A 54,976-nucleotide genomic window follows, 5' to 3' on the forward strand; every position below is an offset into this window, starting at 1 on the left:
CCCGGGGAGATCGCCGCCGCGGTGGCCTGGCTGCTGTCGCCGGAGGCCTCGTACACCACGGGGACAGTGCTGCGGGTGTCCGGGGGCCGCTGACCGGGGCCCGCGCGCTCAGGGGCCGCCGAGGGCCTTGCGGGTGGCGGGGCCGAACACCCCGGCGGGGTCCTCGTGCAGGCTGCGGTCCCGCTGGAACTGGCGTACTCCGCGCTGGGTGTCCTTGTCGTAGACGCCGGTGGTGGAGACGTAGGTGAACCCCTGGCCGAAGAGCAGCTGCTGGAGGGCGCTCACCTCCGTGCCCGTGGCCCCGAGCCGGAGCGTGCCGGGCGTCTGCGGCGGGCGGGAGGGGGTGGGCTTCGCCGTGGGCGAGGCCTTGCCGGTGGCCCTGCCGCTCGGTGAGGGCGAGGCGGCGGACGGGGAAGGGGCGGAGGACCTGGCGGTGGCTCCGCCGGACGGCTCGGTCTCGGCGGACGAGCCGGCCCCGGTGCCGGGCAGGCCGGGAACGCGGCTGAGCGGCACCTGGCCCCCGGCACCGGGCCGCCGCTCCGGCTCCGCCTCGGGCGTACGCAGCAGGAAGACGAGTCCGGCCGCTCCGGCGAGCCCGGCCAGGCCGAGCACCAGCAGCGGGGTCCGGCGCACGCGCCGCGCCGCGGCCCGCCGGCGCGCCACGCGGGACCCGGTGCCGGTGTCTCCTGACCGCGGTCCGGGCGCGGAGCGGTACTCGGTCACGGGGGCGGAGGACGGTCCGGACGGCTGCTCCGGCACCGGCCCGGGTACCAGGTCGGGCGCGGGTACGTGGCCGGGCGCCGGTACGTACGCACCCCCGGGCACGGGTACGTACGCGCCCTCCGGCCCGGAGGCGTATCCGGGCTCGGCCACGGGTGCGTACCCGGACCCCGGCCCTGCCGGGGCTCTGGCGGAGGGCGTGGGGGGAGGCTCGGCGGAGGCCATGGCCGAGGGCCAGGTCGAGGCGGCGTCCGGGCCTTCCGCCCCGGCCCCGCCTTCCGGTTCGAGCGCGGGACCTGGCCAGGGCACGGGCGCGGGCTCCGCCGGGCCGGCCGCCGCCGAAGGCCAGTCGGCTTCCGTTTCGGGCCGGCCCGTGATCGGCGCGTACGGGCGCACGAGAGGGCCGTCGGGTTTGACGGCTCCGGTCTCGTCACGTTGCTGGGACACGGAGCCGCACTCTTGCGCACGCCGGAGCCGAGGTCAAACCCGCGCCCGGCCCTCACCCTCCAGGGTGTCCCGATTCCTGCCGACCTGGGCGGACTCGACCGTTCCGCTCCGGCCGTCCCGCCCACCCCGGCCGCGCCGGGTGGTCAGGATGGTGACCGCGGCCAGGAGGGTCAGGGCGGCGCCGGCGAGCGGTGCGGCCGCGGTGGAGATGCCGTCGACCACGAGTCCGCCGAGCACCGCGCCTACGGCTATGGCCAGGTTGAACATGGCCACCATCAGCGAGGAGGCGGCCTCGGTGGCCTCCGGGGCGGTCTGGTTCATCCAGTTCTGCACGCCGACGGAGACCCCTCCGTAGGCGAGCCCCCACACCACCAGCAGCACTCCCCCGGCCACCGGCGTGGTGAGCAGGGCCGTCAGCGGCAGGATCAGGGTCAGCGCGAGACTGATCACGAGCAGGGTGCGGCGCGCCTCGCGGGTGCCGGAGAGGAAGTTGCCGGCGACGCCCGCGAGGCCGTAGCCGAGCAGGAGCGTGCTGATCAGGCCGGCGTCCACGCCGGAGACGTCCTGGAGCACCGGCCGGACGAACGTGTACGCGGCGAACTGGCCGGTGACCAGGAGGAAGGTGACGATCACGCCGGCCCGTACCCCGGCGTGGCGGCGCATCAGGGAGGGCAGTTCGCCGAAGGTGACCGGCCGGGAGGACGGCAGCGGAGGCAGCAGCAGGAGCAGGGCCAGGAGGGTCAGCAGGCCGAGTCCGCCGACTCCCGCGAAGGCGGCGCGCCAGCCGCTGAGCTCGCCCAGCAGGGTGCCGGCGGGAACGCCGAGCACGGAGGCGACGGACACCCCGCCGAAGATGACCGCCATCGCCCGGCCCACCTGGCGCTCGGGGACCAGGCGCACGGCGAGCCCGCCCGCTATCGCCCAGAATCCGCCCACGCTCACGCCGGTCAGCAGCCGGGCGGCCAGCACCACGGCGAAGTTCGGGGCGGCCGCGACGGCCAGGTTGGCGGCGGCCATGAGCGCGATCAGCACGCACAGGACGCGCCGCCGGTCCCACCGTCCGGTGGACACGGTGACCAGCGGCGCGCAGACCGCGGCGACCAGGCCGGGGACGGTCACCATCAGCCCTGCCGTGCCGTCCGACACGTCGAGGTCGGCGCCCACTGGCGTGAGCAGGCCCACCGGCAGGAGTTCGGAGGTGATGAGGCAGAAGATGCTCAGGGACACCGCCAGGACGGCGGACCAGGCTCTGAGCGGGGTGGCGGGGGCGGGCGGCCGTACGGGTGTGCTCATACGCGTGCTCCACTGCGGGACGAGATCCGGCAGGACGGATCAGGTGCGGTGGACCCGGTGCGGCGGATCCGGTGTGACTGCGAACAGTCGTTCCCCTGCCCTGATTCCTCACGCGTCACTCTCAGGCGTGACGGAATGCGGCACGGGTGGGCGAGGGTACGGCATGGTGGTGCGATGCAGTTGCGCCGGGCCGCCCGCCTGACCCTCTCCCTCGCCGTCCTCCTCGCCAGTGCCGGGTGCGTGTCCGTCGGGCCCCGGGAGGTCCCGCCGGCCGGGGCCGTGACCGAGGTGCCGCCCGGCGGCGCGCCGGAGCTTGCGGCACCGGACGCTCCGGCGGTGCTGCCGCTGGGCCCGATGCCGCATCCGGAACGGGGCGGCGGACAGCCGGAACAGGACGCTCCGGAGCCCCCGGCGTCGCCGCGCACCGGGTCCCGGCCGGCGGCACCGGGGGCCGCGGCCCGGCGGCCCGTACGGCCGGGCGCGCCCCGCAAGGCCCATCCGCGGCCGCCGGCGGGCGCGCACCGGCACCTGCCGGTGCCGGGCGCCGGGGCGGGGCAGCCGTACGGCATGGAGGACGTGTGCGGGGCGGCCGACGGGGCGGTCCCGCCGTCGGTGGTGGACCTGTGCGTGGGCCAGTACGGCCGCTGACCGTCCGGCTCCGGCCGCCCCGGCCGCCCCGGCGCGGAGGGGACGGACCAGGCCTTCCAGGATGGGGACTTGACCCTCTCACCGTGTGAGGGCCTCGACTGGAGCACATCATGTTCACCATCGGAGACTTCGCCAAGCACGGCGGGGTGTCGGTCCGCATGCTGCGTCACTACGACGCCATCGGACTGCTGCCGCCCGCCCGTGTCGACCCGGCCAGCGGATACCGCTTCTACCGGGCCGACCAGCTCGCCCGCCTCAACCGCGTGATCGCGCTCAAGGACCTCGGCTTCGGCCTGCAGCAGGTGCGGGCGATCCTCGACGAAGAGGTCGGGCCCGAGGAACTGCGCGGCATGCTGCGGCTGCGCCGGGCCGAGCTGGAGACGGCGGTGATCGAGGCGGCCGCCCGGCTGGCCCGGGTCGAGACGAGGCTCCGGCTCATCGAGAGCGAGGGTTCCATGTCCACCGAGGACATCGTCCTGAAGGCCCTGCCCGCCGTGCGGCTCGCCGAGCTGACGGCCATCGCGCCGGGCTTCGAACCGGAGCAGATCGGTCCGGTCATCGGACCGCTGTTCGAGGACCTGTGCGCCCGGCTGGAGTCGGCCGGGGCCGTCCCGACCGGCCCGGGCACCGCGTACTACGAGGACGCCGGCCCGGACGGCGCGATCAGGGTGCACGCGGGGCTGCCGGTCGCCGCGGACGCGCCGGCGGCCGAGGGGGTGGAGGTGGTCGTGCTGCCCGCCGTCGAGCAGGCCGCCACGATCGTGCACCGCGGCGCGATGGACGACGTCCTGCCCGCCGCCCAGGCGCTGGCCCGGTGGATCGGCGAGAACGGCTACCGGTCCACGGCGTACGCGCGGGAGGTGACGCTGCACTACTCGGATGATCCGGCGGAGTGGGTGACGGAACTGCAGGAGCCGGTCACCGCGGCGGGCTGACCACCGCCGCGGTGACCGGGCCGCGGAGGCGGGCACGTCGCAGACCCCGGACGCGGTCCCGGACGCGGTCCCGGTCGTGTCCCCGCTCGCGGCCGCTCCGCCGGGAGCGGCGGTCCAGGGCGGCCCGGCCGCAGCGCCGCCACTCGGCCGGTGACACCCGCGCGCTCTGGGCACCGTTGGTGATCAGCGCGTTCACCGGGGTCATCGGGTCCCCGGCCGCGGCCTTCGCCAGCAGCACCCCCAGGGCCAGGGGAAGCAGTGCGGTGGCGAGGGCCCGGCCGGCCACGGTGACCTGGCGGACACGCGGCGACGGCTGCGGCCGGGTGGCGCGCGGGGCGCGGGCCCTGTCGGCGATGCGGTTCATGGGATCCATTCGACCAGCGGCACCGGGAACGGGAATCGGGGTGCGTACTCAGGCCGTTCGACACCACATACTCAGATGCGCGGGCGTACGGACGCGGAGGTGCGGGGACATGGGAACGGTGGCCGGGGACGGGGCGGAGACCGGCGCGGGAGCCGGCTCCGCGGCGGGGCCTTTCCGGGCGGCCACCGGGGACGGCCCGCCGCCCGCGCCCGGGACGGCCGACCGGCGCGCCGCGGAGGTGCGCACGGCCATCGAGGGCTTGCGGCGGATCCGCCGGCTGATGCGGACGGCGGGACCGGCCGACTGGGAACGGGAACGGCCCCTGCGGGCGGTCCCGCTGGCCCTGGAGGCGTCCGGCTTCCCGCCCTCCGCCGTCGACCCGGCAACGGGCCGCCGGAGCGCGACCGGCTACCGCACCACGCCCGGCGAGGGTCCGGGCCGGGTCCGGGTGGAGTGGGCCGGCCCGCCGGGGGGTGGCGCCGCCGACGACGAGGCCCGCCAACTGGCCGCCTGCGCCGAGGCGCTCGCGGAACTGGGCTGGCAGGCCCTCCTCTACCGCGGTCCGCGCGGCCGGCGCTTCCTGGAGGTGGAGCCGCCGCGCAGCCGGGGGTGAGGTCAGACGCCGCCGGTTCGCTCAGCACGGCCGCCGGGGTGGCGATGGCCGGGGCACGGGGGCCGGCGGCCACGAGCGCGGCCAGGGCGCGGTGGAAGGAGTCGGCGAAGGGCTCGCCGGTGAGCGCGCCGACGGTCAGGAGGGTGGCGACCAGCGCGAGGACGGCCGGTACGAAGACCCTCTGGAAGCTGCCGCGCGGACGGCGGCGAGGGCCTCGCGGAGGGTGAAGAACCCGCCGAAGGCGTAGGCGGCGGCGAAGAGCGCGGCGCGCCACCTCGGCCTGGTGAGCGGGCGCCGTGAAGGCCGCAGCGTGATCTGCGGACTCCACGACGCCCATGTCACCTCACTGGTCCGCCCGGTGCCGGCCCATGTCCGTCACCGGGGACCCGCGGACCGGCGGACCGGCGGACCGGCAGGTCAGGCGTAGTACGGGCCGGGGTGGCTCCAGGACAGGTTGCCGAAGATCCGCGGGTCCTGGACGGTCACCCTGATGTCGGTGACCTTCAGGCCGTACTGGCTCGCGGTGGTGCCCGCCGGGCAGCTGATCTTCTCCGCCGGGAAGTTCAGGTAGAAGTGCGGGCCGAAGTCGCCCGGGTTGTTGCGGTGCTGGGAGAGCACGTAGCCGGCGTCGGCGTAGTAGTAGGTACTGGGCAGCGTCGACTGCCGGGTGCGGACGACCACGTCGTCCTTGTGGTCGAACCCGCCGTCGGGGCGGACGCAGCGGAAGGTGCGGGCCGTATCGGCGGACGCCTGGAACCAGACTCCGCTGGGCCACTCGTCGCCCTCGAACTTGGGCAGGCCGCGGACCCCGTGCAGGGTCACGGCCAGCTGGAATCCCCCGCAGCCGGGCGTGCCGTAGTACTCGTGGTACTTCAGCAGGCACTGGCGCGGCCCCTGGATGGCCGTCGGGTCGGGGTCGTACGGCTGGGGCACGACGGCCCGGTAGAGCTTGAAGTCGGCCGAGATCCCGCCCGGTGTCGCCGCCGGGACCTCGAAGCCCTGCGAGGCACGGGCGGCGCCCGGGCCGGTCAGCACGAGTGCCGTACCGGCCAGTAACGCCAGGAGCAGTCGGGTCAGGTGTGCGGGCATGCGGAAGCGTGCCGTGCGCGTCATGTGCGGTGGTTCCCCCCTGGGCCGCGGGCGCGGCCCGACGCAGGGAACGGTAGCCACGGAAGCACACGTTCACCCCCGAATCCGGCGAACGGCCGCCCGACTCCGGGAGGTCTCCCCCGGATGCACGGACGGGGTGCGGGAACCTCCCGCACCCCGTCCGGTGCGCGCGTACGTCAGCCGGCCGGGGCGGCTACGGGCCGAAGGTGAGGGTCAGCTGCGGGGTGCCCTCGTTCGCCGCGGCTTCCGAGGACCACAGCCACAGGGCGTCCGTGCCGGCCCCGGTCAGCGCCAGGCCGTAGCCGCCGCCGAGGGCGGCCGACACCGCCGCCGTGTTCAGGGCGGTGGTGTGCACGGCCGAGCCGTCCGGGATGCCCGCGAAGGTGCCCAGCGCCGGGGCACCGAGCGAGGGGCGGTTGTCGTACGTGGTGCCCGCCTCCGTCCACGCCCCGGTGACCGGGACCACGGACAACGTGTCGGCGGTCCCCGCGCCCGCCATGGTGCTGGTCTTCACGCTCAGCGTGGCCGACTTGAGCACCGTCCCGGCCGGTGCGGCCGGCAGGTTGAACCGCAGGTAGGAGGCGTAGAGTGCGCTGCCGCGGACGGCCAGCGAGCCGGAGGCGCCGTAGTTGGTGCCCGGGGCGCCCGCGTTGGCGTAGGTGTCCTCGGCCGCGGTGACCCGGGTGACCGTGTTCGCCGGGGCCTTGGCCAGGCTGAAGTGGTTCTGCACCTGGGCCGCGGTCAGCACGGTCGGGTAGACGGCCGTCTCGTCCAGCTGTCCGGCGAAGAACTCGCTGGTGGGGCGGTCCGGCCAGCCGCCGAGGCTGTCGCCGCCGGCCCGCCAGTACCCTGCGAAGTTCTCGTGGGTGGTGACGTTCAGGGTGCCCTTCTGCACGCCGTCCACGTACAGCGCCATGCCCGCCGGACCCTGGGTCGCGACCACGTGGTGCCAGGCGTTGTCGTTGTAGCGGTCGGTGCCGCCGGTCGTGATGGTCCGGGTGGCTCCGGTGTACACGCCGAAGACGAGCCGGCCGTCATTGGTCATGTACAGGTGCTTGTCGTACTGGCTGCTGCCCCGTTCGGTGTTGTTGCCGAAGCCCAGGAGCTTGCCGCCGCGGGTGGTGCCGGTCCTCACCCAGGTCTCCAGGGTGTAGGCGCTGCCGACGGTGGTCCGCCGGTCGCTGTACACCTTGTTGTCCGTCCCGTTGAAGCCGATGGCGGTGCTCGGCCCGGTGACGGCCGCCGGGGTCTGCCGCAGGGCGGGCGCGTTGTGGTGGACGCCGCTGGTGTCGCCGCCGTCGGAGGAGTCCGCGACGTACGGAAGGACGGACTCGTCCCAGCGCCAGTACAGCCGGGCGCCGTCCGAGCGGACCCGGTCGGGGTACGCCTCCGGGGCGGCGGGGACGGTCACCGGGGCGGTGGCCGACAGGGCGCTGGTGTTGCCGGCCGCGTCGGTGGCGGTGACCCGGTAGGTGTAGGTCTGCCCGGCGGTGACGGTGGTGTCCGTCCAGGAGGCCTGGGGGCGGCGGAAGAACAGCGAGTCGGCCTCGACGGTGGCGATCGGGGTCGCGGCGCCGTTGCGGTAGACGCGGTACGTCAGCCGGCTGTCGTCGGCGTCGAGGCTGGTGCGCCAGCGGACCTGGACCTGGCCGGGCCGGAAGCTGACGGCGCTCGCGGCGGGCGTGGTGGGCGCGCCGGTGTCCCCGGTGGAGGCGAAGCGGGTGAGGCTCTGCTGGGCCGCGCCGTTGACGGTGGTGAACTCGCCGCCCACCCACAGGTACCGGACACCGCCCTTGGAGCCGACGGACATCACCCGCGGGCCGATGCCCTCGCCGATGCCGTCATTGGTGTCCGGGGCCCAGCCGAGCTTGCCGACACTGGTGGTGGGCTGGGCGAGCAGGTGGTAGCGGCGGCCGTCGGGGAACTCGCCGACGCTGGAGCAGTCGTGCGCGTGCGAGGCGCTGTACAGCACCGACTCGTACGGCAGGACGGCCTGGGTGGCGCCGAGGCAGGTGTCGCGCCAGCGCTGGTTGTAGTCGCCCAGGTTCAGGGCGATCCGGCCGTCGAAGACGCCACCGCCGGTGCCCTCGTTGGCGGTGTAGAAGCCGGTGGCGTCGGTGGCGATGTCCTTGACCACCGACCGGGTCTCGATGAACCCGGGGTAGGCCTTGGTGAGGGTGCCGGTGCCGGCGTCGACCACGGCGAGCGCGTGCGTGTCGGTGCCGTTGACGGTGAAGAAGTCGCCGCCGAGGAGGACCTTGCTGCCGTCCGGGGTGACCTCGACGGCCCGGCCGGGTTCGTCGGCGTCGGCCCGGAACGGGCGCAGGGCCCCGTCGGACGCGGCGACGGCGGCGAACCGCCCCCGCGGCTGCCCGGCGACGGTCAGGAAGTCGCCTCCGGCGTAGACGGTGTCGCCGGTGACGGCGAGGGCCCGGACGGTGGCGGTGAAGGCGGGCCGGAAGGACGCCTTCGGGGTGCAGGTGGCCGTGTCGATGGCGGCGAGGCTGCTGACCGGGGTGCCGTTGACCGCACCGAAGTAGCCGCCCGCGTACAGGGTCTTCTTGTCGGGTGAGAGGGCCAGCGCACGGACCGTGGCCGTGCCGCCGGCCACGGTGAAGGACAGTGCGCAGGAGGTGGGCGCGCCGGTGGCGGCGTCCAGGGCGGTGAAGTTGAGCGCGGACCGCTCGGTGCCGCCGGACCCGGCGGGCGGCCGGATGGTGGAGAAGGTGCCGCCCGCGTAGACGGTCCCGTTCGCCTCGGCGAGGGCCCAGACGACGCCGTTCGGCTGCCAGGTGGGCAGCGGGTCGGCGGTGAAGGACACCGGCGGTGTGATCGCCGCGGCCTCGGGCACGGAGCCGAGCCCGAGGCCCGCTCCGGCGCCGGCCACGGAGAGGACGACGGCGGCGGTGAGCCACCTGGTTCTGCGCATGTACCCCCCAGTCGCGGTGCGATCGGCCGTACGCGCGACTGTGCGCCCGTACGACATGCGTACGGGCGCACAATAGGGCTACCGGCCGTCCCCGGCACCCGTCTTGGCCGATTGTCTTCCCTGGGTGGCGACAATCGGAGCGGTCGGCGGAGCGATCGGCGGAGCAGCCGTGGGAGCAGCTGTCGGAGCGGCCGGAAGCCGCGTGCCGCGCGCCGTGAGGCGGGCCAGGAGGCCCGCGCGGTGGCGGGGGTCGGCGGCCGGTCCGATCACGGTCCAGGCCATGGCCAGACCGCCGTCCAGGACGGCCCGGTCGGCCGCGTCGGTGATGCCGTACCGCGTGAACTCCGGGTTGTGCATGATCGCGTCGCCGCAGTCGTAGCCGATCACCGGGTGGATCGTCGGGACCAGGTGGGAGACGTTGCCCATGTCGGTGGAGCCGCCGCACACGGTCGGATCCACGTCGTGGACCCGGCGGCCGAGGTCGCGGGCCGCGGCCAGGTACTGCCGGCCGATGTCGAAGTCCTGGCGGAGGGCGAGGGAGAGCAGGTAGCCGGCGGCCATCAGCAGGGAGCCGGCGACCAGGGTGAGCCGGTCGGAGACGGTGGCGGCGACGGCGGGGGCGATCAGCGCGCCCAGGGCCAGGGCCAGCAGGTTGGGCACCATGGCCAGGGCGATGGCGAAGGGGTCCAGGCCGAGGCCGTAGCCGGTCTCGGCGGGGCTGGTGCCCAGGAACACTGGGTTGGCGACCTGCAGGCCGAGCATGCAGAAGGTGAAGGTGAGGGTCACCAGGGAGACGGCGACCACGTTGCGGTGGCGGAACATCCGTACGTCGATCATCGGCTCGGGGGTACGGAGTTCGCCCCTCACCCACAGGGCGCTGACGAGCACGCCGCCGGCCAGGCAACCGAAGGTACGGGGCCCGGTCCACTCCCAGCCGGGGGTGCCGCCGAGCCCGAGGCCGAGCATGAGGGCCACCAGTCCCAGGCAGAGCAGGACGCCGCCGGCCCAGTCGACGCGGCCGCCGGGACGGTGGGCCGACTCGGGCAGCAGCGGCCAGGTGACGGCCAGCGCCAGGGAGGTGGCCACGGCGGGGACCCACAGGGCGGCGGTGGGGCTGTCCACGGAACGGGCCACCAGACCGCTGGCGACCAGACCGAGAGAGAGGCCGCCGACCAGGGCGGCGACCATGATGGCGATGCCGCGGCGGCTCTCGGCGCCGTTGTGGGGGCGTGGGCGCGGTTGCGGAGGATGCCGACGAGCAGGGGGAAGAAGCCGGCGAAGGCGCCCTGCAGGATCTGGCCGAGGAGCGCCATGCCGAAGGAGCGGCTGAAACCGACGAGGACCGATCCGAGCAGCACGATCGCCAGGTTCCAGCGGAGCACCCGGCGGTGGCCGTGGAGGTCGCCCATGCGCGAGAGCACCGGCGTGAACGCGACGCTGGCCAGCAGGTTCGCGATGCTGATCCAGTTCAGGTCGGCGGCCGTGACCTTCACGGTGTCGGTCAGCCCGCACAGGAGCGGGGAGAGGAAGCCCTGGGTGATCCCGCTGGACAGTTCGACGAGCGCGAAGGAGGCGATCACGGCCGCGGCCGGGGTCGCCCGCACGGCGGCGTGCCGTCTGACGGTGTCCGTGGGGGCAGCGGTGTCCGTCATACGTACCACCTCGTTCGGGGAATGGCCTCGCGGGCCGGGCAGGAAGGGGGCGGACCGCCCCGGAGATCCTGACGAGGCCGTGCTCGACTCCATGGAGCTCGCCTGTCCGGAGGCCCGGGCCGAGGAATAGCCGAAATCCGCACGGCGCCGGAGGGGTTTCTTCCGACCGGCAGCGGACACTGGAGGGACGGGGGGCCCTGAACGGAGGCCGTCGTGAGCACACCTTCCCCCACCCGCATCGCCGCCGTGCTGTCGACCGAACACCGCGGGCGGCTCATGTCCTTCGCCCATGAGGTCAATTTCCCCGAGGGCGCCCGCCTCTTCGAGGAGGGCCGACGGGCGGACTCGTTCTGGATCGTCCGGTCCGGGACGGTCACGCTGGAGCTGCCGGTGCCCGAGCGCCGGCCGGCCGTCATCGAGAGCCTCGGCCCCGGCGAACTGGTCGGCTGGTCCTGGCTGTTCCCGCCCTACGTGTGGCAGCTCAGCGCCGAGGCGATGACCCCGGTGCGGGCGTACGAGTTCGACGGGGAGACGGTACGGATGCAGATGGACGCCGATCCGGCGTTCGGCTCCGCCGTCGGACACTGGGTGGCCCGGGTCCTGGCCCACCGCCTCCAGCAGACCAGGACCCGGCTCCTGGACCTGTACCTGCCGCGCACCAGCAGCTTCGGCTGAGGACCGACACCGGCACCCCTGGCCCCGTCGGCCGCAGGGCGTTGACGGGGCCGGGGGCCGCGCCCTCGCGGTCCGGGGCAGAGCAGACCGGCATACAGGCGGACCGGCATACGGGCATGCCGACACAGCGGCACGGTCGGGCGGGCCCTGCTCCAGGGGGTGCGGCCCGGTGCGGATCGGCCGATTCCGAACGCGGCTCCGCCGCAGGTCGCAGCCACGGCACCGCCACGGACTGCGCACACGCGGTCACGAAAGGTGACGCGAATTCGTACGTGTGAGCGGCGGCCGGGGCCAACTTGAGCAAGACTCCTGTCCGTTATCCGGAACCAAGATCCGAGGAGTGTTCGCAATGCGATCCATCACGCGCAGCCTGGCCTTCGCGTCCACCGCCCTGGCGATGACGGTGTTCGCCTCGCTGGCCTGGTCCGGGCCGGCGGGCGCCGCGCCGTCCGGGGCGGAGCGCCTGTACGCCCCCTCCGCGCTGGTGCTCGACATCACCGCCGGGGAGAACGCCGACGAGGGGACGATCCTGCGGGCGGTCACCCTGTCCTGTTCCCTGAGCCCGACCGGGACGCACCCGGACCCGGCGGCAGCCTGTGCCGAACTGCGGGCCGCCGGAGCCGAGTTCGAGGCGATCACGGACGCCGGACAGGAGCTCGCCTGCACCCGCGAATGGGACCCGGTGACGGTGACGGCGACGGGCGTCTGGGAGGGCCGCCGGGTGAGCTACGAGCACACCTTCGCCAACCGCTGCGGTCTGCGCAACGGCAGCGGTGCCGTGTTCTCGTTCTGACCGGACCCCGCCAGGGAACCGGGCGACCGGAGACCGGGGGCCGAGGGGCCCGTGGTGGGAAACCGGGGGCCGGGCGGCCCGCCGCGCACCCGGCGGGCCGCCGTGGTGTCCGGCCCCCTCAGCCCAGTTCGAGGCTGGTCACCCCGTAGATCCCGGCCAGTTCCACGTCGGGCGCGGGCCCGGTGTACATCCGTGCGGCCTCGAACGTGGGCACCATACCCAGCTGTTGCACCAGGGCGGTGGCGGCCGGGTTCGCGTCCGGTACGTCCACCACCACGGGCCCGCCGGCCCGCTCCGCCAGGCCGTGGAGGAGGGCGGCGGCGATGCCGGGCGTCGCGGCGTAGAGCGGTCCGATCCGGGAGGCTCCGCTGCACGGCCGGATCACACCGAGCCCCTCCAGCCGGCCGTCGCGGACCACCGCGAGGCCGGTGCGTCCGGGCAGCCCGGTCCAGGCGGCCAGGAAGGCGTCGCGGGCCTCGGGGAAGAACCGCCGGTCGTAGGCGGCGAGCAGGGCGAACGGGAGCGCGGCCGCGTCGACGACCTGGACTCCGGTCCCGAGGTCGGCCCGGTCCGCGGAGCCCTGCGGCACTCCTTCGTACCGGACGTTGTTCCACGCCGGAAGGAACCCGGACTTGCGGTAGTTGTCCTGCTGTTCCACCACCCCGTCGAGGCCGACCAGCCGGCCGTCGAGCCGCTCCATGCCGGCCCGCCACAGCCGGATGCCGTGGCCCTGGCCGCGGAACTCGGGCCGGGCGATGTAGAACCCGATGAAGCCGAAGCCCGAGCCGTAGCGCACCGCCGAGATACAGGCCGCCGGCTTCCCGTCGAGCCTCCCGATCAGGAAGCCCTCCGGGTCGGCGACCGCGAACGCGAACCGGTCGGTCTCGCCGGGGTTCCAGCCCTCCTCGTCGGCCCACGCGGTGAACAGTGCCATGTCTGCGGCGCTCGCGCCGGAGATCTCCAGTCCCGTCATGCGGGGTGTTGTACCAGATGCCGCCGGGGCCTCCGGCGGGTTCCGGCCTCGCTGCCCCGGGCGGGGTCAGTGCCCGCCGCGGGGCTCGATGCAGCCGCCCTCCATGTACTGGCCGTGCGCCTCCACCTTGGGCGGGGTGCCCAGGTACCCGGTGACGCAGGGGCCCGCGCCGGGCACGGAGAAGGCGAAGCCGAGGGCCCCGCCGGAGGTGAACACCTCGTCCTCGGTCGCCGGGTAGCCGAGGGCCTCCAGGGCCTTCCGCAGGCCCTCCTCGGTCGTGGGAGCCGTCTTCCCGGCGCCGACCAGGCCCTTGGTGATCCGCGCGGCGTGCGCGCCGCCCCGGCACTCGGCCTCCGGGGACAGCCTGGCCTGCGTCTTGTAGCCGTGGTTCTCCGCGTACTTGGCGGCCTCGGGATCCACCGGCTCCGTCGCGCGGGGACTGCCGGAGGGGCGCGCGGAGGCCACCGCGTCCTTGCAGCGGGCCACGATGTCGGGGAACTTCCGGTCGTGCTCCTGCTTCCCCGCCGCCGCTCGCGCCTCCGCCTCCCGTACGTAGTCGGGGGTCGCGGAGGCGCCCGACCCGGCACCGCTCCTGGTCGTACCGCAGGCGGTGAGGGCGAGCGCACCCGCCAACAGGGCGGCGAGGGCGGGTCCATGAGTGCGGCGGCGGTTCAACTCGGTTCTCCCGGTGCGGTGGAGGAGCAAGGGGAACCGATTTTGCACGAAGGCACCGACAGCCCGCCTGAGTACCCCTACTCAGATGTGCCGGGGCGTGCGCTCCGGCGGGGGCGGCCGAGGTTCACCCGTCCGTGGCGGGCGCGCCGGTTAGGGGCCCGCCGCGGTGAGGCATGCTCCCAGCGGATGCGGAGCGGAGCCGGGCGAGGGGGACGCGGTGCTGGCCGAGACACGTGCGGCGCGGCAGGTGGCGGCGGTGTTCTACGGACTGGTGCTGGCGGGCGGTGCCGGGCCGGCCACCGCCTCGGCCCTGCTGGTCCCGCTGCCCGGGGCGCTGGCCGCCGGGCTCGGACTGCTGGCGGGCGCGGCCGGCACCATGGGGCTGACCCAGCGGTTCGCCACGGCCGGCCGGGAGTTGCGCGGCCTGCTCGGATCCGTCGCGGCCGTCTGGACCGCGACCGCGGCACTGCTCCTGGCCGTACTCGCCCGGTAGCGCGGCTGCCGGTGGCGCGGCCGGGGCGGCGCCGCCCGGGCGGCGGCGCGGTCCGGGCGGCGGCGCGGTCCGGGCCCGGCAGGCGCCCGGATGACGGCCCGCAAATGCGCTCGCCCTGGCGGCACGGAAGTCCGTACAGTCCCCGCATGGGAAAGCCGCTCGTCGCCCTGCTCAGCGGGGCCGGAATGTCCACCGACTCAGGGATCCCCGATTACCGCGGGCCCAATGGCCTGTGGCGGCGGGAGCCCGACGCCGAGAAGCTGGTCACCTACGACTCCTACATGGCCGATCCGGAGATCCGGCGGCGGTCCTGGCTGATGCGCGCGGAGATCGGCGCGCTCGGCGCGAAGCCCAATGCCGCCCATGTCGCGGTGGCCGAGCTGGAGCGCGGCGGCACCCCGGTCCGGGTGCTCACGCAGAACGTGGACGGGCTGCACCAGCTCGCCGGACTGCCGGACCGGAAGGTGTTCGAGCTGCACGGCACCGCCCGGGCCGTGGTCTGCACCCGCTGCCACGTCCGGTCCGGGATGGACGAGGCGCTGGCCCGGGTGGCCGCCGGCGAGCCCGATCCCGCCTGCACCGCCTGCGGCGGCATCCTGAAGGCGGCCACCGTGATGTTCGGCGAACGGCTCGACCCGGAGGTGCTCGCGCAGGCCATGGCCGTGGCCAAGGGCTGCGAGATCTTCATCGCGGTCGGGACCACCCTCCAGGTGCAGCCGGCCGCGTCGCTCGCCGGGATCGCCGCGGAGCACGGGGCGCGGCTGATCATCGTCAACGCCGAGGAGACCCCGTACGACCCCCTCGCCGAGGAGGTCGTACGCGAGCCGATCGGGACCGCGCTGCCGGCCCTGCTGAAGCGGATCGCGACCGGGCGCGGGGCGTAGGGCGATCGGGCCGCAGCGCCCGACCGCCGGCCCGGCCGGGCTACTCCTCGCCGTCCGCCGCCCGGCGCATCGCCGCCACGTCGAGCTTCTTCATCTGCATCATGGCCCGGGTGGCCCGGCCCGCGCGCTCCGGGTCCGGGTCGCTGAGCAGCTCGATCGCCCCGGCGGGAATGACCTGCCAGGACACCCCGAACCGGTCCTTCACCCAGCCGCAGACGACCTCCTGGCCGCCGCCCGAGGTGAGGGCGTCCCAGTAGTAGTCGGCCTCCGCCTCGTCGGCACAGTGGATCTGGAACGAGATCGCCTCGTTGAAGGTGAACTCGGGGCCGCCGTTGAGGGCGACGAACTTCTGCCCGTTGATCTCGAACTCGATGACCATGACCGATCCGGGCTCACCGGGGCCCGCGTCGGTGTAGCGGCCGACGCGGCCGCGCGCGCCGTCCTTGAACACCGACAGGTAGTAGTCGACGGCGGCCTCCGCCTTTCCGTCGAACCACAAGCACGTGGTGAAACCGCTGCTGCTCATCTCTGCCTCCAGGCACGGGGGGGTCTCCCCCATACAGACCGGTCCCGGGCCCCGAACTCATCGGTGGGGCCCGGGACCGGCCCGGGAAGCACTCGTCCGGCCCAATGCCGGCGGCGGCTACTTCGTGCCGAGCATCCGGTCGACGAGCCTGGCGGCGGCGTCGCCCCGGTCGAGGTCGGCGAACCCGGCCCGGAACGCGGCCCGCTTCTCCGCGTACTCCGCGCCCAGCGCGTCCGCGTCGCGCACGGCCGCGATCAGGCTCTCCGAGTCCGCCAGCAGCGGACCGGGGGCCTTCTCCGCGAAGTCGAAGGTGAAGCCGCGCAGGGTGTCCCGGTAGTGCTCCAGGTCGTACGTGAACAGCAGGATCGGCTTGTCGGTGAGTGCGAAGTCGCACAGCACGGACGAGTAGTCGCTGATCAGCACGTCGGCCACGAGCAGCAGGTCGGTCGTGTCGGGCCAGCGCGAGACGTCCTTGACGAAGCCGTCCCGGACGGCGTCGCGCACCTGCTCGTTGACCCGGTAGTGGCCGCGGACCAGCAGGACGTGGTCCTCGCCGAGCTCGCGGCGGGCGGCCTCCAGGTCGATCCGCAGATCGAGCTTGTAACCGCCGCTCCAGCCCTCGCGGTTCTCCCGCCAGGTCGGGGCGTAGAGGACGACCTTCTTGCCCTCGGGGATGCCCAGCCGGCGGCGGACCTCGGCGGCCCGCTCCTCGTCCCGCTCGACCAGGGCGTCGGTACGGGGGCTGCCCACCTCCAGCACCTCGCCCTTGAAGCCGAGGGCGCGCGTGAGCACCGGGGTGGCGAAGCTGCTCGGCGAGGCGAGCAGGGTCCACTGGGCGCTGTCGTGCTCCAGCGCCTCCAGGACGGCGGGGCTGCTGTAGTAGTCGTGGATGTAGTCCAGGCCGATCTGCTTGAGCGGCGTGCCGTGCCAGGTCTGTACGACGGTCTGGCCCTCGCGGCGCTCGAACCAGCGCGGGACGCTGTCGTTGGTGACGAAGTACTTGGCGCGGGCCAGCAGTTCCCAGGCCTCCTGCGAGTGCGGGTCCACGGCGCGGGCGGTGGCGGGGACCTCGGCGCGGCCGTCGTTCACCAGCCAGACGTGCTCCAGCTTCTCGCCGCGGCGCACCAGTTCGCGGTGGACGGCCAGCGGGGAGTCGCCGACGCCGTTGCCCTGGAAGGTCGAGTAGACGACCACGTCGCGCAGCGGGGCGGTGCGCAGCTGCGGGTAGGTCTCGTCGCGCATGACCCGCTGGTGGTAGCGGGCCCGGTCGTGCGGGCTGCGCAGCGAGTCGGAGACCAGGGCCATGCGGTCGTAGAAGCGGGACTGGACGTGGATCCGGCGGCCGTCGACGGAGGCCGTGACCGGGCCGCCGCCCAGGGCGGGGGCGACCATCTGGACGGGGGCGCCGCGGTCGACGCCCAGCAGGCCCGCGGTGGTCCCGGCGCGGGAGACCGGGCGCAGGGTGGGCCACCAGCGGCCCTCGGGCAGGGTGGCCCGGCCGGCGTAGGACTCGGGGAGGACCGGGGTGAAGACGGCTTCGAAGCGGCCGTCGGCGGTGCTGACCGGGTGGCTGTACTCCTCGCCGCGCCAGTTGTGCAGGACGAGCTCGAACTCCTCGTCGGCGTGCGCGGACGGCTTGTGGAAGGTGCCGCTCAGGCTGATCACGCCGTTCTCGGCGCTCGCCCGCTCGACCAGCGGGGGCGAGGGCTGCATGGAGAACTGCAGGTGGCCGACGGCCGTGCGCTTGACGAAGAGGGCGCGGCCGGTGGCGTCGCCGGGGACGGGCAGGACCAGGCCGTGGAAGCCGCCGCGCTCGTCGTGCGCGAGGTCCAGGCGGGTGCCGTCGGCCTTCTCCACGCAGAGGGACCACGGCTCGGGGGTCCAGTGGCCGGGCCCGACCTCCCGGTCGGGGACGGCGGCCAGCTCGGCGAGCGGGACCCGCACGGTGAAGGGGGTCCGGCCGTTGCCGGCGAGCGCGCCGGGTTCCATCGGGAAGTTGGCGACGGTGCCGGTGTGCAGGTGCTCGGCGCGGAGCACGGCTCCGTCGCCGGGGTGGTCGGCGAGTTCGCCGGCGAGCTCGATGGTGTCCTCGTCCACGGCGTGGGCGCCGGTGACGCGGGCCTTGACGTTCTGCACCTTCAGGGACAGCGCGTTGCCGGCGGTGGAGGCGACGATGCGGACGTCCTGGTCGACCCAGTGGGCCGGCGGGGCCTGGGCGCTGTCGTGGTCACCGGCCTTGAGGCGGGCCTGGTAGGGGATGGCCACGTCCTTGACGACGATGGAGGCGTTCCAGACGCCGTCCTGCCAGCGGCCGCCCTGCTGGAAGGCGGTCGGGTCGAGGACGGCGGTGAAGCCGGCCCAGTCGGCGTGGCGCAGGGCGAGGTGCGCGTGGCCGGCGCTGACCTGCGGGTCGGCGACGGTACGGGCGCCGACGACGACCTTGCGGCGCTGGCCCTTCTCGCGGAAGACCAGCTTCTTGCGGGAGCGCAGTCGGCTCTCGGCGCCGAGCTGGCCGGGGAAGCCGAAGCCGCGGAGGAGCAGTTTGCCCTCGGCCCACTTGACCGTTTCCAGGCCGCTGACGAGGCGGCGCTCGCGGCGGCCGACGGCGAGCAGCGGTGCCGGGACCGGCGGACGGCCCTGCAGGAAGGGGTAGTCGGCCTGCGGGCGGGCCAGGCCCTTGATCGGGATGCTCCAGGAGAAGTCCTCCTGGTGCTCCAGCAGGGCGATGAAGTCGTCGACGCGTCCCTCGCGGGCGAAGTACGCCTTGAGGCGGTCGCCGACGGCGAGGTCGGCCCAGGGCTCGGTACCGATCTCGCGGACCAGCCCGCCGACGTCCTTGACGAAGGCCGCGCGGAAGTCCGGGCCGCCCTCGGGCACGTACTTGTAGATCAGCGGGAGTTCCTCGACGAGCACGTTGTGGTCGTACTCGCGCAGGTACTTGGCGTAGACCTGGCCTTCCTTGGCCTTGAGGGACTCGCGGACCAGGCGCACGGAGGTGACGCGGTCGGTGAGGGAGACCGGGTCGGTGGAGCGCTGGGTGATGGAGCGCTCGCCGGTCTCGCGGACCCGCCAGTGGTAGACGACGTCGCTCAGGATGTCGACGTTCTCGGCGAAGTAATGGGCGGGGATGCTGACCGGGGCGTCCTCGTAGAGGATGCCCTCCGGGTACTGGAAGCCGTGCTCGTCCCAGAAGGTGCGGCGGTAGACCTTGTTCCAGGCGGTGCGGTCGGTGACCAGCGGGGCGAACTTGGAGATGTGGGTCTTCAGCCGGGTCTTGGCGAACGGGGCCTTGTGTCCCCAGGACTGGTTCATGCCGACCGAGCGGAAGCGGAGCACGTTGCCCGCCACGAAGTCGGAGCCCGTCTCGTCCAGGGTGTCGATCATCAGCTGGTAGGCGTTGTCCGGCATGGTGTCGTCGCTGTCGACGAACGCCAGGTACTCACTGCCTGCCGATATGTGCCGGGCGCCCACGTTGCGGGCGGCGCCGAGCCCCGCGTTCTCCTGCATGACCAGGCGGAACCGCTTGTCCTTGGCGGCGAAGGCCTTCGCGATGACGGCGCTGGTGTCGGTCGACCCGTCGTCGACCATCACGACCTCGAAATCGCGGAACGTCTGGGCGGCCAGGGACTCCAGGCACTCGTCGAGATAGAGCTCGACGTTGTACACGGGGACGACGATGCTCAGGCGCGGTGACATGGGGTGGTGGCTCTCCAGCGGGCTTTGTCAGTCAATGATCAGCTAAGTACAACATCTTACGCGGTAATGACTTTGTGAAGTCCAGACAAAAATGGACATACACCCACAGGTTGGCGAGGCGGGCGGCCAGATTTAAGCCGCCCGCCGCTGGACTGTGACCCGCCGGTGACAGCCCCGTTCGGGACTCAGACCTCCAGGCCCGATTCGATCTTCCGGAGCTGGTGCCGGGCCATCGCCAGGTTGGCCCGCTGCTTGTCCAGGGCCAGGTAGAGGAACAGGCCCTGGGAGTTCCGGCCCTTGAGGAGCCGGATCAGGTGGTACTGCCCGCCGAGGGTGATCAGGATGTCCTCGATGTCGTCGTTCAGGTTCAGCAGCTCCATGGTGCGGACCTTCGCGCGCACCACGTCGGTGTTGCCGGCGGCGGCCACGTTGAGGTCCAGGTCCTTGCCGCCGCCCGCCGTGCCGAGGGCCATGCCGCTGCCGTAGTCGACCAGGGCGGCGCCGAGCGCACCGTCGATGGTGGTGGTGGCTTCCTTGAGGACGGTGTCCACGTTCGCCATGGGATTTCTCCGTTTCGTTCAGGTATGCGGGTTTTCGGTGTGTTCGTGATGGTGTGGTGATCGGGATGTAGCGGTGATTCGGGACGTGCGGTGATTCGGGACGTGCGGTGATCCGGGACGTTGCGGTGTTCAGAGCCGCCCGCCGGGGCCCCGGCGGGCGAACGTGGCGTCGATCAGTCCGGCTATGTGAACGCTGGAGCGGCGGGCCTCCAGATGGAGGCGGCCGACGTTGGCCCGGGGCTCGGCGAGCAGGGTGAGCACGGCCGCCTCGCCCGCGGCGTAGGTGGCGATGTAGCCGTGCTCCCCGCGGACCAGCAGTTCACGGAAGGCGCCCTGCCCGGTGGTGTCCGCCAGTCGCTGCGCGACGCCGAGGGCCGCGGCGGTGAGCGCGGCCACCGCCTCGGCCTCGGTGGTCGCGGAGTCCTGGGCCAGCACCAGGCCGTCGGCGCTGGCGGCGAGAGCCCCGGTGAGCTGGGGGACGCGGGCCCGCAGCCGCCGGAGCTCGGCGAGTATCTCGGTCTCGGCTTCGGCGGGAACCGTCACGGTTCTCCTTTCGGGCTGGCGCCGGTCCGAACGCGGCCGCAGCGGGAGCCTCACAGGCTTGCCTCCAGTGCGTCGCGGAGCCGGCGGAGCAGGGCCACGTCCGGGCTCTGCGCCTCGGTGACCCAGTCGGGCAGGGGGGGCGCGGCCGGCCGGGGAACCGGTGCGCGCGGGGTCTCGACCAGTCCGGCCGCGGCGAGCCGCCGTACGTCGAGCAGGGTGTGGAAGGCCGGCCGGCCCAGGGCCCAGGCCAGCTGGGCGGGGGTCCGCACACCGTCGGCGTGGCGGAGCAGGATGCGCTGGCGGGTGGTGACCGTCTGGCCGGGGGCGGCCTGCCGGGGCACGACCGGGGCGGTGTCGAGGGCGGGGTAGGGCCAGACCGCGTCGAGCAGTTCGCGGCGCCGGTGGGTCTCGCGCTCCACGGACTCGGCGGGTACGGACACCACCTGGCCGATCCAGTGGGTGGCGCCGCGCCGGAACCGGGACGGGCCGGAGCCGGGCGAGAGGGCGAAGAACGCCGCGTCGTACATGGCCGCGAGGTGGCATATCTCCAGTTCGCCGCCGGCCAGACCGCCGCTGTCCACCAGGAAGCGGGCCACCTGGCGGCGGGCTCCGGCCCGGTCCACGGCCTCGCGCCAGCGTTCCGGGGCGAGTCCGCCACCGGTGGTCAGGAGCACGTCCAGGCCGGGAGTGGCGGGGCTCTCGGCGTGCACGATGCGTCCGTTCTCCAGGAACAGGGTGCCGCGGTCGCGCAGCAGGGCGCCGGTGGCCCGCTCGGCGGCGAGCCTGGTGAGCAGGGGCGAGACGACCGCGCAGTCGGCGGCGGGGCGGGCGGCGCTCATCTCAGCACCAGCCCTTCGGCGAGATCGCGGAGTCTGAGTCTGGCCAGGGCGAGGTTGCCCTCGGTTCTGTCCAGCCACAGATGGAGGAAGACGCTGCTGTCGAAGCTGGTGTTCACGAAGCGCAGCACGTGGTAGCCGGTCCTCGTGGTGACGATCAGGTCCTCGACCGGCGGGCCGTCCGGCTCGGCGGCGCCCGGGCCGCCATCGGCCCCCCGGTCCCCCCGGCCGTCCGCGCCCCGCACGGCGGACATGAAGCCGGGCTCGTCCGCGGGCATGCCGGCGGACGCGAAGGACTCGTACTCCGCGGCGGCCCGGGCCAGTTCGGCGGTCTCGGCCGCCGTGGTCTCGTGGTCGCCGACCGGCGACTCCCCCACGGTGCCGAGGGCCAGCCCGCTGCTCCAGTCCACCAGCGCGGCGCCCCGGGCACCGGGCAGGGTCATGGCTTGCAACAGGCATTCATCGATCCCGGGCACGCGGGCTCCCCTCCCGGCCAGATGTTCCGTAGCGCTCGGTCGTACGGTGGCGACAGAGAGGAACTTACTGAACTTCCGTACTACGGAAGGGGGTTCTGGCATTTTCCAGCGGAACATGCGCGGAAGGTGACTCGGATTGGCCGAATCCGGCTGAGGGTGGTCACATCGCGAGCGGAGGATCACCGAGTGGAGCCTCCATCCTGCCCGGATCGCGTCCCCGAAGGGAGCCGTACCCGGTGGAGGAGGGCGTGAGCAGCGGACGGACGGTCCTCGCGGCACGGCGCGGAGGCCGTCCCGGCGACGGCACCGGACCGACCGGATCCGACCGGTTCGTCATCCGGTGCCCCGAGTGCGACGGAAACGTGGTCCGGGTCCGCCGGCCAAGGAGGTTGGCCGGATCGAGCGGGTGCGGACGCCGTACGCGCCGGCGCCCGGGCCGAGGTGGCCGGGTGGTCATCCGCGAGCACGCCGGCCGAACCGCTCGGCGGACGCGCACAGCGCCAGCCCGAGCACGGCCATCACCGCGTACCCGAACACCTCGTGTCCGGACGGGACGAGGAAGCGGAGGAAGCCGAAGAAGCGGATCCAGCCGAGCCATTCGTGCAGCAGGCCGCTGACGGCACCCACGAGGAGGAGGAACCCGGCTCCGCCGACCAGGCTCTTGAGGGACGGGGAGGAGGACGGGGACGGGGACGGGGGCACCGGAGAGGACGAAGGAGTCATGGGCCGAAGGTAGGCCGGGCCGGTCCTGCGGGGCGTCGTGCTTCGGGCTGCGGACCGGGCGACCAAAGGCGGCGGCCCGGGTCCGGGCGGGTCGTACTTTGGTACCGGTGTGCGCGGCCGAAGGCTCCGGTCCGGGCGCCCGGGTGCCGGACCGGACCTGCCCGGCCTAGATTGCGTGGCATGCACACCGTTCACCGGAGCCGCCGGGACCTGGCGGCCGACCTCGGGCTGTTCCTCCTCGCCGCCTTCGTCGCGGTGCTCAGCACCCGCGCCGTGCCGGCCGGCGAGGCGTACACCGGGGTCCGGGGGACGGCCGACCAGCTGGTGGGGGCGCTGGGCTGCGCCGCGGTGTTCCTGCGCCGCCGGTGGCCGGTGCAGCTGGCCGTGGTGCTGCTCCTCGGGGGCAGCGTGGCGCACTATCTGACCGGGCCGGCGCTGGTGGCGGTGTTCACCGTGGCCGCGAGCCGCCCGTGGCGGGTGACGGCGTGGATCGCCGCGCTGGCGTTCGCCCCGCTGCCGTTCTTCCTGTGGCGGCTGCCGGGCATGGCGGAGGACCGGGCCGGCTCGGCCGTGACGTACTTCGTGCTGATCGGCGGGGCGGTCGGCTGGGGGCTGTTCCGGCGGTCCCGGCAGCAGCTGATCGCCTCGCTGCGGGAACGGGCCGAGCTGGCGGAGGCCGACGCGGCCCTGCGGGCCGAGCGGGCGCAGCGGACGGCGCGGGAGGAGATCGCCCGCGAGATGCACGACGTGCTGGGGCACCGGCTGTCTCTGCTGAGCCTGCACGCGGGGGCGCTGGAGTTCAATCCGGGGGCGCCGCGGGCCGAGATCGAGCGGGCGGCCGGGGTCATCCGGGAGTCGGCGCACCTGGCGCTGCAGGACCTGCGCGAGGTGATCGGCGTACTGCGGTCCCCGCCCGGGGAGTTCGGCGGCCGTCCGCAGCCGGGTCTGGCCGACGTGGCCGGGCTGGTGGCGGAGTCGCGGCGGGCCGGGACGCGCATCGCCTACGACGGGTCGCGGGGCCGGGACGGCGCGGCGGCGGCCACGGACGCCGGGGCCACGGACGCCGGGGCCACGGACGCCGGGGCCACGGACCCGCAGGGCGGTACGGCGGCCACGGACGCCGGGGCCACGGACGCCGGGGCCACGGACCCGCAGGGCGGTACGGCGGCCGCGGACGCCGCGGCGCCGCCCCTGCCGGAGCCGCCGGCGACCGTCGGCCGGGCGGCGTACCGGATCGTCCAGGAGGCGCTGACCAACGCGCGCAAGCACGCGCCCGGTACGCCGGTCCGCGTGGCGGTGTCGGGCGGACCGGGGGAAGGCCTGACCGTGCGGGTGGCCAGCCCGCTCCCGGACGGTCCGCGGCCGGGCCTGCCGTCGGCCGCGGCCGGGACGGCGGCCGGCGGCGGACAGGGGCTCGCCGGGCTGGCGGAACGGGCCCGGCTGGTGGGCGGCCGGTTCGAGTACGGGGCGGTGGACGGGGAGTTCAGGATCTCCGCCTGGCTACCCTGGGAGTCCGCCGAACCAAGACTGTGAGGTACCGCCCGTGATCCGGCTGCTGCTGGTCGACGACGACCCGATCGTGCGGGCCGGGCTCCGGCTGATGCTCGGCGGTGCCCCGGACCTGGAGGTGGTCGGCGAGGCGGCCGACGGGGCCGAGGTGCCCGCGCTGGTCGCGGAGCACTCCCCGGCGGTGGTGCTGATGGACATCCGGATGCCCGGCACCGACGGGCTGGCCGCGACCGAGGCGCTGCGGGCCCGGCCGGGTGCGCCCGAGGTGATCGTGCTGACCACGTTCAACACCGACGAGCACGTGCTGCGGGCGCTGCGTGCCGGGGCCGCGGGTTTCCTGTTGAAGGACACCCCGCCGCAGGAGATCGTCACGGCGGTGCGGAAAGTGGCCGCCGGGGAGCCGGTGCTGTCGCCCGCGGTCACCCAGCAGCTGATCGACCGGGTCGCGGGGGCGGGCCCGGACGGGCGGGACGGCCGGGAGGACCGCGCCGGGGCCGCCCGGGCCCGCCTGGGCCTGCTCGGCAGCCGGGAGCGGGACGTGGCGCTCGCCGTCGGCCGCGGGCGCTCCAATGCCGAGATCGCCCGCGAGTTGTACCTGTCGCTGCCGACGGTGAAGACCCATGTCTCGCGGATCCTGACCAAGCTGGACCTGAACAACCGGGTGCAGATCGCCCTGCTGGTGCACGACGCGGGCGAGTCCGGCCCGGCCTGACCCGGGGCGCCCGGCCGGCCGGGGTCAGGCCGCGCCGGTCACAAAGGCCGGCAGCAGCGCCTCTTCGACCAGGCGGCGCGGCAGCGACAGGCCGAACCGGCGTTCCAGCACGCCCAGGGTGTGCCGGTCGCGTTCCTCTCCGGGCTCGTGCCCGGGGCGGGCGTCGGTGCCGTCGGGGTGGAGTATGCCCGCGGAGACGAGCTCCGGCAGCAGGAAGTCCGGTTGGTGCCCGCCCCGCCAGACCTCCTCGCCCAGCCCGAAGCAGCACACGACCACGCCGTCGCGGGCGTACCAGAACTGCTTGGGCGGGTGGTCGGGCTGTGGGTCGAGGTGCACGGCCTCGGTGCCGTCCCGGCCTATCTCGGCGAGCAACTCCGCGCCCGCCGGGGCGCCGTGCTCCACCGCGAAGGACCAGTCTCCCCAGGTACCGACCCGGGCCACGCCGTCTCCTTCCACCGCGTCCATCGCGAGGCTCCAGGCATCCGAGGCGCCGAGATCGCCCGGGCGTATGCCGGGCACCGCGCCGAGCCGGGCGGCGAGCTCCTCGGGGCCGATGCCCCGGGCGAAGGTCAGTCCCGCGTACCAGTCCGGCCAGTCGGCCAGCCATGTGATGCCGTGCTCCACGGTGCCTCCCGAGGTGCGGTCGGTTCCCCAGGCACACCACGATACGGCTCGTCGGCATCCGGGCCGGGTGCCTGTGGATTACGGTTCCGACGGCAGCGGATTACGGTTCGGGGCGGCAGCGGATCACGGTTCGGACGGCAGCGGGTCACGCTTGCGTCGGCAGCAGCCGCCGGACCATGGAGTCGATCAGCCCGTCCACCGGGTACGGGTCGAGCAGCGCGGGCGCGGTCAGGTCGTCCACGATCAGCCCCAGCATGGCCAGGTACAGCAGCACCACGCCGGTCCGGTCGCCGGGCAGGCCCGCGTCCAGGTGCCAGGCCACGTTGCCCTCCAGCTCGGCCGCCAGGAAACCGGCCAGCTCCTCCTGCAGCTCGGGCCGGCGGGTGGCCTCCAGCCGCAGTTCCAGCATGGCGATGTGCACGCTGCGCTCGCGCCGCATCCGGGCCAGCAGGTCGCGCAGCAGGTGCGCGGCGTCCAGCGGTCCGGTCAGCAGGGCGTCGTCGGGCACCAGCCGCTCGTGCGTCCGGTGCAGGATCTGGCCGAGCAGCTGGGCCCGGTTGGCGAAGTAGTTCGAGGCGGTCCCGGTCGGTACGCCAGCCTCCTTGTCCACCGCCCGCAGGGTCAGCCCGCGGGAGCCCTCGCGGGCGAGGACCTCGATGGCGGCGTCGAGCAGCGCGGCTCGGCGCTCCGGGTTCTGGCGCACGGCGTTCTCCCCCTGGGACGGATCGGCAAGGCAGCGGACGGGCAGGGCAGCGGATCTGCGCTACAGCTGAGCACTGCAAGTGCAGTGCTCAGCTCACGTTAGCCGATGTCTCCCCGCCGTCGGCGCCCCGCCCGGACGGTACGTGCTGCGCCGACTCCAGCAGGTAGGGAACGTCGATCACCGCCACCCCGGGGGTGAACAGCAGCCGGGCCTTGAGCCGCAGCGCGATCTGGTTGTGCAGCGGCTGCTCCCACCAGCGGCCCACCACGAACTCGGGGATCACCACCGACAGCATGCCGCCGGATTCCCCCGCGGCGAGTTCCTGCAGGTGCGCCAGCACCGGCCGGACCACCTCGCGGTAGGGCGAGTGCAGGATCCTGAGCGGGACGCCCGGGTCGTGCGCGGCCCACTGCGCCCGCAGCTCCGCGGCCGCCGCCTCGTCGGCGGCCACGCTCAGCGCCGTCAGGCTGTCCGGGCGCAGCGCCCCGGCGAACCCGAGGGCCTTGAGGGTGGGCGCGTGCACGGCGGAGACCAGCACCACGACATGGTGCCGGGCGGGCCGGTGCGGTTTCACCCCGGGAGCGACGGCGACCTGCCGGGCGACCTGGTCGTAGTGCCGTCGTACGGCTCTCAGACCGAGGAACAGCAGCGGCATCGCGATCACCACCAGCCAGGCCCCGTGGGTGAACTTGGTGATCAGGACGATGACCAGGACCACGGAGGTCATGGTGGCGCCGACCGCGTTGATCGCGCGGCCGCGGTGGATCCGGACGCGCTCGGCGGCCGGCGTGGCGGGGTCGGCGAGCACCCGGTTCCAGTGCCGCACCATGCCGGACTGGGAGAGCGTGAAGGAGACGAAGACCCCGATGATGTACAGCTGGATCAGGCGCGTCAGGCTGGCGTCGAAGGCGACGATCAGGGCGACGGCGGTGAGGGCCAGCAGCACGATGCCGTTGGAGTAGACGAGCCGGTCCCCCCGGTTGGCCAGCTGACGCGGCGCGTACCCGTCCCGGGCGAGGATCGAGGCGAGCATCGGGAAGCCGTTGAAGGCGGTGTTCGCGGCGAGCACCAGTACCCCGGCGGTGGCCCCCTGGAGCAGGTAGAAGAGGACGTTCCAGTCCCCGAAGGTGGCGCGGCCGATCTGGGCGAGGGCGGTGGAGGTCGGCGTGCCCGGCGGCAGGCCGAGCTCCGTCGGGTCGGCCGCCACGTGCACCTCGTACACCATGGCCAGGGCGGTGATCCCGGAGAACATGGTGACCGAGAGCGCCCCCATGGCGGCCAGGGTGGTGGCCGCGTTGCGGCTCTTTGGCTTGCGGAAGGCGGGCACCCCGTTGCTGATGGCCTCGACCCCGGTGAGCGCGGTGCAGCCCGAGGCGAAGGCGCGCAGCGCGAGGAACAGCACCGCCAGGCCGGTGTAGCTGCCGGTCGCGATGATGGGCAGGTCGGCGGATTCGGCGCGGATGGTCTGGCCGGTGGCCAGGCGGACGGCGGCCACGGCGAACATCAGGTAGATGACGAGGACGAAGCCGTAGGTGGGGAGGGCGAAGACCCGTCCGGATTCGCGCACCCCGCGCAGGTTCATCACCGTCAGCAGCACCACGAAGCCGACGGACAGGGCGACTTGGTGGTCGTCCAGGGCGGGGATCGCGGAGGTGATGGCCGCGACCCCGGAGACGACGGAGACCGCGACGGTCAGGACGTAGTCGACGAGCAGGGCACTGGCGGCGGTCAGTGCGGCGGACTCGCCGAGGTTCTCCTTGCTGACCACGTACGCCCCGCCGCCGCCCGGGTAGGCGTGGCAGGTCTGCCGGTACGAGGCGACGACGACCACCAGCAGGAAGACGATGGCGGCCGCCGCGTACGAGGCGAGGTGCAGCAGGGCCACCCCGCCGAGGGCGAGGATCAGCAGGATCTCCTCGGTGGCGTACGCGACCGAGGAGAGCGGATCACTGCAGAAGATCGGCAGGGCGAGCCGTTTGGGGAGCAGGGTCTCGCCCAGCCGGGCGGTGTCGAGCGGTTCGCCGACCAGCACGCGTTTCGGATTGATGCGCCTCATTCCGGAATGATCGGCGACGATCAACTGGTTTCATCTGATTCATGGCGGTTCAGTGGGTGTGGCACCCCGCGAGCTCCTCGGCGCGGTGGGCCAGCCAGAGGTCGTGGCGCGCGCTGGGCGACTGCAGCAGGGACCGTTCCAGCAGCACCTCGATCCGGGTCAGCCTCTTGCGCACGGCGGGTACGGAGATGCCCAGCGCGGCGGCCGCCGGAACGAGTCGGGCGTCGTGGCCCAGCCAGGCGCGGACCGTGTCCCGGGCGCCGGCCGGCGCCTCGGGTCCGGTCAGCGGGGCCAGGTGGCGGCGGGCCCAGTCGGCCAGGCCCGGGGCGCGCAGGACCTCGTCGAGCCCGGCGGCGCCCGGTCCCGACCCGCCCCTTCCCGATGCGCCCGGCCTGCTGTCGGCCCCGCCGGGAGTCAGGCGGAGCGCGAGGGACAGGGCCGCCTGGTGGCCGAGCCGCGCGAGGTCCAGCCCGAGGACGTCCTCCACCAGCCGTAGCCGGGTGGCCAGGGTGTTCCGGTGGATCCGCAGCAGCCGGGTGGCGTGCGAGGCGAAGTTCAGCCACGCGTGGGCGGTGGCCCGCAACTCCTGGGCGCCGGGATCCTGCGGGCGCCTGGGCGCGTACGTGTGCAGGGGCGCGAGCAGGGCTTCGGCCCACCCGGTCCCGGCGGTGTGCGCGGCCAGTTCGAGCTCCGGGCCGGGGCCGAAGCGGGCGTGCCGCTCGGCGCGCCCGCGCGCCACGGCCAGGGCGTGGAAGGCCTGGGAGTAGGCGGCCGGCGCCTCGCGCAGCGCGGTCTCCTCGCTGACCCCGGTCACGCAGTCGGGGGCGGCCGCGGCCAGCGCCACGGCCAGCGGGTCCTGCTCGGCGGAGACCGCCGCCACATCGGTCGGGACCAGGGCGATGAGATGGCGCACGTACACCGGGCAGCGCACCACCCAGGCCCGCCCGCCGGTCAGCTCCGCACACAGCCGACCCACCTCCTCCCGGGTACCGGTGCGGCACTCGACCACGTACATCCGCATCGGGTCGGGCAGCGACGGGGTGAGGGCCTCCGCGATCTGGTGGGCGGTGGACAGCCGGCCGGTCATCAGCAGGTGCAGCACGGCCTCCCGGGCCCGGGCCTCCGCCAGCGCGACCCGTTCCTCGCGCCGCGCGGCCTCCTCCGCGCGCCGCACCAGGGCCAGCGGCACGGCCGCGTCGGCCAGCAGCGCGGGCGCGCCCGGCGGGTAGGGGCGGGGCAGTACGGCGGCCAGCGCGCCCCGGCCGTCCAGCGCGAACAGCAGGGCGGTGGCCGACGGGCCGTCGACGACGGCGGAACTGACCTGGCGGGCCGTCAGTTCCGCGGCGGCCCGGGCGGCCAACGCGGGCTCCGGCCCGGCCGCCGGACCGCCGGCCTCCAGCACGCCGGTCCAGCCGCCCAGCCGGAGGGCGAGCCAGCGCAGCAGGGCCGCCGAGCCGCCGGTGTGGGCGAGCCGGTGCGCCTTGAGGATGTCGTCGGAGCGGTTCCAGGGCTGAATGGCACGGTCCCTTCGGGGTGCGGGGCGACCGGCCATTGAACACCCGGACGCACACTGTGCGCAGTGATACCCGTCTCCTTGAACCACTGGGCGGAACGAATCCTGCACCGGGCAGCGCGGCAGCCTAGGTTGGTGCCCGAGCGGTCGGGCCCCGGTGCTCACGGGGGAACACCGGGACCCGGCCTCCTCGCCCTGTCCGGCGCGCGGGTCACGCGGGTGGTCACATACGGGCGGCCGCGCTGCGGATCGCCTCGCGGATGCGGGGATAGGTGCCGCAGCGGCAGATGTTGGCGATGGCGTCGAGGTCCTCGTCCGTGGGCTCGGCGGTCCGCTTCAGCAGGGCGACGGCGGCCATGATCTGGCCGGGCTGGCAGAAACCGCACTGGGCGACGTCCTGTTCCAGCCACGCCTCCTGCACGGGGTGCAGGACGTCCCCGTCGGCGAGGCCCTCGATGGTGGTCACCTCACGCCCGGCGCACTCCGCCACCGGGACCACGCAGGGGCGGATGTCGGTGCCGTCGAGGTGGCTGGTGCACGCCTTGCAGACGTCCACTCCGCAACCGTACTTGGGCCCGCGGATGCCCAGGATGTCGCGCAGCACCCAGAGCAGCGGCAGGTCGTCGGGCGCGTCGACGGTGACGGTCCGCCCGTTGACGGTGAAGGTGTGCGAGGGCACGGAAACTCCTGGATCTCGAAAGGACTCGAAGGCTCGGAGGCTCGGAGGCTCGGAGGCGGGAAGGCTCGAAAGGATGGGGCGGGGTCAGCGCGGGTAGGGCGTGAAGTCGACGTCGAAGTCGAGCGGGAAGCTGCGGGGCTTGGTCCCGGTGGCCCGGGCGTAGGCGTTGGCGATGGCGCCGACGGCGGCGGGCACGCCGAGCTCGCCGGCGCCGCCCGGCTCGTCGCCGGTGGCGGGCATCACGATGACCTTGACCTCGCGCGGGGTGTCCTGCTGCCTGGCCCAGTGGAACTGGCTGTAACTGCCTTCCAGCGGGAGGCCCTTGTCGATGTGCAGGCCCGCCTTGAGGGTGGTCGAGACGGCATCGAGGAGCCCGCCGGCCATCTGCGCCTCCAGCCCGCGCGGGTTGACCGGCAGGCCCACGTCCACGGCGATGACCGCCCTGGTGACGCGGACCCGGTCCCGGTCCCGGGCGTCGATCTCCACCAGGCAGGCGGTGCGCGACTTGTACTCCTCGTGGAAGGCGATGCCCTGGGCGCAGCCGGCCGGCATGGCCCGCCCCCAGTCGCCCTCGGCGGCGGCCTTGTCGAGCACGGCGCGCTGGGCGGCGGTCTTCAGGAAGGCGCGGCGGAACCGGTACGGGTCCTGGCCGAGCCGGGCGGCGAGCTCGTCGACCACGATCTCCTCGGCGCCGCGGGTGTTGGCGGAGTAGACCGAGCGCCAGGAGGCGGTCGGGATGCCGGTGGGCACCTCGGTCAGCGCCTGAGTGGTCAGGCCGAAGTGGTACGGGGACTTCACGGTGGTCAGGAACAGGGTCTGGGCGAGGGTGGCGTTGCCGATCCCCAGCGGGAGGTGCGCGGCGGTGGCGGTGATGATCTCGCCGAGGCCGTGCCGGAAATCGGTCTCCGCGGCGGCCACCCGGTGTTCGAAGCTCAGCACCTCGCCGAGCGCGTAGGTGGCGCGGATCCGGTGGTGGGTGGCGGGGCGCATGCGGCCGTGCCGGGTGTCGTCGACCCGGGTCCACATCAGCCGGACCGGACGCCCGCACGCCTTGGAGACGCGGGCTGCCTCCAGGGCGCCGTCGAAGAAGAGGCGCCGCCCGAAGGAGCCGCCGGCCTGCACCACGTGGACGGTCACCTTGCCGACGGGCAGGCCGAGTTCGGCGGCGATGGTCTGGCGCGCCACGATCGGGGACTTCAGGCCGGACCAGATCTCGGCGCGGTCGGCCCGTACGTCGGCGACCGCGCAGTTGGTCTCCAGCGGGGCGTGGCTGACGAAGGCGAAGTCGAACTCGGCGTCCACGTACGGCGTGAGGAGCGGCGGCACCAACAACGGCGGGGTGGCGGCGCGCAGTCTGGCCCGGATCCCGTCGTCCGAGAGGTGGTCCGCGGGTCCGGGGCCCCAGCCGACCTGGAGGGCCGCCCTGGCGTCGAGGGCCTGACCGAAGGTCTCGGCGACGACGGCGACTCCGGTGGGGATCGTGACCACGTGGAGCACGCCGGGCATGGCCCGTACGGCAGCGAGGTTGGCCACCGAGACGACGGTGCCGCCCAGGGTGGGCGGGCGGCGCACCACGCAGGGCTTGGCCCCGGGCACGTCGAGGTCGAGGGTGTACTGCTGGCGGCCGGTGACCATGGCGCGGGCGTCCACCCGGGAGGTGGGCCGGCCCACGAGGGTGTGCTCCCGGGCCGGTTTGGGCGCGGCGCCGAGCACGAGGAGGGCGGGGTCGGCGGCGGCCACGGCGAGCTCGCCGTAGGGGGCGCTGCGGCCGTCGGGGGCGCGGACGGCGCCGTCGGCGGTGGTCAGGCGGGAAGGGGCCAGCCCCCAGCGGGCGGCCGCGGCCGCGACCAGCCGGGCCCGGGCCGTGGCGGCGCACTGCCGGACCGGACCGTAGAGCGAGCGGATCGAGTTGGAGCTGCCGGTGAGCTGGTTGAAGAGCAGTTCGGGGCGGGCGTCGTCGAGTTCCACCCGGACCCGGTCCAGCGGGCTGTCCAGCTCCTCCGCGACGAGCATGGCCACGGCGGTGGTCAGGCCCTGGCCGACCTCCTCCCGGGGCAGCCGGAAGCGGACGGTACCGTCCGGCTCGACGGTGAGCACCAGCAGCCCTGCGGTGGGTGCGCCGGCGAGGATGAACAGGTCGCCGAGGTCGACCAGGTCGGCGGGGGCGGGCAGGGTGGGAATGACCGCGTGGGCCTGCTGCGGGGCCAGGGCGTCGGCCCCGGCGCGGGTGGCGACCGCCAGCGTCGGCGCCGCGACCAGGTACGTGAGGAACGTACGCCGGCTCTGCCCTGTCATCTGTTCTCCGCCCGTTCGGACCTGGCACGTGCGCTTCATGACCCGACGTGCGAGTATCAGCTGATTACCGGCACGTAGGGTAGCGAGTACGGGGGGTGGGCGGAAGCGGCTCGGACGGAACTGGCGGGGTCCCCCGTTCGGGGTGGTTATTTTCGTTAACTCCCCAGGTCCGGGCGGTCGTACAGATCGTCCACACGTACGGGACGGCCGTTCCGGAGGGACGTTTTCCGGCCATGGGTCGACCATGGAAGGGACAGGGAAGCCCCCGCGAGCAGGAGGTGCCACATGCCCGAGTTCATGGACGTGCACACCAATATGAAGGGCGTCACGAAGGACCAGCTGATGGCCGCCCACAGGGCCGATCTCGCGATCGAGGGCGAGCGCGGCGTGCACTTCAAGCAGGCATGGGCGGACCCCGAGTCCGGCCACGTGTACTGCCTCTCCGAGGCGCCCTCGGCGGAGGCGGTCCAGGAGATCCACCGGCGTTCCGGACATCCGGCGGACGAAATCCACCCGGTCCCGCTCACCGTCTGATCGAAATCCAGTACCGTCCAATCACATCCGATCCACACGAACGGTTCCGGGCGGGCTGCGGCCCTGGCCGGAACCGTTCGCACGGTTCAGCACGGCCGGAAGGCCTTTGGCATATGCCAGATGCAAGGACTTAACGGATGTTGCCAAACGCCTTACAGGCCGTCTCAGCCTGTGCCACAGTCGTGACACGTCCTTCCTCCAGACCTGGCCGTGCCGCGCCCGTATCGGAGTTCCCATGCCGTCGCACCTGTTCGCGGACCGTCCCGCGCACCCCTCCCAGCCCGGGTCGGTGGACGCGCTGATCAAGCAGACCCGGCGGCTGCGCGGTGATGTGGACGCCGTGCGCCGCGACACCGTCGTGGACGAACACGACGCCCAGGGCCGCTGGCAGCGCGCACTCTGCGATCTCGCGGTCCACCACCTCGACGACCTCGGCGAGCACCTCGGGCAGCTCAAGGAGGGCATGCCGGCGGCCGTCGTCCCCGAGCACGAGGCCCTGCCGCAGTCCGCTCCGTACGAGCCGGAGGCGGACCTGTCGAGGGTCGGCAGCGCCGAGTGGAACCTGCTGACCGACGAGGTCACCTGGTCCGAGGAGCTGTTCCAGATCTTCGGCCGGTCCCCGGAAGCCGGACCGCTCTCCCTCGACGAGCTCGGCTCCACCCTCTTCTCCGAGGACCAGCCCCTGCTCACCGCGATGGTGACGGCCTGCCTGGTGGACGGGCGCCCGATCGACGGGGAGTTCCGCATCGTGCGTGCCGACGGCCGGGTGCGGACCCTGCACATGCGCGGCGAGCCTGCCCTCGACCCCGACGGCTGCACGGCCTCCATGTGGGCGGTGCTGCGCGACGTGAGCGAGCTGCGCCGGAGCCAGCGCGTGGTGCGCGAGACCCGCGACTCCCTTCAGCGCCAGCAGGAGATCGCCCGGACCGAGCACCGGTTGGCCGTGGAGCTCCAGGAAGCCGTGCTCCCCCCGTGGCGCGGCTCCCTGCGCTTCCCGCACGGCAGCACCGGCGCGCTCGACGTGGCCGCGCACTACATGCCCTCCGCGACCAGCGCCCTGATCGGCGGCGACTGGTACGACGCGCTGGAACTCCCCGACAGCTGCTCGCTGCTGACGGTCGGTGACCTCACCGGGCACGGGGTCACCGCCACCTCCGGCATGGCCATGCTGCTCGGCGCGCTGCGCGGCATGGCCATGGCCGGCATCGCGCCCGGGCCGCTGATGGGCTGGCTCAACCAGCTGCTGGAGACCTCGGTGCAGCCCGCGCTGGGCTCCGCCGTCTGCTGCCGGTACGAGCCGGTCGGCCGGCTCCTGACCTGGGCCCAGGCCGGGCACCCCGCCCCGCTGCTGTTCCGGCACGGTTCCGGCCGGTCGCTGGCCTCGCCCGAGGGCATCCTGCTGGGCGCGACCTCCGGGGCGGTCTACGGGCAGGCCGAGGAGCGCCTGGAGGTGGGCGACGTACTCGTGCTGCACACGGACGGACTGACCCCGCGCAGCATCGAGTTCAGCAAGACCGACGGCACGGAGCGACTGCTGGCCCTGGCCCCGCGCTTCTCGGCGGCGAAGTCGGCCCAGGAGTGCGTACGCCTGGTCATCGAGGAGTTCGGGGAGGGCGAGCGCGAGGACGACGCGTGCGTGCTCGTCGCCCGGATCGGCGCGTAGCGGTTCCGGCGGGGCGCGGTCCGGCAACCCCGGTCGGACCGTGCGTGCCACGGCCCGTGCGTACGGTGGAACCCCCGCCTGATGGAACCCGTGCCTGATGGAACCCCCGGGCCCGGAACCCCCACGTCTGCGAACTCCCACTTCCCCAAGCCGGGTTACCCCGTTCCGCCGGGCCGACCCGCGGCGTGGCCCCCGTAACACCCGTAGCCCCCGTAGCCCCGCGGCAGAACCCCCGTTCCCCCGCGCGGGATCACCCGCTCAGATCTCCGTCCCGCGCGCGCCCGCGCCCGGACTGCCCGGGAGGGCCTGGGCGATCTCCGCCCGGAGGTCCTCGATGCGGTGGTAGCCCGCGTACTCGCCGGTCAGCCGGTACATCTCGCGCAGTCGGTCCCAGGTCCGGTGCGAGGAGGTCTCGTTCATGGAGACCAGGGCCAGCCGGGCGTACCGGTCGGCCTGCTCCGGGTCGTCGGCGATGAAGCAGGCCGAGGCCAGCGAGATGTAGTCGAAGATCTGCGACCGGTTGTGGCCGGCCCCGCGCAGCCGCAGCGCCTCCTTGGCGTGCCGGGCGGCGATCGGCGCCGCCGAAGCGTCGTGGTCCGCCAGGGTGCGGTACGCCAGTGCCTGCATGCCGTGCAGGTCGGCCTCGTCGAAGTGCTGCATCCAGGAGGGCGGTGGCACATCGCCCTTGTCGGACACGAAGAGGTCCTCGGCTTCGCCCAGCGTGCGCCGCATCGCCTGCCCCTTGCCCATGGCGGCCTGCGCCCACGCCTCGATGGTGTGCAGCATGGCCCGGGTGCGCGGCAGCGCCTCCTCGCCGGCCCCGGAGCGGGCCAGCTTCATCAGGTCCAGGGCCTCGTTCGGCTTGCCCAGGTGGACCATCTGGCGGGCGGCGCGGGACAGCGCCTCCCCGGCCCGCGGCCGGTCCCCGCCCTCGCGGGCCGCGTGCGCGGCGATCACGAAGTATTTCTGCGCGGTCGGCTCCAGACCCACGTCGTGGGACATCCAGCCCGCCAGGACCGCCAGGTTGGCCGCCACCCCCCACAGCCGGCGCTGCAGGTGGTCCGGGTGGTGGTACGCCAGCATGCCGCCGACCTCGTTCAGCTGGCCGACCACGGCCTTCCGCTGCAGCCCACCGCCTCTGGACGCGTCCCACGCACGGAAGACCTCCACCGAGCGCTCCAGCGCCTCGATCTCCTGGGATCCGATGGGGGCCGCCTCGTAGCGGTCGTATCCCGCCGGGTCGGCGTGGTGGGAGTCGGCGAACCGGCCGGCGTCCCGGTCCCGCCGGGGTTCGGTGTGCAGCCAGTCGAACATGGCGTTGCTGAGGGCGGAGCCGCCGGTGAGCACGGCGCTCGCGCCCATCATCCCGCGTCGGTTGAGCATGAGGTCCATTCCCGTGAATTCGGTGAGGACCGCGGCTGTGCGTTCCGGCGCCCAGGGCAGGCCGTCGGGGTTGTCCTTCACCCCGTCCGGCTGCCGTTTGGCGGTGCGCCTCTGCCGTACGAACCCGAGGTCCTCGATGGTCACGACACGACCGAGCCGCTCGGTGAACAGGGCCGCCAGTACGGTGGGCACCGGCTCGCGCGGGGTCTCCCCCATGTCGATCCAGCGCCGCACCCGCGAGGTGTCCGTGGCCAGCTGGTGGTGGCCCATGGCGGCCGCCTGCCGGTTGACCATCCTCGCCAGTTCGCCCTTCGACCAGCCGGCCAGGCCGAACAGGTCGTTCAGACGGGTGTTTGGTCCTCTGCTCACGTCAAGCCCCCAGGTTCTCGGCTGAGTTGACAGTAACCCCGGGTCAGATGCCGAGCGACTATTCGCCAGGGTCCGCCAGGGTCCGCCCGATGTTCCGCCACCCGCGCCGGGGTGTCAGGTAGGAATGCGCCTCCCCGACCCGGTCCCCTGGCCGCACTCCCCAGGGTGACGAACGGGACCGGGCGGGGCGGCGTACGCAACTCGTCGGCGCACGAAGGGATCCGTATCACTCATGTACGCAGCATCGTCCTCCGTGTCCGCACCCGTCCGGCCGCACCGCACGCTCCAGGCCGGCGGCGGCCCGTACCTGGAACCCGGTCGCGCGGCGGTCCCGGCGCAGGGCGCCGTACGGGCGCGGCGGATGCCGGGCACCGGAACCCAGCCGCTGAGCGGAAGAATCGACCTGTCGGGGCCGCAGGGTGCGCAGCTGCGCACCGCGCTCGCCTCGGTGCAGCGGATCTGTCCGGAGTTCGCTCCGGTGCAGGTGCTGCGTCGGAGCGGACGGTCGGTCCTGCTGGTCGGCACCACCGGGCGGGCGACCGCCGTCGCGAAGGTTTTACTGGACCACTCGCCGGAATGGCGCGAGCGGTACCGGCACGAAATAGCTGCGTACCGGGCGTTCGTCCGGCACCGCCCGCCGGTGCGGGTGCCGAGGCTGATCGCGGCCGACCCGGAGAACTGCACGCTGGTGGTGGAGCGCATGGCGGGCCGGGTGGCCGCCCTGCAGCGGCACCCGGTGGAGGCCCCGCCGCGGGCCGACGTGAGGGCGGTGCTCGGCGCGGTGTGCCGGGTGAACCAGTGGCGTCCGCCGGGCGACCTGTTCGGCCGCCCGCTGGACTACGCCTCCCGGATCACCCGGTACCACGAGCTGGGGCTGTTGACCGACCGGGACCTGGGCGACCTGCAGAAGCTGCTGCACGGGCTGGCGGTGTCGGGTCCGCAGTGGCAGTTCAACCACGGTGACGCCCTGCTGTCGAACGTGCTGCTGTCGCCCGCCGGTCCGGTGCTGCTGGACTGGGAGCACGCCGGCTGGTACCTGCCCGGGTACGACCTGGCCACGCTGTGGACGGTGCTGGGCGACGCGCCGGCCGCCCGGTCGAGCATCAGCCGGCTGGCCCAGTCGCAGGGCACGGCGGCCCGGGACGCCTTCCTGGTGAACCTGATGCTGGTGCTGACCAGGGAGATCCGGATGTCGGAGACGGCCGTCCAGCGCTCGATGCTGGCGACCGCCCCGACGCAGCCGCTGCCGGCGGGCTCCCTGTCCTCCGGCGAGGAGCAGCGCCTGCTGCTGCGCCGGCTGCACGACGACTGCGGGATGGCCCGCAGAGCGGTGCGGGCGGCGGTCGGCACCCGCTGACCGGTCCACCCCACGCCCCGCCCGCCCCGCGCTGAGCCCCCGGGAGCTTCCTCCGCCCGGGGGCTCAGCGCTGTCCGCGGTGCGGCATCCGGCTCAGCGGTGTTCGGGGTTGGGGAAGTCGAAGCGGCAGCCGGCGTCCCACAGGGAGCGCTGGTTGCCGTGGGCGGGGATGCCACCGGCCTGCTTCAGGATCGCGGCGAGGTGCATCAGGTTCCATGACATGAAGGTCGTGTTGCGGTTGGTGAAGTCGTTCTCCGGGCCGCCGGAGCCTTCGTCGAGATAGGAAGGGCCGGGGCCGGCCTCGCCGATCCAGCCCGCGTCGGCCTGTGGGGGGACGGTGTAGCCGAGGTGCTGGAGGCTGTAGAGGACGTTCATCGCGCAGTGCTTGACCCCGTCCTCGTTGCCGGTGATCAGGCAGCCGCCGACCCGGCCGTAGTAGGCGTACTGCCCCTGCTCGTTGAGCACGCTGGAGCAGGCGTACAAGCGCTCGATGACCTGCTTCATCACGGAGCTGTTGTCGCCCAGCCAGATCGGTCCGCACAGCACGAGGATCTCGGCGGCCATGATCCGCGAGTACAGCACCGGCCACTCGTCGCTCTCCCAGCCGTGGTCGGTCATGTCCGGCCAGACGCCCGTGGCGATGTCGTGGTCGACGGCCCGGATCAGCTCGGTGGTGACCCCGTTCGCCTCCATGACCTCGCGGCTGCGGGCGATGAGGCCCGCGGTGTTGCTGACCTCCGGGGAGCGCTTCAGCGTGCAGTTCACGTAGACGGCCCGCAGGCCGGGGTAGCGGTACGGGTGCTCCGTGCTTTCCTGGTCCGGCATCTGATCCTGGTTCACGGATCCAGGCTGTGACGGGGACCGGGGACCCGCCACCCGGGTGGGCCGTACGCGCGGCGGAGCGGCTCAGACGAAGCCCTCGGCGACCAGTTCGGTGGCCTCCGGAGTAATCCGGTGCCGGCGGCCCGAGCCGCCGGCCACACGGCTCCAGCTCTCCACCACGAGTGCCTCGCCGTCGAGCGCCCAGGAGAAGCCGCCGTACATCCCGGGGACCGGGAAGTACATCTTGGGTTCGGTGAGTTCGGTGACCGGCCCCAGGGGCGGCATCCGCAGCCGGTGGCGCTCCGCCAGACCGTGGCTGTCCTCGGCGATCAGGGCGTGCAGACGCCGTTCCAGGGCGGCCTGCGCGGAGGGCTCCAGGGGGTGGCGCACGACGGGGGTGAGCAGGGGGACGAGTGCGGCGTGGCCGCGGGACAGCGCGATGTCCAGGGGACGCTCGCCCACGGCATCGGGGAGAGTGCGCCAGGCCCCGAGGTCCACGAGCCGACCGGCCACCGCTGCGGTGGTGCCGTGCCAGGCGGCCTGGTGGAGCGGAGCGTATGTGCTCGGGCCGCCGATCCGGGCGGAGTTGACCCATTCGGGGACCTCGGCCAGCAGCTCGAACACCCGCTCCCAGAGGCCGTCGCGGGCAGCGTCCGCGAGCAGCCCGCGCCTGCGGACGGTTTCGCCGGAGTACGCATCGGGGGTGGTGACGCCGTCCCACTGGGAGCGTTCGGTCACGGTCAGGGTTCCTTCCTGATGTCTTCCGGGTGTCTTCCGGGCGCCTTCCCGGAGTCCGTCGGCGGGCCGGTCCTGCACACCGCTTGACTTCACATGATCCCCCGAACACCTTTTCTGATTCAGCATCAGGCACTCCCTCCGTGCCCCGCCCTCCCCCTACCTCCGTGCCTGCTGTCCCTCTGTTCCTGTCCCTCCCATCCCGATGCCCCTGTCTCTGTCTCTGGAGGCCGTCATGTCTTCTTCCCCCACCCGCCGTACGGTCCTGGCCGGCACCGGCGCCGGGCTGCTCGCCGCCGGAGTGCTGCCCACCGGTGCGGCCCGCGCCGCCGACGGGCCGCCGCTCGGCGAGTACGACGTCGTCGTGGTCGGTTCCGGCGCGGCCGGCATGACGGCCGCCCTGACCGCCGCCCGGCGGGGCCTGAGCGTGGTCGTGGTCGAGAAGGCGCCGACCTTCGGCGGCTCCGCGGCCCGGTCCGGAGCCGGTATCTGGCTGCCGAACAACTCGGTGATCCTCGCCGCCGGCGTGCCCGACACCCCGCAGAAGGCCGCCACGTACCTGGCGGCGGTGGTCGGCGACGGGGTGCCCGCGGACCGGCAGGCCGCGTTCCTGTCCAACGGGCCGCGGATGCTGGACTTCGTCATGGCGAACAGCCCGCTGCGCTTCCGCTTCATGGAGGGTTACAGCGACTACTATCCGGACCTGCCGGGAGGGCTGCCGAACGGCCGTTCCGTCGAGCCCGACCAGCTCGACGGGAACGTCCTGGGCGCCGAACTGGCCCGGCTGAACCCGGCGTACATGCCCGTGCCCGCCGGGATGGTGGTGTTCAGCCAGGACTACAAATGGCTGACGCTGGCGGCGGTGAACGCGAAGGGCGCGGCCGTCTCCGCGGAGTGTCTGGCGCGCGGCACGAAGGCGGCGCTGTGCGGGGAGAAACCGCTCACCATGGGCCAGGCCCTGGCGGCGGGCCTGCGGGCCGGGCTCCAGCGGGCGGGGGTCCCGGTCTGGCTGAACTGCCCGCTGGTCGACCTGGTGCGGGAGGGCGGGGCCGTCACCGGCGTGCTGGTGGAGCAGGCCGGCGTACGGGGCGTCGTACGGGCCCGGCGGGGGGTGATCGTGGGTTCCGGCGGATTCGAGCACAACGCGGAGATGCGGGCCCGGTACCAGCAGCAGCCCATCGGCACCCAGTGGTCGGTGGGGGCGAAGGAGAACACCGGCGACGGGATCCGGGCCGGGGAGCGGGCGGGCGCGGCGCTCGCGCTGATGGAGGACGCCTGGTGGGGCCCCTCGATCCCGCTGCCCGGTGAGCCGTACTTCTGTCTGGCGGAGCGGACCCTGCCGGGCGGGCTGATCGTGAACGGGCGGGGCACCCGCTTCGTCAACGAGGCGGCGCCGTACAGCGACGTGGTGCACGTGATGTACGAGAAGGACCGGGGCGCGCCCGGGTCGCACATTCCGGGATGGCTGATCGTCGATCAGAACTACCGCAACAAGTACCTGTTCAAGGACGTGCTGCCGACGTTCGTGTTCCCGGAGTCCTGGTACGCGGCGGGCGCGGTGAAGAAGGCGTGGACCTGGGACGCGCTGGCCGCGCAGATCGGAGTGCCGGCCGCGGCCTTCCGGGCCACGCTGAACCGGTTCAACGCTCAGGCGTGGGAGGGCGGCGACCCGGACTTCGGACGCGGGAACACGGCGTACGACCACTACTACACGGACCCGGGTGTGCACCCGAACTCGTGCCTGGCCCCGCTGTGGGCGCCGCCGTTCTACGCCTTCCGGATCGTCCCGGGGGACCTCGGCACGAAGGGCGGGATCGTGACGGACGCCCGCGCGCGGGCGCTCCGGCCGGACGGCTCGGTGATCCGGGGGCTGTACGCGGCGGGCAATGCGAGCGCGGCGGTGATGGGCCACAGCTACGCGGGGGCGGGTTCCACGATCGGGCCCGCGATGACGTTCGGCTACGTGGCGGCGAACGACATCGCGGACTCCGCCGCGTAGGTACCGGTGGCGGCGCCCCGGTCTAGCCCTGCTGGAAGAGCTCGGCCGGGAGCGGCTTCAGCAGCGCGTAGAGGTCGTCGGTGATGGGCCGGTCCCAGCTGGCGATGGTGACCAGCACGTTGTCGCTGCGGTCGAACTGCACGCAGCTGATCCGGGACTCGGAGAGCTTGATCCGGCGGACGATGAGGAGGTTGTCGCCCTGCATGACGGGGCAGTCCTCGATGCCGGTGACCTCGACGTCCTCGTCGTTCTCGAGGGCGTCGAGGAGCTGGGCGACCTCGAAGGGGACCTGCTTGTCGGCGAGCTCCCGGGCCGGCGAGCCCTCGGGCAGATTCCCGATGATCATCGCGGGGCCGCGGCCGCCGAACAGGTCGTAGCGGAGGAAGACACCCTGGCAGCTGCCGTCGGCGGCGGGCAGCAGCCCGGCCCCGAGGTTGCCCGGCCAGTCCCCCGGATCCATGGCCAGGACGTCGAAGTCCGGGCCTGCGGGTGTGGCGGCGCGGTGGCGGCGGAGGAAGGACATGCGGCAATGGTACGTGGCCGGGTGAGTTTTTCCGGCTCGGGGGGCCTCCTCGCGGCCCGGCCGGGGGCGCGGCCCGTCGGGCGGGTCAGGGGCGGAGGGCCGAGGGGCCGGTGCAGGTGGCTCCGTGGGCCTCCACCCGGGCGCGCAGCTCACGGTCGGCGGTGACCACGAGGCAGCTCCGGCCGGCGTACTCGGCGGCCAGTTCGACGATCCGGTCGTCCCCGCTGCCGGGGGCGCTCTCCACCCGTACGCCGGGGACCGAGGCCACGCCCCGGGCCGCTCCCTCGACCACCAGGACGATCTCCCCGGCGCCGCCGGGCAGGGCTTCGGGCGGGGTGGCGGCGAGCCGGTCGCGAAGGCGTTCGGCGGCGCCGCGCCGGTCGCGCCACCAGCCGTCCGGGACGGAGCCGACCACGTTGGCCCCGTCCACGATCAGTACGTTCGCCATGTTCACCGTGCTCACCGTGTTCGTCGTGTTCGTCGTGTTCGTCGTGTTCGTCGTGTCTGCCATGGTCGCCATGGTGGCTCAGACCGGCGGGACCAGCTCGAAGTACCGGGGGACGAGCCGTTCGTCGCCGGTGACGTCGAGCGCCGTGGCAGGGATGCGCTGCCAGAGGAAGAGCATCAGGTCCGATGCGGTGCCGGCGAGCTCGACGGCGGCCGGGCCGTCCGGGGACAGCCGGACCCGGTCGCCGTGGAACTCGACGGTCCAGTCGCCGGGGCCGTCGGTCCGCCGGAACCGGTAGCGCTCCCCCGCGCCGGGCGGGGCCTGCCGCATGGCGCGGCGGCCGGGGGCCATGGCCTGGATCGTCTGGAGCACGGCGTCGGCGGCCAGGGCGGGGTCCATCGGGGCGGGCTCGCCGAGGGCGCGTTCGGCGTCCCAGCGGTGCACGGCGGTCTCGATGGTCTGCATCCGCAGCCAGAAGGCGGCGGTGTGTTCGGCGGGGTCCGGGTGCCAGGTCCAGACGTTCAGGTCCGGGTCCGTGACGCGGAACAGCTCCGCGAGGTCGGCGGCTCCCTCGGTGAACCATTCGGTGAGCTCGGGCGGGGCGGGGGCGAGGTTCGGTGCCCGGTCCGGGTGCGGCCAGGCGGCCAGGACGTCAGGGGCTGCGGGCAGCGCGTAGAGGGAGAGGTCGGCGGGGTCGGGGCGCTCGGTCAGCACGTCGCGGAGGATCCGGGCGACGTAGCGGTGGACCCCGCCGAGGTGGCCGACGAGGTCGGAGAGCGACCAGTCGGGGCAGGACGGGACCGGCGGCGCGGGCCGGCCCGCATCGAGCGCCTGGTGGGCGGCCTCCGCGAAGGCCGCGGCCTCGCGGCGGAACGCGGACACGGAGTCCGTTCCGGTGGCGGGTGCGGCCCCGGCTCCCTCGGTGGCTTCCCTGACGTCCGTACGGTCCGTACGGTCCGTACGGTCCATGCGGTCCATGCGGTCCATGCGGTCCATGCGGCCACTCTGTCAGTCCGGGGCGTGCTCCACAGGTCACCCCTTGCGCAGGACGCGATATCCGAGCGCCGGCGCCAGGCGCAGGACCGCGTGCAGGAGCTTCACCCGGCCGATGCGGATCTCCGCCGTCTCACGGCGGATGCCGCGGATCACGGCTGCGGCCGCGTCCTCCGCGCTGATCTTGCCGCGACCGCGCCCGCGGGTCATGTCGGTGTCGACCAGCGGCAGCACCGCGTCGATCACGCGGACGTGGTGTGCTCCTGCACCCCGGCGTTGTTGATGACCACGGAGAGCAGCGGATGACGCCCCGGCAGTTCCTTGGCGAAGGCGTCAACCGCGTCCGGGTCGGTGAGGTCGAGGGGGTGGGTACTGACCCGGCCCCCGTACTCGGCCGCGAGGGAGGCGAGCCGGCCGGGGTCGCGGCCGACCGCCACTACGTGCGCGCCCTGGGAGACGAGTTGCCGGGTCAGTTCCCGGCCGACGCCGCGGGCGCCGCCGGTGACGAGGACGGTCCTGTCGGTGAGGTTCATGCCATGGCCTTTCCAAGCTGCCGGGGAGTGCGGGTGAAGGCGGCCCGGTAGGCCGCGGGGGTGACGGCGGTACGCCGTTTGAAGTCGCGGGTGAAGTGCGACTGGTCCGTGTAGCCGCAGGCGAACCCGACGGTGCACAGGGCGTGCCGGCTGTTCATGAGGAGGTCGGCGGCTGCCTCCGCGCGCGCGGTGGCGATCAGGCCCCGGAAGCCGCCGGCCGGGTGCAGGCGGCGCTGGAGGGTGCGGGAGGACATGTCCAGGCCGGCGGCGAGGCGGTCGGGCCGGTGTGGCCGACCGGGGTGGCGCCGCGGGCGGGCCCGACGGGGCCGGCCGGCGGGCGGTCCTCGGCCGTCCAGGTGAACCGCCAGTGCGCCAGGTCCGTGCCGGGCGGAGGCGTGGTGAAGACACCGTCGGCCTAGACCAGGACCGGTGGCCGGCCCCCGGTGCCGGCGCCGGCCGTGGCCGTGACGCCGCGCGGCCGATGGCGCCGAGCAGGGCGGTGAGCGCGCCGAGGACAAGGACGTCCGCGGCGGGCTCGGGCGGTGATCCGGGCGGGCCGACGTGCTCGGCGCGGATCTCCCGGTCTCCTGCGCCGACGAGGACGACCCGGTTCCGTGAGCGGGTGAACCATTCGAGCCGGGCCCAGCGCTCGATCAGGTCGAACGGGGTGCTCGCGCCGAGGAGCGCCGAGATCGCCGGGTCGGAGCGCATCTGCGGCAGTACGCGTCCCACCCGGAGCAGGGGCAGCAGGCCGTGCCGTGCGGCGATGCCGGTGAGGTACCGGCGTTTGGCCTCGAAGGGCAGCAGTGGCCCGCTCCTCGGTGGCGTCCGGGCGTGGATGCCGTCCCCGGCGAGCGCTCGCTGCACCGCCGTGACCCGTATGCGTGCATGGTCTTCCCCGTTCTCCTGCCGGGGCAGACGCTATGCGGGCCGCGGCGGCGGCGTCTTGAACGTTCACGCCACGGGGAGCCGGAGCGGAGCGGCCGCCGCCACCGGCGGCCGACTGCGTCAGACTGGGGCATGGACCGCTACGTGAACCCGGATCCCGCGCCCGCCATGTACGGGCGGCTGGCCGTGCAGACCACCGGCCTCGGCCCGGCCGACTGGCTCGCCGAACGGGAGCGGGAGGGGCAGTTCGGAACCGCGGCCGGGGTGGCCGCACCGGGGTTCGCCGCCTACGCCCGGGTCCTGCACCCGGCCTCGCTCGGAGAACGGCCCGTTCCGTGGTCGGCCGTGGGCGCGGCCCTCGGACGCCCGGTGGGGCCCCGCACCCGGTGGCACGAGCTGGTTGGCCTGGACGTCGACTACCTCAACGCGTCCGTGTACGGGCTGCCCGGCGTATGGGACGAGCATCCCGAGGAGGGCCCCACCCCGCCCGCGCTCGCCCAGGCCCTGATCCCCGTACTGGCCCGGCACACCGGGACCCCGGACCGCTGCTGGTTCGGCCTCTGGCACGGGTACGGACGCTGGGACTTCTCGGCGGTGCCCACCTTCGCCAGACCCCACCGGGACGAGGTGCTCCTGGCCGGTGCGCTGTCCGACGCCCCCTCGCCGGTGTCGCTGGACGAGTTCGCCCAGCTGCCCGACCTCTGGTGGCCGCAGGACCGCGCGTGGTGCCTGGGCGGGGACGTGGACCTCGTCAGTACCTACGTCGGCGGCACGGCGGACCTGGTGGCCGACCTGCTGGCCACGCCCGGGATCGAGGTGGTGCGGGTGTCCCCGGACGATCCGGTCGGCTGAGCCGGCTCAGGGCCGGGCGCAGCCCGCGCCGGCGGCGGCGAGGGCTTCGGCGAGGCCGGCGCGGTCGGTGCCGAGCTTGCGGTAGACGGCGGAGAGCAAGGCGTCGGCGGGACGCTGGGGATGGTCGAGGATGACCTGCCGGTCGGGCTGGGGCGGCGGGGTGGTGCGGACGGCGAGTTCGGCCACCGCCCGTTCGGCCACCGCCCGTTCGTCCTCGGTCAGGCCCTCCTCGGCGGCGGTTTCGCAGGGCCGGTCGCCGCCGAGGCGGAGGAGGGTGTTCGTGGCCTCGGCCACCAGGCCGTCCGCTCCGCACTCGCGGGCGGTGACCACGGCCCGGGTCAGCATGTCGGTGTCGCCGAGTTCGGTGCCCAGGGCGGCGAGGGCGCAGGCCAGTTCGTGGCCGGCCGGGGAGGCGGAGAGGAGCTGGACGGATTCGGTCAGCAGCGGGATGCGGTCGGCTGCCGGAGCGACCTCGGCGGAGTACCGCAGGGCCTGTCCGATGGCGGAGGGGGCGCCGAAGGCGCGGGCCCGGCGGAGCGCCTCGGCGGTCAGGGCGCGGGCCCGTTCGGGTTCTTCGGGGGCCACCGCACGGGCCAGGTGGAGCCGCCACGGGCACCAGGAGGGGTTCTGGATGCCGCGCGGGGTGAGCCGGCGGTCCACCGCCTCGAGTTCGGCGGCGGCCGCCTTCCGGTCGCCCCGGGCGAGCAGCAGTTCGGCGTAGACGGTCTGGGAGTCGGGGAAGACCACGGCGGCCGGGAAGGGCTCTCCGTACTCGTGTTCGCGGGCGAGTTCCCATGCCTCCTCGGTGCGGCCGCGGGCGAGCAGGATCTCGACGAGGATGGCGACGGCGTACCAGTGGACGGGGGTACGGCGGCCCACGCGTTCGGCGAGGCCGAGGCCGGCCCGGGCCAGTTCCTCGGCCTCGGCGAGCCGGCCGCGCCGGAAGCGGATGTAGGCGTGCAGGCCGTATGCGAAGGACAGGTGGGCGCCGCGCCAGCCCTGGCGTTCGAACTCGGCGGTGCCCGCCGCGAAGAGCTCCTCGGCGCGGCCGGGCCGGTCGGCGTACAGGTGGGTGAGGGCGACGAGGACGGGCACCTCGAAGCCGCGGTCCTCCTCGGCCCAGCTGAGCCGGTCGCCGAGGGCCCGGCGGGCGTGGTGGAGCACCACGTCGACGGGTTCGCCGCGCAGGGTGGCGTCCCAGGCGCGCAGGCCGATGACGTAGCGCTCGGTGAGGTCGCGGCCGGTGAGCCGGTCGGCGAGGCGGGAGAGGCGGCGGGAGCGGGCCGGGGAGTCGGGTTCGTCGGAGCGGAAGGCGTCCCACATGAACTGTTCGGAGGTCAGGCGGAGTTTGCCGCGGGCGTCCGGGGCGTGCGGGATCTCCGCGGCGAGCGCTTCGGAGGCTTCGGCGAGGCGGTCGCTGTGGGCGAGGACCTGGGCGAGGCGGATGACGATGCCCTGGCGGAGGACGGGGTCGTCGAAGGGTTCGTCGAGGGCGGCGCGGAGGTGGTTGACCGTGTTGGCGGGTTCGGTGAGCAGGGAGGCGCAGCCGAGTTCGTAGAGGACGGCGGCGCGTTCCCCGAAGTCGGGCGGTTCCAGGAGGGCGCGGGCGAGCTGGCGGCGGGCGGCGTCGGGGGCGCCGGCCCGGAGGTTCTCCCGGGCGGCTTCGCGGAGGGTGCGGACGACCCAGGGGTCGTTCTCCGGGTGGGTTTCGAGGAGGTGCCGGGCGGCGGCGGAGGCGCCGAGCCCGGCGTCGATGACGGCTGCCGCGGCCTTGCCGTGGAGGGCGGTGCGGAGGGCTTCGGGAATGGACCGGTAGAGGGCGGTGGCGATGAGCGGGTGCACGAACTCCAGGCCCTCGTCCTCCTCTCCGCCCGCGGAGAGGATGCGGGCGGCGCGCAGCCGGGAGGTGGCGGAGGCCGCTTCTTCGGGGCCGAGGGCGGCGACCCGGGCGGCGATGTCCTGCGGGATGGCGGTGCCGAGTACGGCGCAGGCCCAGGCGAACCGGACGGTGGCGGGGCCGAGGCTGTGCAGACGGGCGACGAGGCCGGCGCCCTGCTGGGCGGCGGCGAGGTCGCGGAGCAGGGGCGCGCTGGATTCCACGGGGGCGAGCGAGCGGTCCCGGACCTTGGCGGTGAGTTCGACGGCCTCGAAGGGGTTTCCGGCGGTGACGGCCCAGGCCTCGTGGCAGAAGACCTCGTCGGCGTGGGCGCCGACGGTCTCCCTGACCAGGGTGCGGACGGCTTCGGCGGTGAGGGGTTCGAGGGTGAGGGGGCGTTGTCCGGCGCGGCCGGGGAGGGTACGGAACGCCTCGGCGTGGGGCGGGAGTTCATCGGGCCGGTAGGCGACGACGAGCAGCAGCGGGAGGTGTTCGGCGCGCGGGGCGAAGGCGGCGAGCCAGCTCAGGGATTCGGGGTCGGCCCAGTGGGCGTCGTCGAGGACGAGGACCACGGGGGCGCGCTGCACCGCGAGGTGGGTGAGCACCCAGTCGAGGCCGTCGCGCAGGCCCTGCGGGTCGGGCGGGGCGCCTTCCTCGGGCGCGCACAGGCCGAGGGCGGGTCCGACGATGGCGTACCAGGAGCCGAGGGCGGAGCGGAGTTCCTCCTCGCCGGTGCCGGCCAGGTGGGGTTGGAGGAGCTGGCGGGCGACGTGGAAGGGCTGGCTCTGTTCCTGTTCGCCCCCGCGGGCGGAGAGGACGGTGCAGTGCCGGGCGTGGGCGCGGCGGCGGATCTCGGCGAGCAGGGTGGTCTTGCCGAGGCCTGCCGGACCGGAGAAGGCCAGCAGGGCTCCGCTCCCGTCGGCCTCGGGCCCGGCGAGCCGGTCCAGGGCCTCTTCGACGGTGGCCAGTTCGGCCTCGCGTTCGAGCATGGTGCGCCGCAATTGCCTCCGGCGGTCCGTCATCGCTGCTTACCCTCCGGCCTGTTCGGAGATTCAGCGTACGCCCGCGCACGCGCGGGTGGAGCCATCTGTCCGCGAAAGATCGGATCTTCCTAGGACCGATCGGACGGGACCTCTCCATGTACCCGTCGGCGGGACGGCCGGAGCTACGCAGACCCGCCGGAACGGGTACCGGTCCGGGCCGCGGAACGGGCGGCGAGCCGCTCCAGCACGGCCACCGCCTCACGGGCCCTCTCGACCGGAACGAGCAGGTGGTCGTGGTGGTATCCGGCGATGACGTTGCAGCTCAGCCCGTGCGCGGCGAGCTCGGCGGCGAAGGCTCCGGTGAGCCCGACGGCATCGAGCGCGGAATGCACCCGGAGGGTGATCCATCCGGCGACGTACGCGTACGGCAGCCCGGCCGCGTCCGCGTCCTCCTGCCGCAGCACCAGGGTCAGCCCTTCCGCCTCCCGGACGGTGGCGGCGGGCCGCAGCCCGGCCGGCACCTCGGCGCCCTGCACCGTGGTGAAGACGTACCTCTCGTCCTGCAGTTCGGGCCGCATCCCGCTCAGCAGCCGCGCCAGATCCCGTTCGCCACTCATGCGGGCACGGTACCCGCGCCCCCGGCGCACATCGCGCCGACGGGCCCGTACCAGGACGGCGGGACCCCGCCGTGTTCCGGGGCGCGCGGCGCGACCACGGGCGGCGTAATCAGCGGAGCACGGAGGACCCGCCGAGCACGCTGGGCGGTGTGAGCGAACGCGCACAGGACGCAGCGGGCAGCGCCGGGCCGACCGCGGGCGCCACGTCGCCGGACCGGCTGATCGCCCTGTCCGACGGGATCTACGCCATCGCCATGACCCTGCTGGTCCTGGACATCGGCATCGAGCCCGGCCTGGACGGGCCCGCGTTCCGCGAGGGTCTGGCCGACGTACTGCCCCACCTCGGCGCGTACGTCCTGAGCTTCGCGATCCTGGCCGCGTTCTGGGGCGACCAGCGCCGCATCCTCGGCCTCGCCAGGCTGGTGGCCGCCCCCACCGTGCTGGTCGCACTGGCCGGACTGGGGGCGATCGCGCTGGTCCCCTTCCCCACCGCCGTGCTGTCCGAGTACGCGGACGAACCACTGGCCGTCGCCGCCTACGCGGCCACCGTCACGGTGATCGACCTGCTGCAACTCGCGCTGTTCCACACCATCCGGCGCCGCCCGGGGCTCTCGCATCCCGTCCCCGACCGGGTGCGCCGCGACATCGTCACCGACCTGGGTGTTTCCGCCCTGGTCTGTGCGCTGACCGTGCCGATCGCCTTCGTCTCCCCCGCAGCGGCCGTCTGGATCTGGCTGATCCTGTTCCCGGTCAAGGCCTTCCTCGGCACCCGCGCACGCCGACGCACACCCGCACCGGACTGAGAGCCCATCAGACCGACCCGCGGCGCTGGACTTCGATCTCCAGGAGTCTGCGGAGAAGGCGGTGACCGATCACGACCCGGGGCTGGAGGCCGTGGCCGACTTCGCGGGCTCAGACTGCGGTTGAGGTCACGACGGAACACAGGACGAACAGGCTCGCGCAGAACAACCACAAGTGGTCCTGAGCACGGGCAGTCTGACACCACCTCATCCCGGCGGGCAAATCCCATGGCGACGCGAACGAGAGCGCGCCCCTCGCGCTGTGTGCATCAAGTACGGGGTTTCTCAAAAACTTTGACACTGCGTCGCGAGGAGAATGTCACACCCCGCCCGCTCAGCTTGACGCGACGGCTTGACGTCCACCTACACTCCACCTCCGCCACTCTGGCGATCATGATTTCTGGAGGAGATTCATGACAAACATTCGGCGCGCCATGGCCGTTGCCCTTCCGGCTGCGGCCGCCCTGGCCTTCAGCGTGACTCCGGCACAGGCCGGCGTCGGCATTGCCTGCACGGGAGAGGCCAACTGCGGAACCTTCTACTACAACTCGGGTCTGAGCGGATCGCGCACGACTTTCACCGGAAGCGGCGGCATCAACGGCAGCATCAGTGACCTCGCGGGCTACAAGTTCCTGGACTCGGGAGCCGGAAAGGGCACGCCGGTGAAGAACGGCGCGGCTTCCTTCTACAACGGCAGCCCCACCCCGACCACGATCTTCTTCAACAGCGGCTACAACGGCGCGTGCGACACCATCGCCCCGTACACGAACGCCAACCGTCTGGTGAACACGTACAACGACAACGCCTCCATGGCGTTCGGCGCGTCCGGCTCGAACTGCTACAAGTTCAACTGACGGGTAAACCGTTCCTTCTTTGCATGTCAGCCCCGTGTGACCGCAAGGCCCACACGGGGCTCCGCAGGAGCAACCAGATGAGACGTTTGGTGCCAGCCACGCTGGCCATGTTCGCCCTGGTGGGGTGCACGGCACAGGGATCGCAGGGAGACGGCGACCCGGCGGGCCGCCACACCAAGGATTCCGAGGCCTCGAAGGGGTCCTACACCTACCGCCTGCCCATCGCCGCGTACAGCTACACGGACGCGGAGTACGCATCCATCGAGGCGGCCGAGCACGTGCTGGCACGCACCTGCATGGCCCGCTTCTCCCTGAGCTACCAGCCGCCCCGGCCGGGTCCGCCGCAGCCGGGCGCCGATCGCCGGTACGGCCTGTCGGACGAGAAGGCCGCCTCCCTCTTCGGCTATCGGCTGGATCCGGCCGGGGCCCCGAAGCAGCCCGAGCAGCTCAGCGCTGACGTACGCGCCGTTCTGTACGGCAAGCGGGAATCCGGGTCCGGGCCGTCCGAGTACCAAGGGAAGAAGATCCCGGAAAACGGATGCCTCGGAGAGGCGCAGAACGACCTGCGCAAGGAACACTCGAATCCGGAGGGGGCCGAGGCGGCCAGCCGGATATCGTCGCAGAGCTATCAGCAATCCCTGCTGCTGCCAGAGGTACAGGCCGGATTCAAGAACTGGTCGGCTTGTATGCAGAAGAATGGATACGCATACGCTTCACCCCGTGATCCGTTTGCTTCGGAGGAATTCCGCGAAGGTCCCGTGACAGAACGGGAGAAGGCGACGGCACGGGCCGATGTCGCCTGTAAGCGTCAGACCGGCCTCCTGGACATATGGTTCACCGCGGAGTCGAAACTCCAGACGGCGATGATCGCCAAGGACCGGCAATTGCTCCAGAAGCTGCAGGACGTCCACCGGAAGAAGGTCGCCGCGGCGAAGGAGATCCTCGCGAAGGGCTGAGCCCCCTCGGGCCGCCACCTCGCCGGCCTCCGCCCCGCGCGCCTCGGTGGTCCGGGTCGAAGACCGCCCCGGACCACCCGGTGATCACGACTCAGTGCACCTAGGTGAGGTCGAAGTCGCCGCCCCGGGCGCCCAGGACGAAGGCGCGCCACTCGTCCGGGGCGAAGATCAGTGAAGGGCTCTCGGGGCGCTCGCTGTTGCGCATCGCGATGAACCCCTCGACGAAGGCGATCTGTACGTCGCCCGCGCCCTGGCTGCTCGACTGCCAGTGCGCCCCGGTCAGATCCAGGTCCGGCTTGCCCCAGCCGGCGAGGGGCTGCGAAGTCATGCTCTCGGCCACGTGGTGCTCCTCCCGTACCGCATGTGTCGTCGTCCGGGGCTCAGGTTAACCACAGCGGGCGGTGCCGGACAGGCCACGGTGCGTCACTCGCGCCCCTCGTGGCCGGTCCGGTCCCCTGCCCCGGAACTCCCTTTCCGCAGCGCGGTTCCGGCGGGCAGCCCTCCGTGGGCGGTCAGGAGGACGGCGGTTCGGAGCCCACCAGCCACATCGCGAAGAACTGGGCGCCGCCGCCGTAGGCATGGCCCATGGCCCGCCGCGCCCCCGGCACCTGGTGCTCGCCGGCCTGCCCGCGGACCTGGAGCGCGGCCTCGGCGAAGCGGATCATGCCGGAGGCCCCGATGGGGTTGGTGGAGAGGACCCCGCCCGAGGGGTTGACCGGGAGGTCGCCGTCGAGTTCGGTCACCCCGGCCTCGGTGAGCTTCCAGCCCTCGCCCTCCGCCGCGAAGCCGAGGTTCTCCAGCCACATCGGCTCGTACCAGGAGAACGGCACGTACATCTCGACCGCGTCGATCTGCCGGCGCGGATCGGTGATGCCCGCCTGCCGGTAGACGTCGGCGGCGCAGTCCTTGCCGGCCTGCGGGGAGACGAAGTCCTTCCCGGCGAACAGCGTGGGCTCGCTGCGCATCGCGCCGCCGTGCACCCAGGCCGGCGGGCGCGGCACGCGGGCCGCGCCGGACCGGTCGGTGAGGACCATCGCGCAGGCGCCGTCCGAGGACGGGCAGGTCTCGGAGTAGCGGATCGGGTCCCACAGCATCGGGGAGGCCTGCACCTTCTCCAGCGTGATGCCGTGCTCGTGCAGGTGCGCGTACGGGTTCTTCAGCGCGTTGCGGCGGTCCTTGTACGCGACGAGGGAGCCCACGGTGTCGGGGGCGCCGGTGCGCCGCATGTACGCCCGCACGTGCGGGGCGAAGAAGCCGCCCGCGCCGGCCAGCAGCGGCTGCTGGAAGGGCACGGGGAGGGAGAGCCCCCACATGGCGTTGGATTCGGACTGCTTCTCGAAAGCGAGGGACAGGACCGTGCGGTGGACCCGCGCGGCGACCAGGTTGGCGGCCACCAGGGCCGTGGAGCCGCCGACGGATCCGGCCGTGTGGACGCGGAGCATCGGCTTGCCGACGGCACCGAGGGCGTCGGCGAGGTACAGCTCCGGCATCATGACGCCCTCGAAGAAGTCCGGGGCCTTGCCGATGACGACGGCGTCGATGTCGGCCCAGGTCAGCTCGGCGTCGGCGAGGGCCCGGGTGGCGGCTTCGCGGACCAGTCCGGCGATGGACACGTCGTGGCGGGCGGCGACGTGCTTGGTCTGGCCGATGCCGACGACCGCCACCGGCTCCTTCCCGGCCGCCGGTGCCGTGGCCTTGCTCATGACTCCCCCTCGAGGACGGCGACCAGGTTCTGCTGGAGGCACGGGCCGGACGTGGCGTGCGCGACGGCCCGGTCGGAGGCGCCGCGGTGGATACGGGCGGCGGCCTCGCCGATGCGGATCAGGCCGGCCGCCATCACGGGGTTGGCGGCCAGGGCGCCGCCCGAGGGGTTGACGGTGACCGAGTCGTCCAGGCGGAGGGCCTTGCGGAGCACCACCTCCTGCGCGGAGAACGGCGCGTGGAGTTCGGCCGTGTCGACGGGCCGGTCGAACAGCCCGGCGCGTTCGGCCGCGGTCCGCGCCGACGGCGAGTCGGTGAGGTCGCGCAGGCCGAGGGAGTGCGCCTCGATGCGGTGGTCGATGCCGGTGATCCAGGCGGGGCGCCGGCACAGCCGGCGGGCGGTGTCGCCGGCCGCGAGGACCACCGCGGCGGCTCCGTCGCCGATGGGCGGGCAGTCCCCGGTGCGCAGCGGCCGGACCTGGTAGTCGCCCGGGGGGACGGTACCGCGGAGCTGGGCGTGCGGGTTGGCCTCGGCGGCGGCCCGGCTGCGGGCGCCGATGGCGGCGAGGGCGGGTTCGTCGGTCTCGCCGGCGTCGATGAGGGCCTGGGCCTGGAGGGCGGCCAGGGCCACCGAGTCGGGCCACAGCGGGGCGAGGTAGTAGGGGTCGAGCTGCCGGGTGAGGACGTCGCGGAGCGGACCGGGCGAGGACTTCCCGTACGAGTAGACGAGCGCGGTGTCGGCCTCGCCGGTCTGGAGCTTCACCCATGCCTCGTAGAGGGCCCAGGCACCGTCCATCTCCACGTGGGACTCGGAGATGGGCGGCCAGGCGCCGACCCCGTCGAGGGTCATGGTGAAGGAGAAGGCGCGACCGGCGAGGTAGTCCGAGGATCCGGAGCAGGTGAAGCCGATCTCCCCGGCCTTGAGTCCGGTGTGCCGCAGCACCTCGTGCAGGACCGGCATGACCATCTCGACTTCGCTGAGCTCGTCGGTGCGGCGCAGGTGGTCGCTCTGCGCGAAGGCTACGACGGCGACCTCGCGCGCGTATCGGTTCCGCTGCGGCACTCGGTTCCCGTTCGCGTCGGTCATAGCAGCTCCTTGTACGTGTCGTACTCGGCGTCGGGTTCGCCGGTGGGGCGGTAGTGGTCGGGGTAGCGGCCGCCTTCGGTCCACACGGGTTCGACGCGCAGGCCCATCCGGACCTGGTCGTAGGGGATGCCGCCGATCCGCCCGTGGAGGGCAAGGCCCGCTCCGTCCAGGGCGATGTGCGCGTAGACGTACGGCACCTCGATGTCGAGATTCTTCGCCTTGATGTTGACGATGCAGAAGGTGGTGACCGTGCCTGCCGGACCGACCTCCACCCGGTCGGTGGTGGCGACCCCGCAGGTGGGGCAGGCCCCGCGGGGCGGGACGTACACCTTGTGGCAGGAGGGGCAG

Annotated in this window: 55 protein-coding genes and 1 pseudogene (2 of these 56 running past the window's edge); 19 read left to right on the forward strand and 37 right to left on the reverse strand. The window is 73.6% G+C overall.

The features are described 5' to 3' along the window. Positions 1 to 93: the end of an SDR family NAD(P)-dependent oxidoreductase gene (locus AC067U_RS26940; protein ID WP_478832351.1), read on the forward strand. The gene continues 648 nt to the left of window position 1, outside the view; the window shows 93 of its 741 coding nt (coding positions 649-741); its start codon lies off the left edge, out of view; it ends in the stop codon at positions 91 to 93. A gap of 15 nt (positions 94 to 108) precedes the next feature. On the opposite strand, the gene AC067U_RS26945 is transcribed toward AC067U_RS26940, so the two are convergent. After that, complete coding sequence (locus AC067U_RS26945) at positions 109 to 1,167, reverse strand: peptidoglycan-binding domain-containing protein (RefSeq protein ID WP_478832352.1); 1,059 nt, start codon at positions 1,165 to 1,167, stop codon at positions 109 to 111. 33 nt (positions 1,168 to 1,200) lie between these two features. Further along, on the reverse strand, positions 1,201 to 2,460 hold the full coding sequence (locus AC067U_RS26950; protein ID WP_478832353.1) for an MFS transporter: 1,260 nt from the start codon (positions 2,458 to 2,460) through the stop codon (positions 1,201 to 1,203). Between the two features lie 174 nt (positions 2,461 to 2,634). Here AC067U_RS26950 and AC067U_RS26955 point away from each other — a divergent pair, with 174 nt between their 5' ends. Together AC067U_RS26955 and AC067U_RS26960 are read left to right on the forward strand one after the other, a co-directional pair. Continuing rightward, entirely contained in the window at positions 2,635 to 3,108 is a 474-nt protein-coding gene (locus AC067U_RS26955; protein ID WP_478832354.1) for a hypothetical protein, read from the forward strand. Between the two features lie 110 nt (positions 3,109 to 3,218). Next, complete coding sequence (locus tag AC067U_RS26960; protein ID WP_478832355.1) at positions 3,219 to 4,043, forward strand: MerR family transcriptional regulator; 825 nt, start codon at positions 3,219 to 3,221, stop codon at positions 4,041 to 4,043. Here the strand turns inward: AC067U_RS26960 and AC067U_RS26965 are convergent. Next, positions 4,027 to 4,407, reverse strand: coding sequence for a hypothetical protein (locus AC067U_RS26965; protein ID WP_478832356.1), 381 nt, complete (start codon positions 4,405 to 4,407; stop codon positions 4,027 to 4,029). The two genes, AC067U_RS26960 and AC067U_RS26965, sit on opposite strands and share 17 nt — an antisense overlap. Before the next feature lie 109 nt (positions 4,408 to 4,516). Between AC067U_RS26965 and AC067U_RS26970 the strand changes: the two genes are divergently transcribed. Then, on the forward strand, positions 4,517 to 5,020 hold the full coding sequence (locus AC067U_RS26970; RefSeq protein WP_478832357.1) for a hypothetical protein: 504 nt from the start codon (positions 4,517 to 4,519) through the stop codon (positions 5,018 to 5,020). Positions 5,021 to 5,437: 417 nt separating this feature from the next. Here AC067U_RS26970 and AC067U_RS26975 read toward each other — a convergent pair whose 3' ends face one another. The 4 genes and pseudogenes from AC067U_RS26975 to AC067U_RS26990 form a co-directional block, all read right to left on the reverse strand. Then, complete coding sequence (locus AC067U_RS26975) at positions 5,438 to 6,133, reverse strand: hypothetical protein (RefSeq protein WP_478832358.1); 696 nt, start codon at positions 6,131 to 6,133, stop codon at positions 5,438 to 5,440. A 190-nt stretch (positions 6,134 to 6,323) separates the two neighbouring features. Beyond that, positions 6,324 to 9,059, reverse strand: coding sequence for a DNRLRE domain-containing protein (locus AC067U_RS26980; RefSeq protein WP_478832359.1), 2,736 nt, complete (start codon positions 9,057 to 9,059; stop codon positions 6,324 to 6,326). Positions 9,060 to 9,137: 78 nt separating this feature from the next. Further along, on the reverse strand, positions 9,138 to 10,247 hold the full coding sequence (locus AC067U_RS26985) for a hypothetical protein (protein ID WP_478832360.1): 1,110 nt from the start codon (positions 10,245 to 10,247) through the stop codon (positions 9,138 to 9,140). A gap of 113 nt (positions 10,248 to 10,360) precedes the next feature. Then, positions 10,361 to 10,564: pseudogene (locus tag AC067U_RS26990) on the reverse strand (MFS transporter); the annotation flags it as partial. On the opposite strand from AC067U_RS26990, the gene AC067U_RS26995 reads away from it, so the two are divergent. The 3 genes from AC067U_RS26995 (at position 10,467) to AC067U_RS27005 (ending at position 12,179) form a co-directional block, all read left to right on the forward strand. After that, positions 10,467 to 10,841, forward strand: coding sequence for a hypothetical protein (locus AC067U_RS26995; protein WP_478832422.1), 375 nt, complete (start codon positions 10,467 to 10,469; stop codon positions 10,839 to 10,841). The pseudogene AC067U_RS26990 and the gene AC067U_RS26995 sit on opposite strands and share 98 nt — an antisense overlap. Before the next feature lie 83 nt (positions 10,842 to 10,924). After that, positions 10,925 to 11,386 carry a Crp/Fnr family transcriptional regulator gene (locus AC067U_RS27000; RefSeq protein ID WP_478832361.1) on the forward strand — a complete coding sequence of 154 codons (462 nt, stop codon included), beginning with the start codon at positions 10,925 to 10,927 and terminating at the stop codon, positions 11,384 to 11,386. A gap of 349 nt (positions 11,387 to 11,735) precedes the next feature. Beyond that, positions 11,736 to 12,179, forward strand: a complete 444-nt coding sequence (locus AC067U_RS27005; protein ID WP_478832362.1) for an SSI family serine proteinase inhibitor — start codon at positions 11,736 to 11,738, stop codon at positions 12,177 to 12,179. 118 nt (positions 12,180 to 12,297) lie between these two features. On the opposite strand, the gene AC067U_RS27010 is transcribed toward AC067U_RS27005, so the two are convergent. Beyond that, positions 12,298 to 13,152, reverse strand: a complete 855-nt coding sequence (locus AC067U_RS27010; RefSeq protein ID WP_478832363.1) for a GNAT family N-acetyltransferase — start codon at positions 13,150 to 13,152, stop codon at positions 12,298 to 12,300. A gap of 66 nt (positions 13,153 to 13,218) precedes the next feature. After that, complete coding sequence (locus AC067U_RS27015) at positions 13,219 to 13,827, reverse strand: hypothetical protein (protein ID WP_478832364.1); 609 nt, start codon at positions 13,825 to 13,827, stop codon at positions 13,219 to 13,221. A 217-nt stretch (positions 13,828 to 14,044) separates the two neighbouring features. On the opposite strand from AC067U_RS27015, the gene AC067U_RS27020 reads away from it, so the two are divergent. Then, positions 14,045 to 14,320, forward strand: a complete 276-nt coding sequence (locus tag AC067U_RS27020; RefSeq protein WP_478832365.1) for a hypothetical protein — start codon at positions 14,045 to 14,047, stop codon at positions 14,318 to 14,320. A 146-nt stretch (positions 14,321 to 14,466) separates the two neighbouring features. Continuing rightward, the gene (locus AC067U_RS27025) at positions 14,467 to 15,204 is read left to right on the forward strand and encodes an SIR2 family NAD-dependent protein deacylase (protein ID WP_478832366.1); all 738 of its coding nucleotides are present in this window, start codon (positions 14,467 to 14,469) and stop codon (positions 15,202 to 15,204) included. Between the two features lie 40 nt (positions 15,205 to 15,244). Here the strand turns inward: AC067U_RS27025 and AC067U_RS27030 are convergent, their stop codons facing one another. From AC067U_RS27030 to AC067U_RS27060, 7 genes are all read right to left on the reverse strand, one after another. After that, on the reverse strand, positions 15,245 to 15,730 hold the full coding sequence (locus AC067U_RS27030; protein ID WP_478832367.1) for a VOC family protein: 486 nt from the start codon (positions 15,728 to 15,730) through the stop codon (positions 15,245 to 15,247). A 117-nt stretch (positions 15,731 to 15,847) separates the two neighbouring features. Continuing rightward, positions 15,848 to 19,426, reverse strand: a complete 3,579-nt coding sequence (locus tag AC067U_RS27035; protein ID WP_478832368.1) for a bifunctional glycosyltransferase/CDP-glycerol:glycerophosphate glycerophosphotransferase — start codon at positions 19,424 to 19,426, stop codon at positions 15,848 to 15,850. A 185-nt stretch (positions 19,427 to 19,611) separates the two neighbouring features. Further along, positions 19,612 to 19,986: a hypothetical protein gene (locus AC067U_RS27040; RefSeq protein ID WP_478832369.1), complete on the reverse strand. Its 375-nt coding sequence runs from the start codon at positions 19,984 to 19,986 to the stop codon at positions 19,612 to 19,614. Positions 19,987 to 20,115: 129 nt separating this feature from the next. Beyond that, positions 20,116 to 20,583, reverse strand: coding sequence for a roadblock/LC7 domain-containing protein (locus AC067U_RS27045; protein WP_478832370.1), 468 nt, complete (start codon positions 20,581 to 20,583; stop codon positions 20,116 to 20,118). Next, complete coding sequence (locus AC067U_RS27050; RefSeq protein ID WP_478832371.1) at positions 20,580 to 21,368, reverse strand: transcriptional regulator; 789 nt, start codon at positions 21,366 to 21,368, stop codon at positions 20,580 to 20,582. Before AC067U_RS27050 ends, AC067U_RS27045 begins: the two co-directional genes overlap by 4 nt. Then, positions 21,365 to 21,841 (reverse strand): hypothetical protein, encoded by a 477-nt coding sequence (locus AC067U_RS27055; protein ID WP_478832372.1) that lies wholly within the window; start codon positions 21,839 to 21,841, stop codon positions 21,365 to 21,367. The genes AC067U_RS27050 and AC067U_RS27055 overlap by 4 nt, the downstream gene beginning before the upstream one ends. Before the next feature lie 453 nt (positions 21,842 to 22,294). After that, positions 22,295 to 22,564: a hypothetical protein gene (locus tag AC067U_RS27060; protein ID WP_478832373.1), complete on the reverse strand. Its 270-nt coding sequence runs from the start codon at positions 22,562 to 22,564 to the stop codon at positions 22,295 to 22,297. 180 nt (positions 22,565 to 22,744) lie between these two features. Between AC067U_RS27060 and AC067U_RS27065 the strand changes: the two genes are divergently transcribed. Together AC067U_RS27065 and AC067U_RS27070 are read left to right on the forward strand one after the other, a co-directional pair. After that, positions 22,745 to 24,097 (forward strand): sensor histidine kinase, encoded by a 1,353-nt coding sequence (locus AC067U_RS27065; RefSeq protein WP_478832374.1) that lies wholly within the window; start codon positions 22,745 to 22,747, stop codon positions 24,095 to 24,097. Positions 24,098 to 24,107: 10 nt separating this feature from the next. Beyond that, the gene (locus AC067U_RS27070; protein ID WP_478832375.1) at positions 24,108 to 24,785 is read left to right on the forward strand and encodes a response regulator; all 678 of its coding nucleotides are present in this window, start codon (positions 24,108 to 24,110) and stop codon (positions 24,783 to 24,785) included. 24 nt (positions 24,786 to 24,809) lie between these two features. Here AC067U_RS27070 and AC067U_RS27075 read toward each other — a convergent pair whose 3' ends face one another. The 6 genes from AC067U_RS27075 to AC067U_RS27100 form a co-directional block, all read right to left on the reverse strand. Continuing rightward, positions 24,810 to 25,409: a DUF6461 domain-containing protein gene (locus AC067U_RS27075; RefSeq protein ID WP_478832376.1), complete on the reverse strand. Its 600-nt coding sequence runs from the start codon at positions 25,407 to 25,409 to the stop codon at positions 24,810 to 24,812. A 145-nt stretch (positions 25,410 to 25,554) separates the two neighbouring features. Then, positions 25,555 to 26,112: a TetR/AcrR family transcriptional regulator gene (locus AC067U_RS27080; protein ID WP_478832377.1), complete on the reverse strand. Its 558-nt coding sequence runs from the start codon at positions 26,110 to 26,112 to the stop codon at positions 25,555 to 25,557. 88 nt (positions 26,113 to 26,200) lie between these two features. Continuing rightward, positions 26,201 to 28,168, reverse strand: a complete 1,968-nt coding sequence (locus tag AC067U_RS27085) for an APC family permease (protein WP_478832378.1) — start codon at positions 28,166 to 28,168, stop codon at positions 26,201 to 26,203. A 49-nt stretch (positions 28,169 to 28,217) separates the two neighbouring features. Continuing rightward, positions 28,218 to 29,720 carry a helix-turn-helix domain-containing protein gene (locus tag AC067U_RS27090; protein WP_478832379.1) on the reverse strand — a complete coding sequence of 501 codons (1,503 nt, stop codon included), beginning with the start codon at positions 29,718 to 29,720 and terminating at the stop codon, positions 28,218 to 28,220. 184 nt (positions 29,721 to 29,904) lie between these two features. Then, positions 29,905 to 30,360, reverse strand: a complete 456-nt coding sequence (locus AC067U_RS27095) for a (2Fe-2S)-binding protein (protein WP_478832380.1) — start codon at positions 30,358 to 30,360, stop codon at positions 29,905 to 29,907. An 84-nt stretch (positions 30,361 to 30,444) separates the two neighbouring features. Further along, positions 30,445 to 32,655 carry a xanthine dehydrogenase family protein molybdopterin-binding subunit gene (locus AC067U_RS27100; RefSeq protein ID WP_478832381.1) on the reverse strand — a complete coding sequence of 737 codons (2,211 nt, stop codon included), beginning with the start codon at positions 32,653 to 32,655 and terminating at the stop codon, positions 30,445 to 30,447. A 285-nt stretch (positions 32,656 to 32,940) separates the two neighbouring features. Between AC067U_RS27100 and AC067U_RS27105 the strand changes: the two genes are divergently transcribed. Together AC067U_RS27105 and AC067U_RS27110 are read left to right on the forward strand one after the other, a co-directional pair. Continuing rightward, positions 32,941 to 33,189: an SCO4226 family nickel-binding protein gene (locus tag AC067U_RS27105; protein WP_478832382.1), complete on the forward strand. Its 249-nt coding sequence runs from the start codon at positions 32,941 to 32,943 to the stop codon at positions 33,187 to 33,189. Between the two features lie 235 nt (positions 33,190 to 33,424). Further along, a complete protein-coding gene (locus tag AC067U_RS27110) occupies positions 33,425 to 34,852 on the forward strand; it encodes a PP2C family protein-serine/threonine phosphatase (protein WP_478832383.1) in 1,428 nt (475 codons plus the stop codon). Between the two features lie 258 nt (positions 34,853 to 35,110). Here the strand turns inward: AC067U_RS27110 and AC067U_RS27115 are convergent, their stop codons facing one another. Next, entirely contained in the window at positions 35,111 to 36,604 is a 1,494-nt protein-coding gene (locus AC067U_RS27115; protein ID WP_478832384.1) for a DNA-binding protein NsdB, read from the reverse strand. Between the two features lie 232 nt (positions 36,605 to 36,836). Between AC067U_RS27115 and AC067U_RS27120 the strand changes: the two genes are divergently transcribed. Then, a complete protein-coding gene (locus AC067U_RS27120; protein ID WP_478832385.1) occupies positions 36,837 to 37,961 on the forward strand; it encodes an aminoglycoside phosphotransferase family protein in 1,125 nt (374 codons plus the stop codon). A 93-nt stretch (positions 37,962 to 38,054) separates the two neighbouring features. Here the strand turns inward: AC067U_RS27120 and AC067U_RS27125 are convergent, their stop codons facing one another. Next, the gene (locus tag AC067U_RS27125; protein ID WP_478832419.1) at positions 38,055 to 38,786 is read right to left on the reverse strand and encodes a flavodoxin family protein; all 732 of its coding nucleotides are present in this window, start codon (positions 38,784 to 38,786) and stop codon (positions 38,055 to 38,057) included. An 81-nt stretch (positions 38,787 to 38,867) separates the two neighbouring features. Next, the gene (locus AC067U_RS27130) at positions 38,868 to 39,521 is read right to left on the reverse strand and encodes an ankyrin repeat domain-containing protein (protein ID WP_478832386.1); all 654 of its coding nucleotides are present in this window, start codon (positions 39,519 to 39,521) and stop codon (positions 38,868 to 38,870) included. Between the two features lie 232 nt (positions 39,522 to 39,753). Here AC067U_RS27130 and kstD point away from each other — a divergent pair, with 232 nt between their 5' ends. Next, a complete protein-coding gene (gene kstD / locus AC067U_RS27135; RefSeq protein WP_478832387.1) occupies positions 39,754 to 41,517 on the forward strand; it encodes a 3-oxosteroid 1-dehydrogenase in 1,764 nt (587 codons plus the stop codon). Positions 41,518 to 41,539: 22 nt separating this feature from the next. Here the strand turns inward: kstD and AC067U_RS27140 are convergent, their stop codons facing one another. From AC067U_RS27140 to AC067U_RS27165, 6 genes are all read right to left on the reverse strand, one after another. Continuing rightward, positions 41,540 to 42,040, reverse strand: a complete 501-nt coding sequence (locus tag AC067U_RS27140) for a hypothetical protein (RefSeq protein WP_478832388.1) — start codon at positions 42,038 to 42,040, stop codon at positions 41,540 to 41,542. Positions 42,041 to 42,125: 85 nt separating this feature from the next. Next, positions 42,126 to 42,488, reverse strand: a complete 363-nt coding sequence (locus AC067U_RS27145; RefSeq protein ID WP_478832420.1) for an NYN domain-containing protein — start codon at positions 42,486 to 42,488, stop codon at positions 42,126 to 42,128. Positions 42,489 to 42,566: 78 nt separating this feature from the next. Next, on the reverse strand, positions 42,567 to 43,484 hold the full coding sequence (locus AC067U_RS27150; protein WP_478832389.1) for a maleylpyruvate isomerase family mycothiol-dependent enzyme: 918 nt from the start codon (positions 43,482 to 43,484) through the stop codon (positions 42,567 to 42,569). Positions 43,485 to 43,520: 36 nt separating this feature from the next. Then, on the reverse strand, positions 43,521 to 43,727 hold the full coding sequence (locus tag AC067U_RS27155; protein WP_478832390.1) for a hypothetical protein: 207 nt from the start codon (positions 43,725 to 43,727) through the stop codon (positions 43,521 to 43,523). After that, positions 43,724 to 44,014, reverse strand: coding sequence for an SDR family NAD(P)-dependent oxidoreductase (locus tag AC067U_RS27160; RefSeq protein WP_478832391.1), 291 nt, complete (start codon positions 44,012 to 44,014; stop codon positions 43,724 to 43,726). Before AC067U_RS27160 ends, AC067U_RS27155 begins: the two co-directional genes overlap by 4 nt. Further along, positions 44,011 to 44,532, reverse strand: coding sequence for a helix-turn-helix domain-containing protein (locus AC067U_RS27165; RefSeq protein WP_478832392.1), 522 nt, complete (start codon positions 44,530 to 44,532; stop codon positions 44,011 to 44,013). Before AC067U_RS27165 ends, AC067U_RS27160 begins: the two co-directional genes overlap by 4 nt. Positions 44,533 to 45,034: 502 nt before the next feature. Here AC067U_RS27165 and AC067U_RS27170 point away from each other — a divergent pair. Continuing rightward, positions 45,035 to 45,754 carry a hypothetical protein gene (locus AC067U_RS27170; protein ID WP_478832393.1) on the forward strand — a complete coding sequence of 240 codons (720 nt, stop codon included), beginning with the start codon at positions 45,035 to 45,037 and terminating at the stop codon, positions 45,752 to 45,754. Positions 45,755 to 45,760: 6 nt separating this feature from the next. Here AC067U_RS27170 and AC067U_RS27175 read toward each other — a convergent pair whose 3' ends face one another. Both AC067U_RS27175 and AC067U_RS27180 read right to left on the reverse strand, forming a co-directional pair. Then, positions 45,761 to 48,652, reverse strand: coding sequence for an ATP-binding protein (locus AC067U_RS27175; protein WP_478832394.1), 2,892 nt, complete (start codon positions 48,650 to 48,652; stop codon positions 45,761 to 45,763). Positions 48,653 to 48,795: 143 nt separating this feature from the next. Further along, on the reverse strand, positions 48,796 to 49,230 hold the full coding sequence (locus AC067U_RS27180) for an ACT domain-containing protein (protein ID WP_478832395.1): 435 nt from the start codon (positions 49,228 to 49,230) through the stop codon (positions 48,796 to 48,798). Between the two features lie 149 nt (positions 49,231 to 49,379). Between AC067U_RS27180 and AC067U_RS27185 the strand changes: the two genes are divergently transcribed. The 3 genes from AC067U_RS27185 to AC067U_RS27195 all read left to right on the forward strand — a co-directional run bounded on the left by AC067U_RS27185 (position 49,380) and on the right by AC067U_RS27195 (position 51,840). Further along, positions 49,380 to 50,033: a TMEM175 family protein gene (locus tag AC067U_RS27185; protein WP_478832396.1), complete on the forward strand. Its 654-nt coding sequence runs from the start codon at positions 49,380 to 49,382 to the stop codon at positions 50,031 to 50,033. Positions 50,034 to 50,443: 410 nt separating this feature from the next. Then, positions 50,444 to 50,884 carry a peptidase inhibitor family I36 protein gene (locus AC067U_RS27190; RefSeq protein ID WP_478832397.1) on the forward strand — a complete coding sequence of 147 codons (441 nt, stop codon included), beginning with the start codon at positions 50,444 to 50,446 and terminating at the stop codon, positions 50,882 to 50,884. Positions 50,885 to 50,961: 77 nt separating this feature from the next. Beyond that, positions 50,962 to 51,840, forward strand: a complete 879-nt coding sequence (locus AC067U_RS27195; RefSeq protein ID WP_478832398.1) for a hypothetical protein — start codon at positions 50,962 to 50,964, stop codon at positions 51,838 to 51,840. A 100-nt stretch (positions 51,841 to 51,940) separates the two neighbouring features. Here the strand turns inward: AC067U_RS27195 and AC067U_RS27200 are convergent, their stop codons facing one another. From AC067U_RS27200 to AC067U_RS27215, 4 genes are all read right to left on the reverse strand, one after another. Further along, positions 51,941 to 52,168, reverse strand: coding sequence for a DUF397 domain-containing protein (locus tag AC067U_RS27200; RefSeq protein WP_478832421.1), 228 nt, complete (start codon positions 52,166 to 52,168; stop codon positions 51,941 to 51,943). A gap of 184 nt (positions 52,169 to 52,352) precedes the next feature. Next, positions 52,353 to 53,543, reverse strand: a complete 1,191-nt coding sequence (locus AC067U_RS27205) for a thiolase domain-containing protein (protein WP_478832399.1) — start codon at positions 53,541 to 53,543, stop codon at positions 52,353 to 52,355. Beyond that, complete coding sequence (locus tag AC067U_RS27210) at positions 53,540 to 54,628, reverse strand: thiolase domain-containing protein (protein ID WP_478832400.1); 1,089 nt, start codon at positions 54,626 to 54,628, stop codon at positions 53,540 to 53,542. Before AC067U_RS27210 ends, AC067U_RS27205 begins: the two co-directional genes overlap by 4 nt. Beyond that, positions 54,625 to 54,976, reverse strand: the end of a protein-coding gene (locus AC067U_RS27215; RefSeq protein WP_478832401.1) for a Zn-ribbon domain-containing OB-fold protein. Its footprint extends 614 nt past the window's final position; only the last 352 of its 966 coding nucleotides appear in the window; the start codon falls outside the window, past its right edge; its stop codon occupies positions 54,625 to 54,627. The genes AC067U_RS27210 and AC067U_RS27215 overlap by 4 nt, the downstream gene beginning before the upstream one ends.

The sequence above is a fragment of the Streptomyces sp. NPDC043853 genome, from assembly GCF_056436025.1.

Coding starts and splice junctions, on each gene's coding strand:
- AC067U_RS27035 (WP_478832368.1), bottom strand. CDS start 19,426: ATGTCACCGCGCCTGAGCATCGTCGTCCCCGTGTACAACGTCGAGCTC.
- AC067U_RS26970 (WP_478832357.1), top strand. CDS start 4,517: ATGGGAACGGTGGCCGGGGACGGGGCGGAGACCGGCGCGGGAGCCGGC.
- AC067U_RS26955 (WP_478832354.1), top strand. CDS start 2,635: ATGCAGTTGCGCCGGGCCGCCCGCCTGACCCTCTCCCTCGCCGTCCTC.
- AC067U_RS27030 (WP_478832367.1), bottom strand. CDS start 15,730: ATGAGCAGCAGCGGTTTCACCACGTGCTTGTGGTTCGACGGAAAGGCG.
- AC067U_RS26965 (WP_478832356.1), bottom strand. CDS start 4,407: ATGAACCGCATCGCCGACAGGGCCCGCGCCCCGCGCGCCACCCGGCCG.
- AC067U_RS26960 (WP_478832355.1), top strand. CDS start 3,219: ATGTTCACCATCGGAGACTTCGCCAAGCACGGCGGGGTGTCGGTCCGC.
- AC067U_RS27160 (WP_478832391.1), bottom strand. CDS start 44,014: ATGAACCTCACCGACAGGACCGTCCTCGTCACCGGCGGCGCCCGCGGC.
- AC067U_RS27120 (WP_478832385.1), top strand. CDS start 36,837: ATGTACGCAGCATCGTCCTCCGTGTCCGCACCCGTCCGGCCGCACCGC.
- AC067U_RS26995 (WP_478832422.1), top strand. CDS start 10,467: ATGCGCGAGAGCACCGGCGTGAACGCGACGCTGGCCAGCAGGTTCGCG.
- AC067U_RS27010 (WP_478832363.1), bottom strand. CDS start 13,152: ATGACGGGACTGGAGATCTCCGGCGCGAGCGCCGCAGACATGGCACTG.
- AC067U_RS27180 (WP_478832395.1), bottom strand. CDS start 49,230: ATGAGTGGCGAACGGGATCTGGCGCGGCTGCTGAGCGGGATGCGGCCC.
- AC067U_RS27125 (WP_478832419.1), bottom strand. CDS start 38,786: ATGCCGGACCAGGAAAGCACGGAGCACCCGTACCGCTACCCCGGCCTG.
- AC067U_RS27025 (WP_478832366.1), top strand. CDS start 14,467: ATGGGAAAGCCGCTCGTCGCCCTGCTCAGCGGGGCCGGAATGTCCACC.
- kstD (WP_478832387.1), top strand. CDS start 39,754: ATGTCTTCTTCCCCCACCCGCCGTACGGTCCTGGCCGGCACCGGCGCC.
- AC067U_RS27200 (WP_478832421.1), bottom strand. CDS start 52,168: ATGACTTCGCAGCCCCTCGCCGGCTGGGGCAAGCCGGACCTGGATCTG.
- AC067U_RS27140 (WP_478832388.1), bottom strand. CDS start 42,040: ATGTCCTTCCTCCGCCGCCACCGCGCCGCCACACCCGCAGGCCCGGAC.
- AC067U_RS27050 (WP_478832371.1), bottom strand. CDS start 21,368: ATGAGCGCCGCCCGCCCCGCCGCCGACTGCGCGGTCGTCTCGCCCCTG.
- AC067U_RS27085 (WP_478832378.1), bottom strand. CDS start 28,168: ATGAGGCGCATCAATCCGAAACGCGTGCTGGTCGGCGAACCGCTCGAC.
- AC067U_RS27175 (WP_478832394.1), bottom strand. CDS start 48,652: ATGACGGACCGCCGGAGGCAATTGCGGCGCACCATGCTCGAACGCGAG.
- AC067U_RS26950 (WP_478832353.1), bottom strand. CDS start 2,460: ATGAGCACACCCGTACGGCCGCCCGCCCCCGCCACCCCGCTCAGAGCC.
- AC067U_RS27210 (WP_478832400.1), bottom strand. CDS start 54,628: ATGACCGACGCGAACGGGAACCGAGTGCCGCAGCGGAACCGATACGCG.
- AC067U_RS27195 (WP_478832398.1), top strand. CDS start 50,962: ATGAGACGTTTGGTGCCAGCCACGCTGGCCATGTTCGCCCTGGTGGGG.
- AC067U_RS27205 (WP_478832399.1), bottom strand. CDS start 53,543: ATGAGCAAGGCCACGGCACCGGCGGCCGGGAAGGAGCCGGTGGCGGTC.
- AC067U_RS27065 (WP_478832374.1), top strand. CDS start 22,745: ATGCACACCGTTCACCGGAGCCGCCGGGACCTGGCGGCCGACCTCGGG.
- AC067U_RS27040 (WP_478832369.1), bottom strand. CDS start 19,986: ATGGCGAACGTGGACACCGTCCTCAAGGAAGCCACCACCACCATCGAC.
- AC067U_RS27005 (WP_478832362.1), top strand. CDS start 11,736: ATGCGATCCATCACGCGCAGCCTGGCCTTCGCGTCCACCGCCCTGGCG.
- AC067U_RS27100 (WP_478832381.1), bottom strand. CDS start 32,655: ATGACAGGGCAGAGCCGGCGTACGTTCCTCACGTACCTGGTCGCGGCG.
- AC067U_RS27150 (WP_478832389.1), bottom strand. CDS start 43,484: ATGGACCGCATGGACCGCATGGACCGCATGGACCGTACGGACCGTACG.
- AC067U_RS27170 (WP_478832393.1), top strand. CDS start 45,035: ATGGACCGCTACGTGAACCCGGATCCCGCGCCCGCCATGTACGGGCGG.
- AC067U_RS26975 (WP_478832358.1), bottom strand. CDS start 6,133: ATGACGCGCACGGCACGCTTCCGCATGCCCGCACACCTGACCCGACTG.
- AC067U_RS26985 (WP_478832360.1), bottom strand. CDS start 10,247: ATGGTCGCCGCCCTGGTCGGCGGCCTCTCTCTCGGTCTGGTCGCCAGC.
- AC067U_RS27145 (WP_478832420.1), bottom strand. CDS start 42,488: ATGGCGAACGTACTGATCGTGGACGGGGCCAACGTGGTCGGCTCCGTC.
- AC067U_RS27090 (WP_478832379.1), bottom strand. CDS start 29,720: ATGGCCGGTCGCCCCGCACCCCGAAGGGACCGTGCCATTCAGCCCTGG.
- AC067U_RS27060 (WP_478832373.1), bottom strand. CDS start 22,564: ATGACTCCTTCGTCCTCTCCGGTGCCCCCGTCCCCGTCCCCGTCCTCC.
- AC067U_RS26980 (WP_478832359.1), bottom strand. CDS start 9,059: ATGCGCAGAACCAGGTGGCTCACCGCCGCCGTCGTCCTCTCCGTGGCC.
- AC067U_RS27110 (WP_478832383.1), top strand. CDS start 33,425: ATGCCGTCGCACCTGTTCGCGGACCGTCCCGCGCACCCCTCCCAGCCC.
- AC067U_RS27190 (WP_478832397.1), top strand. CDS start 50,444: ATGACAAACATTCGGCGCGCCATGGCCGTTGCCCTTCCGGCTGCGGCC.
- AC067U_RS27105 (WP_478832382.1), top strand. CDS start 32,941: ATGCCCGAGTTCATGGACGTGCACACCAATATGAAGGGCGTCACGAAG.